50 protein-coding genes and 1 tRNA gene (2 of these 51 cut by a window edge) are annotated in these 57,671 nt (G+C 60.2%); 40 read left to right on the top strand and 11 right to left on the bottom strand.

Features of this window, described 5'->3' with window-relative positions:
* The 5 genes from VE23_RS09515 to ppk1 form a co-directional block, all read left to right on the top strand.
* Positions 1–410 carry the end of an acetyl-CoA carboxylase carboxyltransferase subunit alpha gene (locus VE23_RS09515; protein WP_084781372.1) on the top strand. 721 nt of this gene lie to the left of the window's left edge, so 410 of the gene's 1,131 nt are visible here — the last part of the coding sequence; its start codon lies beyond the left edge, outside the window; its stop codon occupies positions 408–410.
* A gap of 200 nt (positions 411–610) precedes the next feature.
* On the top strand, positions 611–2,365 hold the full coding sequence (pyk, locus tag VE23_RS09510) for a pyruvate kinase (RefSeq protein ID WP_049867852.1): 1,755 nt from the start codon (positions 611–613) through the stop codon (positions 2,363–2,365).
* A 172-nt stretch (positions 2,366–2,537) separates the two neighbouring features.
* Complete coding sequence (locus VE23_RS09505) at positions 2,538–3,059, top strand: acyl-CoA thioesterase (protein ID WP_048748583.1); 522 nt, start codon at positions 2,538–2,540, stop codon at positions 3,057–3,059.
* The gene (locus VE23_RS09500) at positions 3,056–3,481 is read left to right on the top strand and encodes an FxsA family protein (RefSeq protein WP_021880355.1); all 426 of its coding nucleotides are present in this window, start codon (positions 3,056–3,058) and stop codon (positions 3,479–3,481) included. The genes VE23_RS09505 and VE23_RS09500 overlap by 4 nt, the downstream gene beginning before the upstream one ends.
* 114 nt (positions 3,482–3,595) lie before the next feature.
* The gene (gene ppk1, locus VE23_RS09495; RefSeq protein ID WP_049867851.1) at positions 3,596–5,689 is read left to right on the top strand and encodes a polyphosphate kinase 1; all 2,094 of its coding nucleotides are present in this window, start codon (positions 3,596–3,598) and stop codon (positions 5,687–5,689) included.
* Between the two features lie 142 nt (positions 5,690–5,831).
* On the opposite strand, the gene VE23_RS09490 is transcribed toward ppk1, so the two are convergent.
* On the bottom strand, positions 5,832–7,370 hold the full coding sequence (locus VE23_RS09490) for a Ppx/GppA phosphatase family protein (RefSeq protein ID WP_048748584.1): 1,539 nt from the start codon (positions 7,368–7,370) through the stop codon (positions 5,832–5,834).
* A gap of 381 nt (positions 7,371–7,751) precedes the next feature.
* Here VE23_RS09490 and citZ point away from each other — a divergent pair, with 381 nt between their 5' ends.
* The 9 genes from citZ (at position 7,752) to VE23_RS09445 (ending at position 18,608) form a co-directional block, all read left to right on the top strand.
* Positions 7,752–8,864 carry a citrate synthase gene (gene citZ, locus VE23_RS09485; protein WP_048748585.1) on the top strand — a complete coding sequence of 371 codons (1,113 nt, stop codon included), beginning with the start codon at positions 7,752–7,754 and terminating at the stop codon, positions 8,862–8,864.
* A 132-nt stretch (positions 8,865–8,996) separates the two neighbouring features.
* Entirely contained in the window at positions 8,997–10,292 is a 1,296-nt protein-coding gene (gene icd, locus VE23_RS09480) for an NADP-dependent isocitrate dehydrogenase (RefSeq protein ID WP_048748586.1), read from the top strand.
* A 149-nt stretch (positions 10,293–10,441) separates the two neighbouring features.
* Positions 10,442–11,392 carry a malate dehydrogenase gene (gene mdh, locus VE23_RS09475; protein ID WP_048748587.1) on the top strand — a complete coding sequence of 317 codons (951 nt, stop codon included), beginning with the start codon at positions 10,442–10,444 and terminating at the stop codon, positions 11,390–11,392.
* A 178-nt stretch (positions 11,393–11,570) separates the two neighbouring features.
* Positions 11,571–12,041: a hypothetical protein gene (locus VE23_RS09470; protein WP_021880349.1), complete on the top strand. Its 471-nt coding sequence runs from the start codon at positions 11,571–11,573 to the stop codon at positions 12,039–12,041.
* A gap of 268 nt (positions 12,042–12,309) precedes the next feature.
* Positions 12,310–13,770 (top strand): sedoheptulokinase, encoded by a 1,461-nt coding sequence (locus VE23_RS09465; protein WP_049867850.1) that lies wholly within the window; start codon positions 12,310–12,312, stop codon positions 13,768–13,770.
* Between the two features lie 52 nt (positions 13,771–13,822).
* A complete protein-coding gene (gene recQ / locus VE23_RS09460) occupies positions 13,823–15,997 on the top strand; it encodes a DNA helicase RecQ (RefSeq protein WP_049869678.1) in 2,175 nt (724 codons plus the stop codon).
* Between the two features lie 346 nt (positions 15,998–16,343).
* The gene (locus tag VE23_RS09455) at positions 16,344–16,769 is read left to right on the top strand and encodes a hypothetical protein (protein WP_049867849.1); all 426 of its coding nucleotides are present in this window, start codon (positions 16,344–16,346) and stop codon (positions 16,767–16,769) included.
* Between the two features lie 62 nt (positions 16,770–16,831).
* Positions 16,832–17,788 carry a sugar kinase gene (locus VE23_RS09450; RefSeq protein ID WP_049867848.1) on the top strand — a complete coding sequence of 319 codons (957 nt, stop codon included), beginning with the start codon at positions 16,832–16,834 and terminating at the stop codon, positions 17,786–17,788.
* Positions 17,789–17,792: 4 nt separating this feature from the next.
* Positions 17,793–18,608, top strand: coding sequence for a DeoR/GlpR family DNA-binding transcription regulator (locus VE23_RS09445; protein WP_049867847.1), 816 nt, complete (start codon positions 17,793–17,795; stop codon positions 18,606–18,608).
* 166 nt (positions 18,609–18,774) lie between these two features.
* Here the strand turns inward: VE23_RS09445 and nagA are convergent, their stop codons facing one another.
* Both nagA and nagB read right to left on the bottom strand, forming a co-directional pair.
* Positions 18,775–19,944, bottom strand: coding sequence for an N-acetylglucosamine-6-phosphate deacetylase (gene nagA, locus VE23_RS09440; protein ID WP_049867846.1), 1,170 nt, complete (start codon positions 19,942–19,944; stop codon positions 18,775–18,777).
* Positions 19,917–20,684, bottom strand: a complete 768-nt coding sequence (gene nagB, locus VE23_RS09435; RefSeq protein WP_049867845.1) for a glucosamine-6-phosphate deaminase — start codon at positions 20,682–20,684, stop codon at positions 19,917–19,919. Before nagB ends, nagA begins: the two co-directional genes overlap by 28 nt.
* Positions 20,685–20,939: 255 nt before the next feature.
* On the opposite strand from nagB, the gene fni reads away from it, so the two are divergent.
* On the top strand, positions 20,940–22,010 hold the full coding sequence (gene fni, locus VE23_RS09430; protein ID WP_048745330.1) for a type 2 isopentenyl-diphosphate Delta-isomerase: 1,071 nt from the start codon (positions 20,940–20,942) through the stop codon (positions 22,008–22,010).
* 42 nt (positions 22,011–22,052) lie between these two features.
* Here fni and VE23_RS09425 read toward each other — a convergent pair whose 3' ends face one another.
* Genes VE23_RS09425 through VE23_RS09415 form a run of 3 tightly spaced genes read right to left on the bottom strand, consistent with a single transcriptional unit; the run spans position 22,053 to position 25,590 of the window.
* Complete coding sequence (locus tag VE23_RS09425; protein ID WP_049867844.1) at positions 22,053–23,165, bottom strand: Ger(x)C family spore germination protein; 1,113 nt, start codon at positions 23,163–23,165, stop codon at positions 22,053–22,055.
* Positions 23,162–24,262, bottom strand: coding sequence for a GerAB/ArcD/ProY family transporter (locus tag VE23_RS09420; RefSeq protein ID WP_049867843.1), 1,101 nt, complete (start codon positions 24,260–24,262; stop codon positions 23,162–23,164). The genes VE23_RS09425 and VE23_RS09420 overlap by 4 nt, the downstream gene beginning before the upstream one ends.
* On the bottom strand, positions 24,259–25,590 hold the full coding sequence (locus VE23_RS09415; protein ID WP_048745362.1) for a spore germination protein: 1,332 nt from the start codon (positions 25,588–25,590) through the stop codon (positions 24,259–24,261). The genes VE23_RS09420 and VE23_RS09415 overlap by 4 nt, the downstream gene beginning before the upstream one ends.
* 211 nt (positions 25,591–25,801) lie before the next feature.
* Here VE23_RS09415 and VE23_RS09410 point away from each other — a divergent pair, with 211 nt between their 5' ends.
* Positions 25,802–26,893, top strand: coding sequence for an MBL fold metallo-hydrolase (locus tag VE23_RS09410; protein WP_232316854.1), 1,092 nt, complete (start codon positions 25,802–25,804; stop codon positions 26,891–26,893).
* Positions 26,894–26,997: 104 nt separating this feature from the next.
* The gene (locus VE23_RS09405) at positions 26,998–27,354 is read left to right on the top strand and encodes a cupin domain-containing protein (protein WP_049867842.1); all 357 of its coding nucleotides are present in this window, start codon (positions 26,998–27,000) and stop codon (positions 27,352–27,354) included.
* 95 nt (positions 27,355–27,449) lie between these two features.
* On the opposite strand, the gene VE23_RS09400 is transcribed toward VE23_RS09405, so the two are convergent.
* Positions 27,450–28,004, bottom strand: a complete 555-nt coding sequence (locus VE23_RS09400) for a phosphatidylglycerophosphatase A family protein (protein ID WP_083436320.1) — start codon at positions 28,002–28,004, stop codon at positions 27,450–27,452.
* 138 nt (positions 28,005–28,142) lie between these two features.
* Between VE23_RS09400 and VE23_RS09395 the strand changes: the two genes are divergently transcribed.
* The 3 genes from VE23_RS09395 (at position 28,143) to VE23_RS09385 (ending at position 30,950) form a co-directional block, all read left to right on the top strand.
* Entirely contained in the window at positions 28,143–29,228 is a 1,086-nt protein-coding gene (locus VE23_RS09395) for a GerMN domain-containing protein (protein WP_049867841.1), read from the top strand.
* 181 nt (positions 29,229–29,409) lie between these two features.
* Positions 29,410–30,156, top strand: coding sequence for a ribonuclease PH (rph, locus tag VE23_RS09390; RefSeq protein WP_049867840.1), 747 nt, complete (start codon positions 29,410–29,412; stop codon positions 30,154–30,156).
* A complete protein-coding gene (locus VE23_RS09385) occupies positions 30,153–30,950 on the top strand; it encodes a non-canonical purine NTP pyrophosphatase (protein ID WP_049867839.1) in 798 nt (265 codons plus the stop codon). The genes rph and VE23_RS09385 overlap by 4 nt, the downstream gene beginning before the upstream one ends.
* A gap of 646 nt (positions 30,951–31,596) precedes the next feature.
* On the opposite strand, the gene asnB is transcribed toward VE23_RS09385, so the two are convergent.
* Entirely contained in the window at positions 31,597–33,441 is a 1,845-nt protein-coding gene (gene asnB / locus VE23_RS09380; protein ID WP_049867838.1) for an asparagine synthase (glutamine-hydrolyzing), read from the bottom strand.
* 238 nt (positions 33,442–33,679) lie between these two features.
* Here asnB and VE23_RS09375 point away from each other — a divergent pair, with 238 nt between their 5' ends.
* Positions 33,680–34,027, top strand: coding sequence for a hypothetical protein (locus tag VE23_RS09375; protein WP_021878854.1), 348 nt, complete (start codon positions 33,680–33,682; stop codon positions 34,025–34,027).
* Positions 34,024–34,365 carry a hypothetical protein gene (locus VE23_RS09370; RefSeq protein ID WP_021878855.1) on the top strand — a complete coding sequence of 114 codons (342 nt, stop codon included), beginning with the start codon at positions 34,024–34,026 and terminating at the stop codon, positions 34,363–34,365. The genes VE23_RS09375 and VE23_RS09370 overlap by 4 nt, the downstream gene beginning before the upstream one ends.
* 87 nt (positions 34,366–34,452) lie before the next feature.
* Here VE23_RS09370 and VE23_RS09365 read toward each other — a convergent pair whose 3' ends face one another.
* Positions 34,453–35,367 (bottom strand): YihY/virulence factor BrkB family protein, encoded by a 915-nt coding sequence (locus VE23_RS09365; protein ID WP_232312906.1) that lies wholly within the window; start codon positions 35,365–35,367, stop codon positions 34,453–34,455.
* Between the two features lie 269 nt (positions 35,368–35,636).
* Here VE23_RS09365 and VE23_RS09360 point away from each other — a divergent pair, with 269 nt between their 5' ends.
* The gene (locus VE23_RS09360; RefSeq protein WP_048745339.1) at positions 35,637–36,578 is read left to right on the top strand and encodes a sugar-binding transcriptional regulator; all 942 of its coding nucleotides are present in this window, start codon (positions 35,637–35,639) and stop codon (positions 36,576–36,578) included.
* Between the two features lie 98 nt (positions 36,579–36,676).
* On the opposite strand, the gene VE23_RS09355 is transcribed toward VE23_RS09360, so the two are convergent.
* Both VE23_RS09355 and VE23_RS09350 read right to left on the bottom strand, forming a co-directional pair.
* Positions 36,677–37,102, bottom strand: coding sequence for an EamA family transporter (locus VE23_RS09355; RefSeq protein ID WP_049867837.1), 426 nt, complete (start codon positions 37,100–37,102; stop codon positions 36,677–36,679).
* 129 nt (positions 37,103–37,231) lie between these two features.
* Positions 37,232–37,308 (bottom strand) — tRNA-Arg (locus VE23_RS09350).
* A 203-nt stretch (positions 37,309–37,511) separates the two neighbouring features.
* Here VE23_RS09350 and VE23_RS09345 point away from each other — a divergent pair.
* The 17 genes from VE23_RS09345 to hemB form a co-directional block, all read left to right on the top strand.
* Complete coding sequence (locus tag VE23_RS09345) at positions 37,512–38,465, top strand: hypothetical protein (protein WP_021878859.1); 954 nt, start codon at positions 37,512–37,514, stop codon at positions 38,463–38,465.
* Positions 38,466–38,564: 99 nt separating this feature from the next.
* Positions 38,565–39,866: a trigger factor gene (gene tig / locus VE23_RS09340; RefSeq protein WP_021878860.1), complete on the top strand. Its 1,302-nt coding sequence runs from the start codon at positions 38,565–38,567 to the stop codon at positions 39,864–39,866.
* Positions 39,867–40,123: 257 nt separating this feature from the next.
* Positions 40,124–40,720, top strand: coding sequence for an ATP-dependent Clp endopeptidase proteolytic subunit ClpP (gene clpP, locus VE23_RS09335; protein ID WP_048745341.1), 597 nt, complete (start codon positions 40,124–40,126; stop codon positions 40,718–40,720).
* A gap of 24 nt (positions 40,721–40,744) precedes the next feature.
* A complete protein-coding gene (clpX, locus tag VE23_RS09330; protein ID WP_021878862.1) occupies positions 40,745–42,001 on the top strand; it encodes an ATP-dependent protease ATP-binding subunit ClpX in 1,257 nt (418 codons plus the stop codon).
* Between the two features lie 129 nt (positions 42,002–42,130).
* Complete coding sequence (gene ispG, locus VE23_RS09325) at positions 42,131–43,240, top strand: flavodoxin-dependent (E)-4-hydroxy-3-methylbut-2-enyl-diphosphate synthase (RefSeq protein ID WP_048745342.1); 1,110 nt, start codon at positions 42,131–42,133, stop codon at positions 43,238–43,240.
* Positions 43,241–43,324: 84 nt separating this feature from the next.
* The gene (locus tag VE23_RS09320) at positions 43,325–44,239 is read left to right on the top strand and encodes a DMT family transporter (RefSeq protein WP_048745344.1); all 915 of its coding nucleotides are present in this window, start codon (positions 43,325–43,327) and stop codon (positions 44,237–44,239) included.
* A gap of 353 nt (positions 44,240–44,592) precedes the next feature.
* The gene (gene lonB / locus VE23_RS09310; RefSeq protein WP_048749591.1) at positions 44,593–46,308 is read left to right on the top strand and encodes an ATP-dependent protease LonB; all 1,716 of its coding nucleotides are present in this window, start codon (positions 44,593–44,595) and stop codon (positions 46,306–46,308) included.
* Positions 46,309–46,344: 36 nt separating this feature from the next.
* Positions 46,345–48,732 (top strand): endopeptidase La, encoded by a 2,388-nt coding sequence (gene lon / locus VE23_RS09305; RefSeq protein ID WP_048749593.1) that lies wholly within the window; start codon positions 46,345–46,347, stop codon positions 48,730–48,732.
* Positions 48,729–49,349, top strand: a complete 621-nt coding sequence (gene yihA / locus VE23_RS09300; protein ID WP_021880541.1) for a ribosome biogenesis GTP-binding protein YihA/YsxC — start codon at positions 48,729–48,731, stop codon at positions 49,347–49,349. Before lon ends, yihA begins: the two co-directional genes overlap by 4 nt.
* Before the next feature lie 330 nt (positions 49,350–49,679).
* Complete coding sequence (locus VE23_RS09295) at positions 49,680–50,270, top strand: hypothetical protein (protein ID WP_021880542.1); 591 nt, start codon at positions 49,680–49,682, stop codon at positions 50,268–50,270.
* 319 nt (positions 50,271–50,589) lie between these two features.
* On the top strand, positions 50,590–50,988 hold the full coding sequence (gene speD / locus VE23_RS09290) for an adenosylmethionine decarboxylase (RefSeq protein ID WP_048749595.1): 399 nt from the start codon (positions 50,590–50,592) through the stop codon (positions 50,986–50,988).
* Positions 50,989–51,294: 306 nt separating this feature from the next.
* Positions 51,295–52,671, top strand: a complete 1,377-nt coding sequence (gene hemA / locus VE23_RS09285) for a glutamyl-tRNA reductase (protein ID WP_021880544.1) — start codon at positions 51,295–51,297, stop codon at positions 52,669–52,671.
* A gap of 44 nt (positions 52,672–52,715) precedes the next feature.
* Positions 52,716–53,522 (top strand): cytochrome c biogenesis protein CcsA, encoded by an 807-nt coding sequence (gene ccsA / locus VE23_RS09280; protein ID WP_021880545.1) that lies wholly within the window; start codon positions 52,716–52,718, stop codon positions 53,520–53,522.
* Positions 53,523–53,542: 20 nt separating this feature from the next.
* Positions 53,543–54,190, top strand: coding sequence for a precorrin-2 dehydrogenase/sirohydrochlorin ferrochelatase family protein (locus tag VE23_RS09275; RefSeq protein ID WP_048749597.1), 648 nt, complete (start codon positions 53,543–53,545; stop codon positions 54,188–54,190).
* On the top strand, positions 54,174–55,139 hold the full coding sequence (gene hemC / locus VE23_RS09270) for a hydroxymethylbilane synthase (RefSeq protein ID WP_373864516.1): 966 nt from the start codon (positions 54,174–54,176) through the stop codon (positions 55,137–55,139). The genes VE23_RS09275 and hemC overlap by 17 nt, the downstream gene beginning before the upstream one ends.
* Before the next feature lies 1 nt (position 55,140).
* Complete coding sequence (gene cobA / locus VE23_RS09265) at positions 55,141–56,700, top strand: uroporphyrinogen-III C-methyltransferase (RefSeq protein ID WP_048749601.1); 1,560 nt, start codon at positions 55,141–55,143, stop codon at positions 56,698–56,700.
* A gap of 190 nt (positions 56,701–56,890) precedes the next feature.
* On the top strand, positions 56,891–57,671 hold the 5' portion of the coding sequence (gene hemB, locus VE23_RS09260; protein WP_048749605.1) for a porphobilinogen synthase. Its footprint extends 221 nt past the window's final position; the window shows 781 of its 1,002 coding nt (coding positions 1–781); the start codon lies at positions 56,891–56,893; its stop codon lies beyond the right edge, outside the window.

Raw genomic sequence — 57,671 nt, 5'->3', positions numbered from 1 at the left:
ACCAGGCGGCCGAAGCGATGAAAATCACGGCGAAGGATCTGCTGTCGTTCGGCATCATCGAAGAGATCGTGCCCGAGCCCAAGGGCGGCGCGCATCGGGGCCAGGCGGAGCAGTCGGCGTTCATCAAGGAAGCCGTGTGGCGCCATCTGCAGGAGCTGTCGCTTCTGACCCCGGAGCAGCTGGTGGAAGACCGCTACGAGAAGTTCCGCAAGATCGGCCGCTTCACGTTCGCCCCGTCGGCTCCGGCCGTCGAAGGGCCGCAAGGGCGCGAGCCCCAGGCCGGAGGCGACCCGCAGGAGCGCTTGAGCGGCGAGGCGGCGGTCGAGACCGGAGCCGCTCCGGTTGAAGCGGGCGCGCCGGAGGCCGGAGAGGCATCTCCCTCCGCAGCCGAATCCGCGCGGGTCCACTAAGAGAACCTGCCAGGCAATGACGGGCGCTGCCGCCTTGGCAGCGCCCGGAGCCATGTCCGCATGCATAGGCCATCTTGGCCGGAGCCTGGTTCCCGCAGGCCGGGACAAGCTCCAAAAGCGATGTCTATATTTTTGCCGATTGTGGTAGAATGATTGATAGTGTTCACAAGCAAGCTATATTGATGGAGGAATTCATACCCATGCGCAAAACAAAAATCGTCTGCACCATCGGCCCATCCAGCGAGTCTCTGGAAAATACCAAGAAACTGATTCTTGCCGGCATGAACGTCGCCCGCCTGAACTTCTCCCACGGAGATTTCGAGGAGCATGGAGCGCGCATCACCAACATCCGCCAGGCATCCTCGGAGCTCGGCAAGACGGTCGCGATCCTGCTCGACACCAAGGGTCCCGAGATCCGCTTGGGCAAGCTGAAGGAAGAGCCGATCGAGCTTATCCAGGACGACTACATCGTGCTGACGACAGAGGAAATTCTCGGAGACCGCCACCGGATTCCGGTTACCTATAAGAATCTCCCTGCCGACCTGAAAGTCGGCTCCACGGTGCTCATCGACGACGGCCTCATCGGCCTCACCGTCGCCGACATCCAGGGCACGGAGATCAACTGCCGCATCGTCAACAGCGGCCAGATCAAGAGCAAGAAAGGCGTCAACGTGCCGGGCGTGCATATCTCCCTGCCGGGCATCACCGAGAAGGACGCGAACGACATCGTGTTCGGCATCGAGCAGGGCGTCGATTTCATCGCCGCCTCCTTCGTGCGCAAGGCTTCCGACGTGCTTGAGATCCGCGAGCTGCTGGAGCGCCACAATGCGAGCCATATCCAGATCATCTCCAAGATCGAGAATCAGCAGGGCGTAGACAACCTCGACGAGATTCTCGAAGTGTCCGACGGCCTCATGGTCGCGCGCGGCGACCTCGGCGTGGAGATTCCGGCCGAGGAAGTGCCTCTCGTCCAGAAGAACATGATCCGGAAGGCCAACCTGGCCGGCAAGCCGGTCATCACGGCGACGCAGATGCTGGATTCCATGCAGCGCAATCCGCGCCCGACGCGCGCCGAGGCGAGCGACGTGGCAAACGCCATCTTCGACGGCACGGATGCGATCATGCTCTCCGGCGAGACCGCAGCAGGCAAATATCCGATGGAATCCGTCCTGACGATGTCCCGCATCGCCGAGCGCGCGGAATCCGCGCTGGACTACCGCGAGATCCTGGTCAAGCAGGCGAGCGCGCAGCAGACGTCCGTCACGGAAGCGATCAGCCAGGCTGTCGCCAACTCCGCCCTGGATCTGCAGGCCAAAGCGATCGTTTCCTCCACGGAGAGCGGGTATACGGCACGCATGGTATCCAAGTACCGTCCTAAGGCTCCGATCATCGCGGTTACGACGGATGAGCGCATCATGCGCCGCCTGGCTCTGACCTGGGGCGTCATCCCGGCCAAAGGAGCGAACGCCGACACGACGGACGAAATGTTCAACATCGCCGTTGAAGGCGCGCTCAACACCGGCCTTGTGAGCCTTGGCGATACGATCGTCATTACGGCCGGCGTTCCGGTCGGACGCGCCGGAACGACGAACCTGATCAAGGTTCACCATATCGGCGAGCTTGTGGCCAAAGGCCAAGGCATCGGCAGCCAGACGGCAACCGGCAAAATCGTGCTCGCCCGCACGCCGGAGGAAGCCATCGCCAAAACGAAGCCGGGCTCCATCCTCGTCACCGTATCGACCGACAAGGACTTCATGCCCGCCATCGAGAAAGCGGCGGCGATCCTGACGGTTACAGGCGGCATCACGAGCCATGCGGCTGTCGTCGGCCTCAATCTCGGCATTCCGGCCGTCATCGGCATCGAAGACGCCTTCGAGCTGTTCCAGGACGGCATGGAAGTGACCGTGTACGGAGAAATGGGCGTTATTTACACCGGACAATCCCAAGTCCTCTAAAGCGGTCCGTCATCCGAGAGGTCCGGCCGCTCGGGACGACCAGATAGAGCTGTGCAGGCCGCATCCGCGCCCTTCCGACCCGCGAGGGACCGGCAGGGGCGGCGCGTTTTGCACGGCTTTTTCTTTTTTGCAGACCATGCCGGCAAGCGGGTACAGAAAGGATGGCAAGAGCATGAAAGCTGAAGCTTGGCATCTTCATCCGATTCGGGTGAGATACAAGGAAACGGATGCCATGGGCATCGTCTTCCATACGAACTATATGGTCTGGTTCGAGATCGGCCGTACCGAGCTGATCCGCTCCGCCGGGTATCCGTACCGCCGCATCGAGGATGAAGGGCTGCTGCTGCCGGTCGTGGACATCGACTGCGCCTTTCATTCCCCGGCCCGTTATGACGACTGTCTTCTGATCTGTACCCGGGTGGAGAGCTACACGCCGATGAGAATGGCTTTCCGGACGCAGATCCGCCGTCTGCCGATCGAGCCGGGCGATCAGCTTCCCGTCGCATATCCTCCGGGCGAGGCGGATGCAGCCGGAGCAGGACTGCCCGGCGAGCTGCTGGTGTCCGGAGGGACGCGCCATGTATGGGTCGGCAGGGATTTCAAGCCTGCGAGGCTGGATAGGCGGCTGCCCGAGTTGTACGCTTTTCTGAAGCAGCATGCGGGCGAACCGGCCCGGAAAGGGGCGAATCGATGAACAAGGCCAGGCAATGGGGATTCATGCAGAAGTTCATGCTCGGGATTGCGGCTTATATCGTGGCGGAGGTCATCGTCATCATGCTCGTGTCCCGCTGGATCGGAGGCGCCGGCGTGGTGCTGCTGATGGCCGGAACGGCGGTGCTCGGAGGCGTTCTCGCCCGCACCCGCGGTCGCAAGGCGTGGGAGGAAATGAGGCTGCGGATGGGCAGGGGAGAGCCGCCGGGCCATGCGCTGCTCGACGGGCTGTGCATCCTTGGAGGCGGCTTGCTCCTTGTGCTGCCGGGCTTTATCGGGGACATCGTCGGGTTGACGATGCTGCTGCCGTTCACGAGAGGCTTTTACCGGGCCAGGCTGTATCGGCTACTGGAGCGGCTGTTCCGCGGAGGCGGGGGAGGGAAATTTTTCATCATCGGCCGCTGAGCCGGGGACGCGCATGCAAAAAGATGAGCATTTACCGTCCTTTTACAGCATCTTAATATAGAAGAAACAGTTGCGCCGCATAATAGGGACAACGAGCAAGGAGGCTTCTGACCCATGACAAAAGCATTGTCCCCCTATGTGAACCGGGACCTCAGCTGGATCGAATTCAACCGGAGGGTTTTGGGCGAAGCCCAGGACGCCTCGACGCCTCTCCTCGAAAGAGCGAAGTTTCTCGCGATCGTATCGAGCAATCTGGATGAATTCACGAGCGTGAGGATGGCCGGCATCCAGGACCAGCTCAAGGCCGGGTACGCCAAGGTCGATTTTACCGGCTACACCCCGCAGGGACTGTGGAAAAGACTGATCAAGCGCACCGGACAGATGGTGGCCGAGCAGTACCGGACTTACCGGGAAGTGATGCGGGGACTGTCCCGCGAAGGAATCGGGTTCAAGGAAATGGAGGATCTGAGCGCCGCCCAGGAAGCGGCCATGGACGAATATTTCCGGACGATCGTCTTCCCCGTCCTGACGCCGATGGCGGTCGACCAGAGCCGGCCTTTCCCGCTGCTGCACACCCGCGAGCTGTATTTGGCTGTCCTGCTCAAGGACGACAGCGGGGACAGCGAGGCCGATCCTTATTTCGCGATCGTTCAGGTGCCGTCGATATTGCCGCGCTTCGTGCCGATACCGTCGAGGGGCAACAGCAAGAAGATGGAATACGTGCTGCTGGAAGACCTGATTCAAGCCCATATCCATACGCTGTTCAACGGATACATACCGTTTGCCGTCCACTCGTTCCGCCTGATCCGCAACGCCGACTTGACGCTCAACGAGGAAGGCGCGGAGGATCTGCTGGAAGAGATCGAGAAGGAGCTGCGCCGCCGCCGCTGGGGCATGCCGGTTCGTCTGGAGGTGGAGGAGGGCTTCCATCCGTATGCGCTGGAGCTGCTCAAGGAGGAGCTCGAGATCGAGGATCATATCCTGGAGATCGGAGGTCCGCTTGATCTTGGCTTCCTCATGAAGTTTTCCTCCGCGCTGCAGGGCAGGGACAGCCTGCGCTTCCCGAGGCTGGAGCCGATCTATCCGCCGGAGCTCGAGGAGGACGACAGCCTGTTCGACGCCATCCGGCGCCGCGACGTGCTGCTCCATCATCCGTACGAATCGTTCGAGCCGATTGCCGACTTCGTGCAGCAGGCAGCGGAGGACCCGAACGTGCTTGCCGTCAAAATGACCCTGTACCGCGTCAGCGGCCAGTCCGAAATCGTGCGGGCGCTCGCGGCGGCGGCCGAATCCGGCAAGCAGGTGACCGTCGTCGTCGAGCTGAAGGCCAGGTTCGACGAGGAGCGCAATATCGCTTGGGCCCGTCAGCTGGAGAAAGCGGGCTGCCATGTCGTCTATGGCCTCGTCGGGCTCAAGACGCATGCCAAGATTCTGCTCGTCGTGCGACGGGAAGAGGGAATGCTGCGCCGTTACGTCCATGTCGGGACGGGCAACTACAACGACAGCACGGCCAAGGCGTATACCGACGTCGGCCTGTTCACCTGCCATCCTGTCATCGGCGCCGATGCCTCGGCGCTGTTCAACGAGATGACAGGGTATTCCTCCCCATACGAGTGGCAGGCATTCGCCGTCGCGCCGACCGATCTGATGGATAAGCTGTTCCGCCTGATCGACCGGGAGAAGGAGCATGCCTTGGCAGGGCGCGGCGGTTATATCGCGGCCAAGATGAATTCCTTGTCCAATCAGGAAATGATCGACAAGCTGTACGAGGCTTCCCAGGCCGGCGTCAAGATCGACCTCATCATTCGCGGCGTCTGCTGCTTGCGGCCGAGCGTGGAGGGGCTGAGCGAGAATATCCGCGTCTTCAGCCTGGTCGACAGGCATCTGGAGCATTCGCGGCTGCTCTATGTCCGCAACGGCGGGGCGGAGGAGGTGTACCTGTCCAGCGCCGACTGGATGACGCGCAACCTGACGCGCCGGATCGAGCTGATGTGCCCGGTATTCGACGCCAGTCTGAGGGAGAGCCTGGTTGCGATGCTGGAGCTCATTCTGAGCGACAATGTCAAGCTTCGCGAGCTGAAGCCGTCGGGGAGCTACGAGAAAGTGCCCGATGCGGACCGGCCTCCTCTGCGGAGCCAGTTCGTCGCGGAGAAGATCTCTTCCTGGAAGCAGCCGGGCACGGACGATGCCGGCTTGATCCATTCCTAGTCCCGCTTCCTTCATCCCCAAAAGAAACAGCCGTCCCGGATCGAAGCGGGACGGCTGTATCGGTTATGGAGTGGACCCGGCTTTGCGCAAGAGAAGGGGCGCAGCCTGTTCATCCGCTCGATAGAAGATCCGCAAAAACCGGTCAGCGGATGGACAGAGTGGGCGTCAGGCCCCATATTTTGGCGAACTCCCGTCCGCCGTCCTCGATTTCCTGACTTTCCAGCGCAAGCGAGCCGGAGGGGCGGATCGCCTGCAGCTGCAAGGAAGATCCCTTGATGGAGATGTCGAGGCGGCTGACCGGCTGCGTCTCGCTCCGGTCGAGCGTGGCCGCCAGCTGGAGGAGCGAGCCGAGCAGCGCGGCCGCTTCGGCATCGCTGTCCTCAAGGAGGGACGCGAAGGGCTCCAGCTGGGACTTCAGGCGGCTGCGGCTGTGGAAGGAGGCGACGGCGGCGGTCAGGACATTTTCGCGGTGCGTCATTCCGTTCAGGCTGCAGTTGGTGAGCAGGTAGAACGTATGCTTCGGATAGGCCGCATGGTCGATCGAGGCTCCGATCCGGTACAGGATGGAAGCCGCGTCGAGCACGACCGCAGCCCGCCCCCCGAGCGACTGCAGGCTTGACGCCGCCTGCGTGTCCTTGAGGCTGTCCAGCAGCTCCAGCGACAGCCGGTTGACCTGATTGACATGAGCGAGCGGAGCTTCGGGATAGAGGGCGTAAGTATTGCTTACGCTGTAGCCGAGCACGTCGTCGAGCCGCGGCCGATCGGGGAACTGGGAGGCGAAGAACAGCCCGTCGCGCAGCCCTGCCGCGCACACCCTGTACTCGGTTGCTCCCGTCAGCCTGCGGAACAGCAGCAGGACCGCCAGCCCCGGCAGGATGAGATCGACCCTATCCTTGGACAACCCGGGGAATTTGCGCCGCTTGTCCATCGGCATGTCCCGCAGCGTGGCGAAGAGGCGTTCCGCATCTTCGGACGGCATGGAATAGTTGTGGGTTTGCGGGAAAGGATATTTCCGTACCGCTTGATGGATTTTCGCCAGGGAGCGGATTGTCCCGCCGACGCCGACCATCGGGAGGCCGGGAGACCAAGTCAGCCAAGGCTCCTTGCGGGCGGCTTCGGACACCTCGGCCTCCAGCGCCTTCAGCCCTTCGTCGTCCAGCATGCCTCCCTTGAGGAAGCGGCGGGAGAGGCTGACGCAGCCGAACGGGAAGGAGACGCTCTGGACGAGCGTGCGGTCGCGGAACAGGGATATTTCCGTGCTGCCGCCCCCGATGTCGATGAGGAAGCCGTCCTGGATATCCATCGTGTTGACCATGCCGAGAAAGCCGCAGGAGGCTTCCTGTTCACCGGGAAGCAGCTCGACATGCAGGCCGGTTTCGGCGTTCAGCACGGCGATGACCTCTTCCCCGTTGGCCGCATTGCGGAGGGCGGCTGTCGCTACCGCGCGGATCGTTCCCGTCCGGTGGTGGGCGCAGATCAGGCGGAAATGGCCGAGAATCTCGACCAGCTCCCGCGTCGTGGCTTCATCGATTGTTCCGTCCGCGGTAATTCTCGAGCTGAGCCTCGCCGGCCGCTTGCTGCCGTCGATGACGCGATGCGCTCCCGAAGCCGTCTGCTCGTAGACAACGAGTCGGATGGAATTGGAGCCGATGTCGATGATGCCGGTTCTCTGCTCGTTCATGACTTCTCCTCCTTGAAGCCGCCGGTCGGACCCGGCGGCGGCATAGTCAGTCCAGTGTACCATTTCGGCGGCAGGCCTTTCCAATCGCAGCGGCAAAGAGGCGGCAGGAAAGGAAATTGTTCAGCAACAAGATAATTCTATGATACCGATAAAGCAATTTTATGTCGCAACAAGTTGGATTCGGACGCAAAATTCGTTATGATAATAGGGACGACTGATTCATTCGGTTTTTCGTGGATCTCTTCCAGCCTCTTATCACACTGCCGAGGCGCAGCATGAAGGCGCTGCCAAGATGCGGACTTCCGTCCTGCATCTGTAATCCCATGTCCGCATACTACTATTCGCCCTGCTACCCAGGCCGAAGCCAAAGGAGAGATAACTATGACAGCTACCAAAGGACTTGAAGGCATCGTAGCCACAACCTCGTCCATCAGCTCCATCATCGACGGCGTGCTGACTTACCGCGGCATCGACATCGACGATCTCGCTGAGAACGCAACCTTCGAAGAAGTGGCCTACCTGCTTTGGTACGGCAAGCTTCCGACCGCATCCGAGCTGGAGCAGCTTAAATCCAAGCTGGATCAATATGCCGCGATTCCTTCCGAAGTCGTGGAAGGCATCAAGCTGTATCCGAAGGACACGAACTCCATGGCTGCTCTCCGAACCGCCGTTTCTTCGCTGGCGCTGTACGATCCTGCCGCCCAGGATATGTCCAAGGAAGCCAACGTAGACAAGGCGATCCGCCTTCAGGCCCAGCTTCCGACCGTCATCGCAGCGTTTGCGCGCATCCGGGAAGGCAAGGAGCCCGTCGCTCCGAAGGCCGGCCTGTCCGTTGCCGCCAACTTCCTCTACATGCTCTCCGGCGACGAGCCGGACGAAGTCGCCGTCAAGGCGCTTGACCAGGCTCTCGTTCTCCATGCGGACCATGAGCTCAACGCGTCGACATTCGCAGCCCGCGTCACGGTCGCTACGCTGTCCGACATCTACTCCGGCGTCGTGTCCGCCATCGGCGCGCTGAAGGGACCTCTCCACGGAGGCGCCAACGAAGCCGTCATGGTCATGCTCGAGGAGATCGGATCCCCGGACAACGTGGAATCCGTCATCAACGAGAAGCTCGCCAACAAAGAGAAGATCATGGGCTTCGGCCATCGCGTCTACAAAAACGGCGACCCGCGCGCCAAGCATCTTCAGAAAATGTCGCAGGAGCTCGGCAAGCTGAAGGGCAACATGGACCTGTACAACATGTCCGTGCACATCGAAGACATCGTAACGGGACAAAAGGGTCTGAAGCCGAACGTGGACTTCTATTCCGCTTCCGTCTATACGACCCTCGGCATTCAGCGCGATCTGTTCACTCCGATCTTCGCGATCAGCCGCCTGTCCGGCTGGACGGCGCATATTCTCGAGCAGTATGATAATAACCGGCTGATCCGCCCTCGCGCGGAATACACCGGTCCATCGAACGCGAAGTTCATCCCGATTGAACAACGCTAATCCATAAGCTCATGCCCCGGCACGCTGCCGGGGCAGGCTTCATTCATCCCGGCTTGTTCCTTTTTGGACGAGCCGCATCTGGACGGGCATCATCGCACGGCCGCAATCATATCAGAGGAGGAATACCCACTCATGCCGCAACTCGAAAAATTCGCGCTCCCGACCGAAGGCGAGCAAATTACGATTCAAGACGGAAAACTGCAGGTTCCCAGCAACCCGATCGTGCCTTTCATCGAAGGCGACGGCACCGGCCGCGACATCTGGCGCGCTTCCAAGCGCGTCCTTGACGCAGCTGTAGAGAAGGCCTACAACGGCGAGAAAAAAATCGCCTGGTACGAAGTATTCGCCGGAGAAAAAGCGTTCAACCAATACGGCGAATGGCTGCCGGCCGATACGCTGACCGCGATCCGCGAATACATCGTCGCGATCAAAGGTCCTCTGACGACTCCGATCGGCGGCGGCATCCGCTCCCTGAACGTCGCTCTCCGCCAAGAGCTCGACCTGTACGTCTGCCTGCGCCCTGTGCGCTACTTCGACGGCGTGCCTTCCCCGGTGAAGCGTCCCGAGCTCGTGAACATGGTCATCTTCCGCGAGAACACGGAAGACATCTATGCGGGCATCGAGTACCAAGAAGGAACGGACGCTGTGAAAAAAGTGCTGTCCTTCCTGCAGAACGAGATGGGCGTCAACAAGATCCGCTTCCCGGAAACTTCCGGCATCGGCATCAAGCCGGTATCGGCTGAAGGCTCCAAGCGCCTTGTGCGCGCTGCGATCGAATACGCGATCGAGCATGGCCGCAAATCCGTTACGCTGGTGCACAAAGGCAACATCATGAAGTTCACCGAGGGAGCCTTCAAAAACTGGGGCTACGAAGTGGCTGAAGCCGAGTTCGGCGACAAAGTGTTCACTTGGGATCAATACGACCGCATCAAGGAAGAGCAAGGCACGGATGCGGCCAACAAAGCTCAGGAAGAAGCTCTCGCAGCCGGCAAAATCCTCGTGAAGGATGCCATCGCCGACATCGCCCTCCAACAAGTTCTGACCCGTCCGACCGACTTCGACGTCATCGCGACGCTGAACCTGAACGGCGACTACCTCTCCGACGCCCTCGCTGCCCAAGTCGGCGGCATCGGCATCGCTCCAGGCGCCAACATCAACTACCTGACGGGCCACGCCATCTTCGAAGCTACGCACGGCACGGCTCCGAAGTATGCCGACAAAGACGTCGTGAACCCTGGTTCCGTCATCCTGTCCGGCGTCATGATGCTGGAGCACCTCGGCTGGCAGGAAGCGGCCGACCTCATCTACAAAGGCATGGAAACTTCGATCAACAACAAAACGGTTACGTATGACTTCGCCCGCCTCATGGAAGGCGCCAAAGAAGTCAAATGCTCCGAGTTCGCCGATCAAGTCATCGCCAACATGTAACTTACCAAAGCCCGCTTAGGCGGGCTTTTCCACTCTTCCGGCGCATTCGCGACAACGGCATTCGGCCGGCGGCAAGCGTTGATCTGCAAGCGGCGAGGCCGCCTTTGGCGTCATAGGTTCGACATTCCAATCCGATGGAGGTTATTCACATGGCAATTAAGCGCAATAAGATCACGGTTGTAGGCGCAGGCTTCACCGGAGCGACGACGGCTCTCATGCTGGCTCAAAAAGAGCTGGGCGACGTCGTTCTCGTCGACATTCCGCAGCTCGAGAACCCGACGAAGGGCAAGTCGCTCGACATGCTCCAGGCTTCCCCGGTTCAAGGCTTCGATGCCAACATCATCGGCACGTCCAACTATGACGATACGAAGGATTCCGACATCGTCATCATCACGGCCGGCATCGCCCGCAAGCCGGGCATGAGCCGCGACGATCTCGTGAATACGAACGCCGGCATCGTCCGTTCCGTATGCGAGAACATCAAGGTGTCGAGCCCGAACGCTTATGTCATCATCCTATCCAACCCGGTAGACGCGATGACCTATGCCGCCTTCGAGACGCTCGGCTTCCCGAAAAACCGCGTCATCGGCCAATCCGGCGTGCTCGATACGGCCCGCTACTGCACGTTCATCGCGCAAGAGCTCAACGTATCCGTCGAAGACGTGCGCGGCTTCGTGCTCGGCGGACACGGCGACGACATGGTTCCGCTCGTCCGCTACTCCAACGTCGGCGGCATCCCGATCGAGAAGCTGATCCCGGCCGACCGCATCGAGGCGATCGTGCAGCGCACCCGCGTCGGCGGCGGCGAAATCGTAGGCCTGCTCGGCAACGGCAGCGCCTACTACGCTCCGGCGGCATCGCTCGTGCAAATGACCGAAGCGATCCTGAAGGACAAAAAACGCATTCTGCCGGTCATCGCCCTGCTGGAAGGGGAATACGGCTACGACGGCCTCTTCCTCGGCGTGCCTGCCATTCTCGGCGGCGACGGCATCGAGAAAGTATTCGAGCTTGAGCTGACGGCCGAAGAAAAAGCGGCGCTCGACAAATCCGCCGAGTCCGTGCGCAACGTCGTGAAGGTTGTAGCCGGCACGAACGCGTAAGCGGGACTCGTCGCGGGTCGATCCGGAACAATATCCTGGGGCCTTCGGGTTCCGGGATATTTTCTTTTGTGAGAAGGAGAGAATTTTTAAGAGGATCCGATTTCAGGTAAGGTCTTAAACGGGTATCGATCCTCCGAAGCATATAGAATACGCGAGAACCGGCTGAAGGAGGCTGAAGATGGAAGAGGAGTCCTTGATTACACATGAAGAATATTTGACATCCGCGGAGCTTTTCCGCTCGGCATTTCCGACCTTCGCCGCCGAGGTCGAACGAGTGGAGGCCCGGCGAGGCCGGCTGAACGACTTCCAGCTGATGCAGGCGGTGAGCAAGGCGACCGACAGCATCGTCATCCTCGGCTGGAACTGCCGCAAGACGGTCGCGGCCATGTTCGATGTCTACGCCGAAATCTATCGCCGCGAAGGCAGGGAAGCGGCCGACAAATGGGTCGAAGCGACCTTTGGCGTATCCTACTCGCCGGAAGCGGGCGAAGTCAGGCAAAGCCTGCTGGAAGCGATGGACAGGGTGACGGTGCTCATCAAGGCCAAGGAAGCCGAGCTGCAGCTGCTGTACCGGGAGCTCCACGAGCTGAAGTCAAGGCTGGAGGAGCCGCAGGCGGTCATGAATGCGGCTGTCGACGAAGAGGAATAGATGGCGCTGGCGGAAGCCGCGGCATTCGGGAAGGACGGCTAGGCTCCTGCTCGCCATTCATGAGAAGAGGAGCAATGGAGCGGTTCGGGTCGTTCCCGAGGGACATCAGGCGTTGATCGCGCGGCGAAGAACCGCGTGGTCCGCCTGTTTGTCGATTCCGGGGAATTCCGGGGCCGGCCGGTCCGCCGGAAGAGCGTCATGCGGCCGGTCCATGCTATAATAGACTTCACCGATAGAATCAACTAGGCTGGACGGCCGGGAGGTCTTTATGGATACAGCTGCTGGGCACATAGAGGCAGAAGCCGGCTTGCGCACGCATACGGCCGGCATAGACATCGGCACGACCTCGCTCGCCGTGACGGTCTGGGATGCGTCATCCGGGCTCGCCGTACACACTGCGGCCGCGCCGAACCGGGCATGGCTTCCGGCGGAGCATCCGTGGGAAAAGCTTCAGGATCCGGAGCGGATCGTCAGCGATGCGGCAGCGCTGCTGGAGCAGTACCGGCCTTGGCGCGGCAGGCTCGCCGGAATCGGGATTTCCTCGCAGATGCACGGCATCCTCTATGCAGACGGGAATGGAAGAGCCGTCAGTCCATTGTATACATGGCAGGACGCGCGAGGAGGAAGAGCTCGGGCGGGGGAAGAAGCGGCAGGAGAGTCCCATGCCTCCTTGCTGTCCCGGCTGTCGGGAAGCAGCGTCTACAGCGGTTATGGATCGGCAACCCACAGCTATAATAGGGAAAATGGCCTGGTCCCGGATGGAGCGGCCTCGCTGTGCACGATCGGCGATTATGTGGCGATGAGGCTGTGCGGAGCCTGCGAGCCGGTCATGGACGCCACTCAGGCAGCTGCGATCGGCTTGTTCGAGCCGGAGACCGGGCGCTTCGACGAGGACGTCATCGTCGAAGCGGGCATGGAGCCGGACCTGTTTCCGCGGGTCGCAGCGGCCGCGGAGGAAGCGGCTGTCGGCCGGACGAATGACGGCATTCCGGTCTATGCGGCCATCGGCGACAGCCAGGCTGGCTTCATCGGCGGCGCCGGCATCAGGAAGGGAACGCTGCTCGTTACGATCGGCACGGGCGCCCAGATCGCGCTCTACAGCGGGGAGCGGGTTTTGGCGGAAGGGCTGGAATCGAGGCCGATGCCGGGCGGAGGCTGGCTTTTGACAGGCGCGGCTCTCGCGGGAGGCAAGAGCTATGAGCTGCTGGAGCGCTTCCTGCGGGAAGCGGCGGAGCTGGCTGGAGGCGCGGCGCCGGAGCGGCTGTACAGCCGCATGAATGAAGCTGCCGAAGCCGAGCTGGACCGGCTGGAGCGGGAAGGCATCAAGCCGGAGCTGACCGTCTCGCCGTTATGGCTCGGAAGCCGGAGCGAGCCGGAGGCTTCCGGCAGCATCACCGGCATCCGCGAGGACGGCTTCACGGTGCCGGGCTTGATCGCCGGATTTCTGCAGGGAACGGTCGACGAGCTGCTGGACATGCTCGCTCCGCTGCCTGCCGGGCTGCGCGCGGGTATCGCACGCATCGCGGGCACGGGCAACGGAATCCGGCGCAATCCGGCCATGCGGCGTCTGCTCGCCGCAAGGACCGGCTTGCCGCTCCGGACGGCGGCGATGACAGAGGAAAGCGCCGCCGGAGCCGCGCTGCATGCGGCCGTCATGTCCGGATTGTACCGCAGCCATGAACATGCGATGCTCGCCGCCGGCAATGCCGGAGGGCAGCTTGAAGGATAAAAGGAATGCCGCGCCGTCGGGGACGGCGCAAGAAGGGGGTTCATCGATGATTATGCTGGAGGAAGCGCGCGATTTGCTGAAACGCGTCTACGGCTACGATTCATTCCGGCAGGGGCAGGAGGATATCATCGCGGCTATTACGGGAGGCAGCGATACGCTGGCGATTCTGCCTACCGGCGGCGGCAAGTCGGTCTGTTATCAGATTCCGGCGATGCTGCTTGCCGGCACGACCATCGTCGTCTCGCCGCTCATCTCCCTGATGAAGGATCAGGTCGACGCCTTGCGCAGGGTCGGCGTTCCGGCCGCCTTCCTCAACAGCTCTCTCGGCGCTGCCGAATACCGCGAGGTGCTGAGGGCCGCCTTGAACGGCGAATACAAGCTGCTGTACGTGGCTCCGGAGCGGCTCGACGCTCCCATGTTCGGGGAGCTGTCGGAGCGGATGCGCATTCCGCTCATCGCGATCGACGAGGCTCACTGCGTGTCCCAGTGGGGGCATGATTTCCGCCCGAGCTACCGGCAGCTGGCCGGCTGGATCACGCGGATGGAGGACCGCCCGCTCGTCGCCGCCTTCACGGCGACGGCGACGCCGGAAGTCTCGCGCGATATCGCGGACATGCTCGCCCTGCGCGATCCGAGCATCTTCATCAACGGCTTCGCCAGGGAGAACCTGTCGCTGTCGGTCGTCAGCGGCGCCGACAAGAAACGGTTTCTGACCCGCTTCCTGCAGGAGCGCCCGGATCAGTCGGGCATCATCTATGCCGCGACGCGCAAGGAGACGGAGGCTGTCCACGCGGAGCTGCTGCGCCAAGGCATACCCGCCGGCAAATACCATGGCGGCCTTGGCGACGAGGAGCGCGCCGATGCGCAGGAGAAATTCCGCTTCGACGAGACGCGCGTCATGGTCGCCACCAATGCCTTCGGCATGGGCATCGACAAGCCGAACGTCCGCTTCGTCCTGCACTGGCAGATGCCCGGCGATCTGGAATCCTACTACCAGGAGGCGGGACGTGCCGGACGCGACGGCGAGGAGAGCGAATGCCTCCTCTTGTTCGAGCCGCAGGATGTGCAGATCCAGCGCTTCCTCATCGAGCAGGGAGCGGGCGACGACGGACGCAAGAGCGTGCAGCTGTCCAAGCTGTATTCCATGATGAACTATGCCCGTACGGAACGCTGCCTGCAGCAGTTCATCGTCGACTATTTCGGCGAGAAGGGCGTGCAGCCTTGCGGCAAATGCGCCAACTGCCTCGACAAGAGCGAGCGGCTCGACATGACCTCCGAGGCTCAGAAGGCGCTCAGCTGCGTCGGCCGCATGAAAGGGCGCTTCGGCGTCGCGATGGCGGCGAAGGTGCTGAAGGGCTCCCGCGACAAGAAGATCATCCAGTTCGGGCTGGACCGGCTGTCCACCTACGGCCTCATGAGGGAATGGCCGGAGAAGGAAGTCTCCGACTGGCTCTACTGGCTCGTCGCCGAAGGCTACCTCCGCATGAGCGAGGGCCAGTATCCGACGGTGTCGCTGACGGCGGAGGCGCTGCCGGTGCTCGAGGGCAGCAAGACGGTCGTGCGCCGCAAGATCACGACGGTACGCAAGGCCGCCCAGAGCGGCGGAGGCGAGTCCTCGCCGCTGTTCGAGGCGCTGCGCGACTGGCGCCGGGCAGCCGCTGCCCGCGAGGGCGTGCCGCCGTTCATGCTCTTCTTCGACGCGACGCTGCGCGAGCTGGCGGCGGCGCGGCCGTCGTCGATGGACGAGCTGATGAGCGTGAAAGGAATCGGCGCCGCCAAGGCGGGCAAGTACGGCGAGGAGCTGCTCGCGATCACGTCCGGAGCGGCCGCGGATCTCTCCGGAGAGCCGGATCTGTTCAGCCGGGGTGGAGGCGCGCAGCCGCCGTCCGGCTCCGCCAGGCGGACCGGCGATGCGGCCTCGGGCGGAGCGGGCAGCCATACCGCCACCTACGACCTGTTCGCGGCCGGCAAGGATGTGGAGGAAATCGCGCAGGAGCGCGGTCTCAGCCGCGTAACGGTGGAGAACCATCTCATGCGCTGCGCGGACGAGGGAGCCGAGCTGGACTGGAGCCGGATCATTCCCGAGGAGCAGGAGCCGCTCATTCTCGAGGCGGTGCAGCGGCTTGGCGGCGACAAGCTGCGTCCGCTCAAGGATGCCCTGCCGCCGGAGGTGGACTATTTCGCCATCCATGGCGTGCTCCGCAAGCATGGCATCAGCAAAAGCTAGCCGGCATGCCTGCCGATCGGCAGCGGAAGCTTACGCTCGGCGAGAGCCGGCTGCGTCTACAGCGGCAAGGCCGCAAAAAGTAAGGTTCGCAGAAAAGAGCGGTCCGGAAGGGGGGGAGCCCCGGCGGACTGCTCTTTTTGATGGAAAGGGTCCCTTGAAAAGCCGGCTTTCATAGCTCTGATGTGCTTAAATCCGGAGCGGGAAGGCGGTGAAGGGGAAAGAAAGAGAAGAAAATAAAAGCCAGAGCAAGCGTTAAGGCGTTTTATGCGCTTTTTCGCAGGTTAGTTTTGTAAAGCGAACATTGATTTAGTATACTGAACGTTAGATAGGCCAAGGAGGTAAATAAATGAATTCCATCATGATTTTTCTGCATGTGCTCGGGGCGGGAGGAGTCGGCTTCTACCTGATTCTTCCGTTCCTCGTAGGCCGTGCATCCCGCCTCGCGGGAGCGGGACAGCAAGGGCTGGCCGAAGGGCTGATCGCCGGCAACCGGATCGCCCAGTATTTCCTGATCCTGCAGTTCCTGACGGGCGGCTACTTGATCTCCCAGGCGGATTACACCGTGCTGTGGATGGTCCTGGTCATCGTGCTGTTCCTCGCCATCGCGGCGCTCGGCGGCATCCAGACCAAACCGCTGAAGCGGATCGTCAGCCAGATTCAGGCCGGCCAGAGCGCTACGGCGGAGATCGGCAAAGTACGCATGTTCAGCTTCATTTTGCTCGTTCTTTATATCGTGACGCTTTACCTGATGGTGAATCCTTTCTACAAATGATTCACCCGGCGGCCTGACCATGCCTGATTGGCGGCAACATCCAGTGACAGGGGGAGCGGCAAATGGACAACAGAACTCCGGAGCTGCTTACGTTCGGAGAGAGCATGGCGCTGTTCATGCCTGCCGAGCATCGCACGCTGGAGCATGCTTCTACGCTCGAGATCGCCTTCGGAGGCGCCGAGAGCAATACGGCGATCGGCGCCGCGCGGCTCGGCTGCAGCGTCGGATGGTTCGGCGCCCTCGGCGACGATCCGTTCGGGAGGAGAATCCGTAAGGCGCTGCGGGGCGAAGGCGTCGATGTATCGAGGGCGGCCCTCAGCAAGGAAGCTCCGACGGGAATGATGTTCCGCGAGGAAGAGGCCGGACGGCTCGCCGTCCACTATTCCCGCAAAGGCTCCGCGGCGAGCAGGATGCGGCCGGATCATTTGGATGGCGCTTACATAAGCGGAGCCCGTCTGCTGCATCTGACGGGCATCACGATGGCGCTGTCGGCCGAAGCCCGCGAGACCGCGTTCCGAGCAATGGAAATCGCAGCGGGGGCGGGAGTCAAGATCAGCTTCGACCCGAACCTCCGGCTCAAGCTATGGTCGGTGGACGAAGCGAGGGACAGCATCCTGCGGGCGGCTGCGATGGCGGATTATTTCCTCCCGGGCTGGGACGAGCTCAAGCTTCTCTACGATACGGAGGACGAAGCCCGCATCCTGTCGCGCTTGGCCGAGCTGAAGGCGGTCACGATCATCAAAGGCAAGGACGGCGCTTCGCTCCTCCTGGAGAACGGGGCCGCAGAGGCGATTCCTTTCTATCCGGCGGACAAGGTCGTCGATACGGTCGGAGCCGGAGACGGCTTCGGCGCGGGCTTCCTCGCCGGCCTGCTGAAGGGCATGGGCGCCCGCGAAGCGGCGAGGATCGCCAGCATTTGCGGCTCTCTTGTCGTGCAGGGAAGAGGAGACTGGGAAGCGCTGCCGAGCTGGGCAGCAGTCCAGCAGCGGCTGGATAATTCGGTATGGGTGGAGCGTTGATCCGATGACGGAATTACCGAACAAGGGCGAGCGGCGGCGGGACGGCATCCTGACCGTGCTCAAGCAGCAGGGACGCATAACGATCCCCGAGATCGTAGAGAAATTCGGCTGCTCCGAGGCGACGGCGCGGCGGGATCTGGAGCTGCTGGAACGCACCGGACCGCTCGTGCGCACGATCGGAGGGGCCATGTACGACGGCATGAATCCCGTCCGGGACAGCTCCTTCGCCGAGCGGCAAGGCATCTCCCTGCTCGAGAAGGAGCATATTGCCCAGGAAGCCGCAAGGCATATCGTGGAGGGGGACGTGGTCGGCCTCTCCGGAGGAACGACCAATTACCTCATCGCCAAGCTGCTCAAGACCCGCAAGGGGATCACGGTCGTGACCAATGCGGTCAACATCGCGATGGAGCTTGCGGGAAGCGAGATTCAGGTCGTCGTAACCGGCGGCATGATGCGGCACAACAGCTTCGAGCTGTGCGGCCCGCTTGGGGAAGGCATGGTGTCCCATCTCAATATCGGCAAGATGTTCATCGGCGTCGACGGCATATCGGAGAACGGCGGCATCACGACCTACTCGGAGCAGGAAGCCCAAATCGCCAAGGCGCTGATGAGCCGGTCCCAGATTACGTACGCGGTCTTCGACCAGAGCAAGGTGGGCCGGACATCCCTGTTCTCCATCGCCCAGCTCAAGGATCTGGAGGCGGTCATCACGGACCGCCATCTTCACGGGAGCCTGGCCGATGCGGCCCGGCGCTGCGGCGTCGCGGTCTATGTGGCCGGCGAAGCCGAAGATGAGGACGAAACCGCGGAACAAGGCTGAAGCGGAATCGACGGCAAAGGCTGTAGCGAGATTGGACCGCTCGGCTGTGCACGCATTTTCAATCGATATAACCCCGGAGCGTCCTCGCTCCGGGGTTTTGTTCCTTCTAAACGTGAAAAGGCGGCCTGTTGGCACAGGCCGCCTGCAGTTTAAAAAGGAAATAAGGTCAACGCTCGTAGACCGCCTCGCCGCCGACCCAGGTCGCCGCAACATCGAGGCTCTCGTCAAGCAGCACGAGATCGGCCCACTTGCCTTCGGCGATGCTGCCGGTCTGGGCGGACATGCCGAGCAGCGCGGCGGGGTTGCCGCTGCACAGCCGGCTCACCATCGGCACGCTCCAGCCGCTGGCTGCCTTGAACAGGCGGAGCGCGCCGGCCATCGTGAGCGTGCTGCCGGCCAGATTGCCGGCTCCGGTCAGGCGGCAGATGCCGTTCTTCATCGTCACCGGCTGGCCGCCGAGCTCATACTGGCCGTCGGACAGTCCGGCCGCCGAGATCGCATCCGTAATGAGCGAAAGCTTGTCGGCCTGCTTGGCGCGGGCGAGCAGCCGCATCGCGGCCGGATGCACGTGATGGCCGTCCGCGATGAGCTCCGCATGGATGCGGTCATCCGTGAGGATGGCTCCGACCGTGCCCGGCTCGCGGTGATGGAGGCCGCGGCTCGCGTTGAACGCATGGACCGCGCTGCGGAGGCCGGCGTCCGCAGCCGCCTCCACCTGGTCATAAGTGGCATCCGTATGGGCGGCGGCGGCGATGATGCCATGCTCCGACAGCCAGGCGATCAATTCGATGGAGCCGGCCAGCTCCGGAGCGAGCGACAGCTGCTTGATCAGCCCCGGATAAGACGCATTCCATTGCTGCAGCCATTCGAGCCGGGGATCGACGCGGAATTCGGGGTTCTGGGCGCCCATCCATTTGGGGCTGAGGAACGGCCCCTCCAGATGCACCCCGCCGATCCGAGCATGCGGCATCGGGGCGCTGCGGTATTCGTCGGCCGCTTCGAGGACGCGGGAGATCTGCTGCTCCGAAGCCGTCATCGTCGTGGCGAGCAGCGTCGTCGTTCCATGCGAGGCGTGGAACTTCGTAATCGTATCGTAGGCTTCCTGCGTGGCGTCCATGAAGTCGGCTCCGTAGCCGCCGTGGACATGCAGATCGATGAAGCCGGGGAGCAGCCAGCCCCCGCGGCCGTCGACCGTCGCAATATTGGTATCGGTATCGGTATCGCCCTGCCCGTCCGGCTCGATGGCCGCGATGCGGCCGTTCTTGACGGTGACGGAGCCGTATACCGCTTCATCGCCGACGGCGATATTTACATGGCTGACGCGAAAGTGCTGCATCCTTCATTCCCTCCTGTTGCCAGCAAGCTTGCCGCCTCCCGATCGAGCAGAACCGTTACCCGCGCATGGGTCTGCAGCAGGGAAGCGGGGCAGTCGGTCGTAACCGGGCCGGTCAGCGCGCGCTTCACGATATCGGCCTTGTCCGCGCCGCGCACGACGAGCAGGATGCGATGGGCCTTCAGAATGGAGCCCACTCCCATCGTGACCGCTTGGCGGGGCACCTCGTCGATGGAGGAGAAGAACCGCGCATTGGCTTCGCGGGTCGCTTCGTCCAGCGTCACGACATGGGTGCCGGCGCTGAGCTGGCTGTCCGGCTCGTTGAAGCCGATATGGCCGTTATGGCCGAGCCCGAGCAGCTGCAGATCGACGCCCGCCTGCTCCAGCATGGCGTCATAGGCGGCGCAGTGGGCTTCCAGGTCGCCCGACATGCCGTCCGGCAGGAAGGTCCGATTCAGCGGAATATCGATCTTGGAGAACAGATGCTGGTTCATGTAATAAGCGTAGCTCTGCTCGTTGTCCGGCGTCAATCCCACATACTCGTCGAGATTGTAGGTCGAGACGGATTTGAAGGAAATTCCGGAGCGGGCGGCCGTATCGACGAGGCTCCGGTAAATGCCCACCGGCGTCGATCCGGTAGCCAGGCTGAGAACGGCATTCGGCTTGGCGGCGACGAGCTCCGCAATGAGCGAGGCTGCAGCGGCATCCAGGTCTTTGTTATCTTGAAATACGCGAATTTCCATGATCGTTCATCCTCCCTGTCAGCGGCAGTTCGTTTTCTTTCAGTCTACGCTTTTTTTGATTCGATGACAATGAAAATGATCATAACGCACATAAAAATGAGCAATACAATCAATGGAAAGAATTGCCCCGGCCTGTTTGCCCAGCAGGTCCGCCCGGGGTATGATAAGAAGAATGACTAGCGGAAAAAGACAATCGATCACAATCGACTAGGGCAGCAACCGCGTTCGATATAGCGATAATGAAGGAGTCTTAGGATGAGCAGCTCACGATATCAGGATACTTCCGGCGGCGGGACGGAGCAGCGCAAGGCCGAGCATATCCGCATCTGCCTCGAGGAGCAGGTGCAGGGAACGGGTGCCGGCAACGGACTGGACCGTTACCGCTTCCTTCATAACGCCTTGCCCGAGCTGGACTGGGCGAGCGTTTCTTTGGATACGGACTGGCTGGGCATTCGCATGAAGGCGCCGCTGCTCGTGAGCTCGATGACGGGCGGGACGGACGAGGCGGGCCGAATCAACCGGGGTCTTGCCGAAGCTGCCGAGGCGCGCGGATGGGCGATCGGGCTGGGCTCGATGAGAGCCGTATGGGAGAAGCCCGATCTGGCCGATTCGTTCCGGGTCCGTCGGGAGGCGCCGAGCGTGCCGATCATCGCCAATGTCGGAGCGGTGCAGCTCAATTACGGGCTCGATGCCGATGCCTGCCGCAGGCTTGTCGAAGCCGCGGAGGCGGATGCTCTCGTGCTGCATCTCAATTCCCTGCAGGAAGTGTTCCAGCCGGAAGGCGATACCCGATTCTCCGGCTTGCTGGCAGCGATTGAGACGCTCTGCCGGCATGCGGGCGTGCCGGTCGGCGTGAAGGAGGTCGGCTGGGGCATCGATCCGGACACCGCCGTCCGCCTGGCGGAAGCCGGTGCCTCCTTCATTGACGCCGCCGGCGCAGGAGGCACCTCCTGGAGCCAAGTCGAGAAGCATCGCTCGCGCAGCCCTCTTCGCGCCCAGGCGGCCGAAGCGTTCGCCGATTGGGGAATTCCGACGGCGGAGTCCGTCCTCGGAATCCGCCGCCGGCTGCCCGGCATGAAGCTTATCGCTTCAGGCGGATTGGCCAATGGAGTCGAAGCGGCCAAGGCGATTGCGCTTGGAGCCGATCTTGCGGGCTACGGCCGGGCGCTGCTGCCGGGCGCCGCAAGCGGAGCGGATGCGGCGCAAGCCATCTCCGGCCAAATGGAGAGGATCGAGTTCGAGCTGCGGACGGCGATGTTCGGCATCGGCGCCGGAACGCTTGAGCAGCTTCGCGGCCATGAACGGCTGAAGCCTGTCCACCCTTGACGAGGGAGGACAGGCTTCTTCAATTCCAGATCGGTACCCGGTCTATTTGATCAATCCCGTTCCTTGGATTTTCACCTTCGCCTGAATTTCGAATTTGAGCCTCGGATACATCTCCAGCCACTCCTGATAGGCTCGGGAGCTGAGATGAGTAGCCCGGTAGCGGAGGCCGAAGCCGAACGGGTCGACGCCTGCCTTCTGGATTTTTTGGAAGAGGGCCATCGCATCCTTCTCGAGGTCGCGCTCGAACATTTTCTGCAGCTCGCCCCAATCCTGGTTGAACACATTGTTCGGCGCTTCCTCGATCGCGCCTGCTATGTTCACCTTCATCTTCAGGATTCCGTTGCTGCTGACCGTATAGCGAGAGGAGATATCGGTCGCGGTGAGGATGATGGGATGGCCGTCAAGCTTGGTTTTGATGATGGAGTTCACATACTGCTGGTCCAGCTGGTTGAACAGCTGGGTTTCCTCCGGCGTGAGAATGGTTCGGACCTTGGTTTTGTCCAGAAGAGCGAGGCGGTCGACTTCATATCCGTTGCCGGTCGTGCGGATGACGGGAAGATAGGGATCCATCCCTTTCTCCGTCCTTCTCCGCTGCAGATCGAACAGATGCTCCGTGCGGATATAGGAAGAGCGGGTGCCGTCCCCTCCGAAGGTAAGAAACAGCGAGTTGCCGGAGTACCTTTCGGACAGGGGCATTTTCTGCAAAATGTCGTATCCCTGGCTGCCGGCCATGGCGACATACGCCGAGCCTTGAATATCGCGGCGCCGGACCATCCAGTCCACCGCATCGCTGATATCGTCATGGCTGAGCTTCTTCCCGAGCACGAACATTTTGCAATGCCCCAGATCGAGCTCCTTGTCCAGCAAGGCTTTGATCCGCCGGACGCCTTCCGATATTTCGGCCGCTTCGATCGTTTCCACCTGCGATTTTTCCATGCCGGGCTCGATTTTGGAATTCGGAATCGACAGGCGGAGCGTAATGCGGTAAGGCTTCTGCTCGCTGCCGGACTTGTCGATCGCCACGGCGACGACAAAAAAACGCTTGTCGATATCGACGAATCCGCATCCTCCGAGCGGCAGCAGGAGCAGCGCCATAACGGCCAGCAGCCAGGATCGGAGCGGCATCATCCTCTTGCGTGCCGCACGGCTCTTCATATCGGCTTCTTCCTTCGCCACGACACGACGATCAGGAACAGCACGGTCGCCGCCTCGAGGAACATGCGGACGATGAGCCAAACCTCGGCGATTTCGAAATCGATCCTTTCGTTCAAGAACAAGAGCCCTACGAATGAAAGGACGAAAAAAGAGCCGCACACCCACCAGTTGGCAGCCGGGGCGATGCTGTAGTCAACTTTGAATTTATATTTTTTGCTCACGCTGAGAATGAACTCCATCGACTGGTTCCATCCCGTAATCGCATACATAAGGGACAGTCCGAGATACAGGAACAGGAAAACGAACACGACACGCTCAATGAAGCCGTATCTCATCGTCATGGAATCCGCCGTTTGCGTCCACACGTACAGGTAGCGCTCCACTCCCATCGTTCCGTGAAAGCCGATCGGGAGGAAGAAGGTCGCCAGGAGAATCAGCGTGCCGGTTGCGGGAATGATCCATCGTCCCTTCAAGCGGAAGTTGGGCGGGTTGACCCGATTGAAGATGGCCATATTGATATATCCTGTGAAAATAAAGGTTCCGGCTCCGACGCTCGACAAGGTCGGAAAGCGGTTCACGTATTGCGCGATCGTATAGATGGCGTCCCAGCTCAAGTCCGGGCTTCGTACGCCCTTGAAGAGAATGAGCAGCACGAGCGGGGCGACCAGCAGCATCGTAATCTCCAGCAGGTAGAGGATCGTCAATGCCGATCGCGTCGCTCCGTAAACGCATAACAGGCCGAGAATGAGGTACAGGTTCCACGCGGGCTGGTCGGGAGTGAGCACTCGGTTCATGAGCAGCGTGAAGCCGATCAGCGCGAAGCTGGAAGCGAAGAACCACATGAATGCATATACGGGAAGCAGCGTTTTGACGAGCCATTCCGGCAGGAAGAGCCTCAGGATCTCCGGCAGGCCCAAGCCGGGGAATTTGGACAGCGCGCTGGTCGAAGCATAGGCGAGCAGCGTTCCGATGACGAGAGCGACGATAAGCGAGGATACCGCCCCGTTCAGCCGGTTTTCGAGCAGGACGGCGGGCACGTACAGCATGAGATTGAGCATTGCAACCATGACGAAGCTGTAATAGAAATAGCGGTTCATTCGTGGTTCACCTCTCCGATATCGGTATGCTTCAGATCCCCGGGCAGGATCAGCCGGAAATAAGGCCTGCCGAAGCTTCGCTGGTTGCATAAGTAGATGACGAAGAAGAATAGTCCGCAGGCAACCCCCGGCAGGCCGAAGAAAATGGCGAGCAGAATGAGCGGGTATTTAATGAAACGGACCGACAGCGAGAGAGAGTAGACGGGAATGACGAAATTGGAAATGGCCATCACCGACGTGACGATGATCATGATGCTGCTGACCAGGCCGGCCTGCTGGGCCGCCTGGCCGAGGATGAGGCCGCCGACCGTCGTAGCGGTGGAGCCGATGTATTTGGGCAGCCTGACGCTCGCTTCCACGAGCATCTCGATCATGAAGAGCATGATGAATACTTCCACGAAGGAAGGATACGGAACGGCCGCCCGGCTGCCCGCTATGGAGAAGGCGAGCTGCACCCGGAACAGCTCCGGGTTGTAGGAGACGATGGCGATGTAGAGGGCGGGCAGCGTCGTTGTGAGCAGCAGGGCGCAAAAACGAAGCGACAGAAGCAGAATCGACATCCAGAAATTCTCGTACCGGTCTTCCGTGGCGACCATGAGATCGAAAAACGTGATGGGCAGGATGATGGCGAACATGCTTCCCTGCATCATGACGATGACCTTTCCGTTGGCCAGCCCCCGGGAGACGCGGTCGACCCTCTCGGTGATGAGCTCCATCGGGAAGAGCCGCTTGCGGTTGTCGTTCAGCGCCTTGGCGAGCTCTCCGGTTGCGCTCAGGATATCGGTCTGGATGCCGCGGATTTTAGCCCGGACGAGGCTCAGCACCTTGGGATCCGCCCTTCGCTGATCGAACATCATGAGGATCTGGGTTTTGGACAAATAGCCTACCGTATATTCTTCCACCTGGAGATCCGGGGTGGCATAGCGGGCCCGTATGATGTTGGCCGAGTCCGAGAGATCCTCGCTCAGGGCGATTTGCGGCCCTTCAATGGAGCTCTCCACGCTCGTTTGCGGCGAGGTGTTGCGGATGACCTTGGCCGCGAAATAGCAGAAGAAGCTCTGCTCCACCTTGAGAAGCACATAACCTCTCAGCATCAGATCGGTCCAGATGGCGGGATCCTCCACCGGCTTGAAGGAAGGATCGCTCCTCACCACGTCGGCGAACGGCTTCAGCTCTCTGGAGAAAGGAACGAAAATAGCGTCGTACAGCTTGTTTTCTTCGACCAGGGTCGCGATGTACGCGACCTCCAGTATGAGCGAGCCGTTGCTGATCCGATGCGTTTTCACATCGTTGGATGTAGCGAACAGCTCGTTGATCCGCTGCAGCACGGGCGTCTCCTCCATTTTCCAAGTAAGGGTTAGTATGCCTGCTTGAGGAAGAAATTATGTTGTCTTTTGCCGACCGGCGGCGGTATGCCTTACAATGAGGGGACAACGAGGGCTCAAGGACAGATTCCTCCCGGCTGCAGAGGCTTTGCCAGGCATCATCGCAATCCGCCGGGAACATCGTGCGTCGAGCGAAGAAAGCGTGGTTGATAGCGTGAGTGGAACAGCGAAGGAAAGAACTGATGAAGGCAGAGGGATTTCGGATCGGGAGGATGGCGGCGAGACCGCAGCCGAAAATGCGGCCCAACGCGGAGACACGGCGGCGGAACGGCTGGAGAACGGCTGGTTCCGGGTGAAAATTCCGCTGCCTTATTCGCTGCGCTATGTGAACAGCTATCTGATTCCGGAGGCGGACGGCAGCTGGACGCTGATCGATCCGGGTCTGAATACGGCTGAATCCCGGGATATTTGGCTGCGGGAGCTGAACCGCCTCGGAATCCGCTTCCGCGACATCGGCCGCATCGTGCTGACCCATCAGCATCCCGACCACTACGGCCTTGCCGGCTGGTTCCAGCTGCAAGCGGGCTGCCCGGTGCTGATGACGGCCGAGGCAGGACGATATGCCCGCAGGCTGTGGGGAAGCGGCAGCGTTTTTGCCGCCGAACTGACCGGCTGGTTCCGGAATCACGGCATGCCGGAGGAGCTGCTGGTCCAGCTCGGCCCGCATCTGGCGTCCTTTCGCGAACGGGTGGAGCCGCAGCCCCGGCTCACGGATCTGGAGCCGGGAAGCCGGCTGGATATGGGCGGGGAGAGCTGGCAGATCATCGATGCGCCGGGACATGCCGGCGGCGGAGTATGCCTGTACAGCGATGCCAGCATGACACTGATCGCAGGGGATCAGGTGCTGCCGCGCATTACGCCGAATATCAGCCTGATTCCGGGGATGCAGGAGGACCCCGATCCGCTCGGTTCCTACCTGGACAGTCTCCGGGAGCTGTCGGGCCTTGAGACGAGGCAGGTGCTGCCGGGCCATCGCGACCCGTTCCCGGATGCCGGCCGACGGGCCATGGAAATCATCGCCCACCACGAGCGGCGGCTGGAGCATCTGCTCGGCTTGCTGGCGGAAGGGCCGGCCAGCGCGTTCGACCTATGCGAACGGGAATTCGGTACCCATCTTCGGCATAACATCCATAACCTGCGCTTCGCGATGTCCGAGACGCTCGCGCATCTGGCGCGGCTGGCCAAGCGCGGCAAGGCAGCCGTTTCCGGTCCGGCCGGCGGACCGTGGACATATGCTTCAGCTTGAGCCTTGATCATCCGATAATGGAGAGGGATTAGGCGGCGCTTCTGCTCATCGTTTAGGAATGGGGTCTAGCGCCTGACAAAGCATACCTACGAGGAGGAACGCGGATGAAATTTTATGCCCTGCCGGGAAAAGAACGGTCGGTCGAAGCATACGGCAGCAAGGGAGCGATGTTTTCCGGCATTACGAGGCATGACGGCCGCATCCAGTTCAGCAGCTTCCGCATCGAGCCGGACGGAGTCGTCGGGCGTCATCCGGCGGCGGTGAGCCAGCTGTTCCTCGTCGTCGACGGGGAAGGCTGGGTCAGCGGCCCGGACGGGCAGCATTATGCAATCCGCACCGGCCAGGCGGCTTTCTGGGAACCCGGCGAAAGCCATGAATCCGGTTCCCGCACCGGAATGACCGTCCTGCTCGTCGAAGGAGAGGAACTCGTCATCGAGATGCAGGAGCTGGCCTCGCTGTAAGCGGGGTCGCGGATCGGCAGAAGAGGACAGGGTGCATGAAAAAAAGAAGCTCTTCCCTTAGGGGCAAGAGCTTCTTTTTTTATTCTTAGCGGCGATTACGCCAGAGGAACCTCGTCGCTGTGCTCGTCCCGGTCGATTTCGCGCTGGGCTTGCTTGCGGTGGGCGATCCGGCTCGCGGCGGATGCCGCGATCGCGCCCACGATGTCATCGAGGAACGTGTGGATTTGTCCGTCGTTCTTGTCGTTCAGACGCACGAGAATGCCGGGCTTGAGCTTGTCGATGTACCCGAAGTTCGTGAGGCCGATGCTGCCGTATACGTTCACGATGGAGAGGGCCAGAATCTCGTCGCAGCCGTAGAGCCCCTCGTCGTTGCCGATCATGTCCTGCAGGGGAGGGATCAGCTTGCCTTCCTCGGCGAGCACGTCGAGCTGGATGCCGGTCAGGATGGCGTTCTGCACTTCTCTTTTGGCGAGGACGGCATCCACGTTCTCCTCGCACTCCGCGATGGACAGATCCGGATAGTAGTCCTTTTGCAGGAACAAGGCCAATTCGGCGATCTGGGTTTTATTGACGCCTCGCTTCTCCAGCCATACGGCGGTCGCTTCCGCCACCGCCTTGCTGTTGAGCGCATATGTTCCGGGATCGGACATGTCTCTGCCTCCTAACATCATTTTTGAGCCAAGCCAGGTCTAAAAGGATGGTACAACCCATACACATAGTACTACAAAAAGAGCCAGTACCACCAGGCTGCGGCAAGCGGCCGGTTAACCCAAGGGAGGATATCGACAATGAAAAAACAGCGCTACAAATGGATTCGCCGGGCAGCTCTCACGGGCGCCCTTACCCTGCCGGTCGTCACGGCGGGCTGCGGCTGGTTCTCGCCGTCCGAAAGCAAGGACATCGATCCGCCGCAAGGAGTGACAGGATCGGTCCTTCCCGGCACGGATGCAGCCATCTCGGCTTCCTCGGACGGTGCGGCCACGGTCGCCGACCAGACGGCGGCAAGCGGCCTCACCGTCTATCTCAAAGACAAAAACGGCTATTTGGCGCCTGTCACGATTCAGGCCAAGCTGGACAGCAAGCTGACGCCGGAGGCGCAGGCGCTGGAGCTGCTCGTGAGCGGAGGGCCTTACGCCAAGCTTCTGCCTGAAGGCTTCACAGGCGTGCTGCCCCAAGGAACCGAGATCCGCAACGTGCAGATCGATAAAAAGACAGGCGTTGCATCGGTTGATTTCTCCAAGCAGTTTTACGACTACAACGAGCAGGAAGAGCGCAGCATTGTGGAAGCCGTCACCTGGACGCTTACCGGCATGGAAGGCGTAAGCGGCGTCAGCTTGTGGGAAGAAGGCGAGAAGCTTCAAGAGATGCCTGTAGGCGCCTTCCCGCTCGACCGTCCGCTGACGCGTGCGGTAGGGATCAATCTGGAAGCCCAGGACGGAGTCGACTACAGCCTTTCGACGCCGGTGACGCTGTACTTCTCCGGCATTACGGATCAGGATGCCCAGTATTATGTCCCGGTTACGCGCCTCGTTCCCCGTACGTCCAATAAGCTGGCATCGGCGATGAAGCAGCTGGCCGCAGGGCCGCTCGACGGAAGCAGCCTTACTCCTGTCTGGGTTCCGGACGTATCGGTCAAAACCCTGGAGCAGTCCAAGGGAACGGTCACGGTCGATCTGTCCGACGCCCAGTACAAAAAAGGAGAAGCTGCGCCTTCCGAAATGCTGCAAGCCGTCGTCCTGTCGCTGACGGAAAACAGCGGCGCGGGCAAAGTCCAGATCAAGCTCAACGGACAGTCCGACTTCAAGGACAGCCGCAACGTCTCCTATACCGAGCCGGTCAGCCGTCCGGAGCATCTGAACGCGTTCAAATCGTAAAAGCGGCCCCGGGCGGCCGGTAGCGGGAAGCCATCATGACCATGAACGGCCAGGGAGCGGGGAATACGCCTGCTCCTTTTTCGGCGTTGGCGGCAGAGGCTGCCCCGGGATGATTTTCCTCCTCCCGTCTGCTACAATGAGGGCTATTGCCGGATACGGCTTGAAGGAGGATGTTGGATCAATGAGAACGGACGGAAGACAATTCGGGCAGCTTCGCCCTGTGACGATCACGACGGGCGTCAATAAATATGCGGAGGGCTCCGTGCTGATCGAGGCGGGAGACACCAAGGTGCTTGTCACGGCGACTGTAGACGAGCGTGTCCCTTCTTTCATGAAAGGGCAAGGCAAAGGCTGGGTTACAGCCGAGTATTCCATGCTGCCCCGCTCGACGCATACCCGCAACCAGCGCGAATCCCAGCGCGGAAAAGTAGGAGGCCGCACGATGGAGATCCAGCGGCTGATCGGCCGCGCGCTCCGTTCGGTCGTCAACCTGCAGGCGCTGGGAGAGCGGACGATTACGCTTGACTGCGACGTGCTCCAGGCCGACGGAGGAACCCGCACGGCTTCCATCACCGGCAGCTTCGTAGCGCTTGCGCTTGCGGTGGACAAGCTGGCCCGCACAGCGTCCTTCTCCGTCTATCCGCTTACGGACTACCTGGCGTCCACAAGCGTCGGCGTCATCGCCGACCAGCCGCGGCTCGACCTCAACTACGAGGAGGATTCCAAAGCCAAGGTCGACATGAACGTCGTCATGACCGGGGCCGGCAAGTTCGTGGAGCTGCAAGGCACAGGAGAAGAGGAGCCGTTCTCGCGCGAGGAGCTCGATGCTCTTCTCGCTCTGGGAGAATCCGGAATCCGCGAACTGATTGAAATCCAGAAGCGGGCGCTCGGAGAGGCCGGAACGCGGATAGGGACGGTCCGGGCATGAGCGGGCTTCTGGGGGGCTCCGGACTCGTCGTCGTTGCAACCGGCAATCCCGGCAAGGTCAAGGAATTCGCTCATGCCTTCGCTTCGCTGGGCCTTGAAGTCCGGAGCTTGAAAGACTATGAAGGGATGCCTGAAATCGTCGAGGACGGCGACAGCTTCGCGGCCAACGCCCGCATCAAGGCAGGCCAGATCGGACGTCTGCTCGGCATCCCGGTGCTTGCGGACGATTCCGGCCTATGCGTGGATGCGCTCGGCGGAGCTCCTGGCATCTACTCGGCGCGGTACGCGGGACCGGGAGCGGCGGATGCGGACAACAACGCCAAGCTGCTGGCAGAGCTCGCTTCGGCAGAGGCGGTAGTTCCCGATGGAGCGGCGGAATCGGCTGAGCAATCTGCTGGAGCAGTTCCGCTTGGATCGGCGAAAAACCAAGCATCCGGCTCGGATGATTCGGATGGCGCTGGACATTCGCCGGTATCGAACGGAGCCTCGGATGGCGCTGGACATTCTCCAATAGCGGAAGGAGCCCCAGATGGCATTCATCTGCTAAGCACAGCTCGCTTCAAGTGTGCCCTCGCCCTCTATGTGCCTGCCGAAGAACGCTTTATCGAAAGCGAGGGCTCGATGGAAGGCTATATCATCGACAGCCCCCGCGGCGCAGGCGGCTTCGGCTATGACCCCCTGCTCTGGATCCCTGCCCTTCGCCGCACGGCGGCGGAGCTGAGCATGGAGGAGAAACAAGCCGCCAGCCATCGCGGCGCGGCGTTGCGCTCGCTGCTCGAAAAGCTGCAGGGCTGATTCAGCCGGTCCAGCAGTATCTATTGAGCAATCCGAAACAGGGGACTGTATTCAAGGTGTGATTGAACAACGAGCCTCTATATGGGACATACGGGCGTAAGTCGAGCTGCTGCTGAGTAGACCGCGAAGTTATCGGACCTGTGATCCGTTATTCTAGCTTTAACCGAGTAGCAGCGAAGTTAGGGTATATGCAATCCGATAGTTAAGCTGCAACCGAGTAGCCGTCAAGTATTGGAACATGCGATTCGGTATTCGAACTGTGACCAAGTAACCGCGAAGTTGTCGGACATACGATGCGTTAATTGAGCTGTAATCGAGTAACCGCGATTTTATCGGACATACGATCCGTTAATTGAGCTGTAATCGAGTAACTGCGATTTTATCGGACATACGATCCGTTATTTGTGAACAAATAGCGGGATACAGATAGTAGCGGTTCAAATAACGGAACTGATGTCCGTTAAAAAAATGAGAATGTTAGTTTTAGGCCAAATAGCGGATCTGATGTCCGATAATAAGCAGCAGATTCTCCAACGGGGTCGTTCCCGGATTCGAACGCTCATCGAACACCAGCGCCTGAATACCACCACCTATAAAACAAAGCCGCCGCGGCATCGCGTTTCACGCGATGCCGCGGCGGCTTTTGCTATCGGATCGACACCTTGTATTCCTTCAGCCAGCGGTTGACCTGGTAAAGATAGGCGAACAGCTGGGGGCCGGACATGAGCTGGCCGAACCAGGGAATATTGGAGCTGGCGGCGTCCGAGCCCGCGATCTCGCGGACTTTGGCCGTGTCGATGAGAGGGAGGATCGGAGAGGACGGATCGTCGAGCACACCCAGCAGCTTGGAGCGCACCGCATTCAGGTAGGCTGGATTGTGGGTTTTCGGGTAAGGGCTTTTTTTGCGGAAAAGCACGTCATCGGGCAGGACGCCGCGAAGCGATTGACGCAGAATGCCCTTCTCGCGATCGCCGGAGGTTTTGATCTCCCATGGAATGTTGAACACGTAATCGATGAGGCGATGGTCGCAGAACGGAACCCGGACCTCGAGCCCGGCGCCCATGCTCATCCGGTCCTTCCGGTCGAGAAGCGTCGGCATGAAGCGGGTGATGTTGAGGTAGGACATCGTCCGCATTTTGCGCTGCTTCTCCGTTTCTCCCTTCAAATGGGGAACGGCCGCAACCGCTTCTGAATATCGGTCGCCGATGTATTCCAGCGGGCGGACCCATTCCCGCATTTCCGGCGAGAGAAGTTCGGCCCTCATCCCCGAGGCGAGCGCCCATGGGAACGTGGAGGCGTTCAGCGACTCCTCGCGGTGGAACCATGGATAACCGCCGAAGACTTCATCGGCCGCCTCTCCCGAGATGGCCACGGTAACATCCTTCTTGATTTCCCGGCAGAACAGCAGCAGCGAAGCATCGACATCCGCCATGCCGGGAAGATCGCGCGCGGTCAGCGCGTCATCCAGAGCGGCGACCAGATCCGGCGTGTCGAAATAGACGTCGTGATGCTCGGTGCCGAGATAATCCCTCATTCTCTGAATCCAGGGGGCATCGGAGTTGGGCTGGAAGGCATGGGACTTGAAATGCTTGTCGTTGTCGACATAGTCGACGGAGAACGTATGCAGCTGCGCGCCGCCGGAGCGGTTCAGGAAATTCACGGCGAGAGAAGTCAGGGCGCTTGAATCCAGGCCGCCCGACAGCAGCGTGCCTATCGGCACGTCGGAGGCGAGCTGGCGCTCCAGCGTATCGCGAAGCAGCTCGCCGACATGCGCGGCTGTCTGCTCGACGCTGTGCTCATGCTCGCAGCTTCGAAGCTCCCAATACGTATGGGTACGGACGCCGCTGCGGTCGACGGTCATGCATTTTCCCGGCAGCAGCTCGGTGAGCTGGCTGTAGACGCCGACTCCGGGAGTCCGGGCCGGACCGACGATGAACAGCTCGGCGATTCCTTGAGCGCCGACCTCGGGCTTCACGGCGGGATGGGCGAGCAGAGCTTTCGGCTCCGAGCCGAAGATGAACTGGCCGCCAGCCTGGCTGATGAACAGAGGCTTGACTCCGACCCGGTCGCGCGCGAGGAACAGCTTTTCCTCCTTGGCATCCCAAATGGCGAAGGCGAAGATGCCGTTGAACTTTTCTACGGAAGCGGCTCCCCACTCCATATAAGAGGCCAGCAGCACTTCGGTATCGCAGGTCGTCGAGAAGACGCGCCCTCTGGATTCCAGCTCTCTTTTCAGCTCCGGCGCGTTGTACAGTTCTCCGTTATAAACGATGACGAATTTGCCGTCATCCTGATTGCGAATCATGGGCTGTGCGCCCTTCTCGGGATCCATCACCGACAGCCTGCGATGCCCGAGCGCGCAAGGTCCCGAGATCCAGGTGCCCGAAGCGTCGGGTCCCCGCAGGGCAAGCGTCGACGTCATCCGCTCCAGGTCGTCGCTGTGCAGCGTCAGGTCGCGATTCCAATCGATCCATCCGGTGAATCCGCACATGGGTTATTCATTCCTCTCTTGTTCTAAAAGGTCGGGCAAAAAAAGCGGAAACCATGAGATCATCCGCCTGATATCGTTTGCGGCGTCCGTACTTCGTCCGCCTGCTCTCCCCGAATCGATGCTTGCGGCATGAAACGACGTACTACCATGAATATGCGGAATTCAGGCATAACATGTCTGTCCGCAGGGAGACACTACAAAGGAATTTGACGGTTAAAGGAAGGAGCTGTCGACATCTGTGAATGTCTATGAAGAAGAAGGGCAGCGCAAGACCTACTATGTCTCCGTCGGAGCCGGCCAGGTTTTGGAGGATGGGGAGGCGGCCTCCTATGAGCTGGAGATCGTCGCGAACGAGCATGAGCGCGACGGGCTGAAGGCGCTGTTCGCGGAGCTCTCGAGCATGGATGAGGCGGAAATGGCCCATTTCCACAGCAGCCCCTTCGGCTCCGCCAGCCTGGAGGAAATGAACCGGGGCTACGAGGGGCTGATCAAGCAGATCTATACCTTGATCTACCGGCTCGGCACCGAAGGGACGCGGAAGCATATCGAATCCATGAACATGGAGATCGGGGGACTCAAAGGGTGAATGTGATCGAAGCCAAGGTCGTCCGTTCCGTCGACAAGGAAGGAATCCCTTGCGGAGAGGTGCAGGTGAGCACCGACGATCCGCAGTGCGAGCAGGTTCTGGCGTACTTCAGCCTCTCCAGGGACGAGGACTACGACCTCGTCTCCATCGTGCGCAGCGACGCGGACCTGCTGACAGACTGGTTCGACAACAGCATGCATACCGCCTATGAAGAGATTACGATGCAGTGGTTCGAAAACGAAAACGGCAAGACCGACTGGGGCCGCCGCGAAACGTTCAAGCAGCAGGTTCTAAGCAGCGGACAGGTACGCTCCGAGCTCGGCAGGCTGCTCGGCTGATGGCATGCAAGACATCAACAGGGACGGCCGCCGAGCCTTTTCAATGGCTTGGCGGCCGTCCCTGTTGTTCTGTTCGCGGGGAGCCTTTTACATCGGAATCCGCTTGTCTTTCCCGTTCTTGCGGGTGAAGGGCAGATGCAGGCCGAATGTTTTCTGAGGTTTTTTTTGAATGCCGTCCTGGCCGAACTTCAAGGCCGCATTGATCTCGCCGCCGAGAATGATGATGATGGAGCTGAGGTACAGCCAGGTAAGAAGGACGATGACTCCGCCCAGGCTGCCGTACGTTTTGCTGTAGTTGCCGAATTGATTGACGTAGATCGAGAACAGGAGCGAGGTCGCGATCCAGCCGATCGTCGCGAAGACGGCGCCCGGCAGAACTTCGCGGAAGCAGAGCCGGCGGTTGGGCGTAATCCAGTACAGCAGGGTGAACACCATGATCATCGCGGCGAACGGGACGAGGTAGCTGACGATATTCCAGATCGGCTCGAACCCGCTCGGATAGTCGAGCAGCTGGAACAGGTATTCGCCGATCGTCTTTCCGAAGACGAGCATGAGCATGACGAGTATGATGACGACGGCGAGCACGATGGTCGCGATGATCGAGATGCCCCGGACTTTCCAGAAGGGGCGGTTCTCCTCCTCGTCGTAGGCTTTGTTGAGCCCTTTGATGACGGCATTGATGCCGTTCGAGGCCGCCCAGATGGTCGCGATCATCCCGATCGAGAGCAGAGCTCCGTTGCGGTTGCCGGACACTTCATGGATGATGTCGCGGACGGTATTGCCCCCGTCCTCCGGCATGAGCAGCAGCAATTGTTCGATGACATCGTCTCCGGACATATCCATGAAGCTGACGATGCTGACGATGAAGATCAAGAACGGGAAGAAGGCCAGCAGCAGGTAATAGGTAAGCTGGGCGCCCATGGCAGGCACTTCGTCATCCTGGAAGCGGCTGATCATGTTCTTGACGAAGTCCTTCAGATTGAATTTTTGTTTCATCGGCATAACAGGCCCCTCCGTTTTCAGTCTGTAAAATAGATACGGCACAAGCCTGCATTCTATGTCCTCCATGCAGATGTCCTTTGCCTGACAAGAGGCCGGCGGCGCTTGGCCTGCGCATTTGCATGTCTTTACCCCGGCGAGGGCAGGCAAAAACGATGAAACGCCGGCGTTTTTCAATGCGCGCCCGTTTCGCCAATCTTTCATTGCTTTTAATCGCTAAAGGATTCTATAATGGACAAAATGAAGCAGCGGCGCGAATACGGAGTGGTTCTATGTCGGAGAAAATAGAAAAAATGGTGGAAGCCGCGAGGCTGTATTATCAAATGGACTACAGCCAGCAGGATATCGCGCGTCTGCTCGGCGTATCCCGGCCGACCGTGTCGAGATTCCTGCAGCAGGCCAAGACGGAGGGCATCGTCCAGATCACGATTCACGATCCGCAGGAGAACCATGACCGGATTTGCCGGCGGCTGGAGGAGACATTCGGGCTTAACCGGGTCATTGTCGTCTCGACCCCGTCCCATGACGATGCCGTAGTGAAGAAATATATCGGCGAAGCGGCCGCCGCCCACCTCTACGAGATCGTCAAGGCCGGGGATACGATCGCCGTGACATGGGGAACGACGCTTTACGAGGTCGCCCAGAGGCTGCCGATGAAGAGCGTCAAGGATGTCCGCGTCGTCCAGCTGAACGGCGGGCTCAGTTATTCCGAGACGAATACATACGCCTCCGAGATCGTTCATTTATTCGGCGGGGCGTTCAATACGCCTCCCCATCTGCTGCCGCTTCCGGCCATCGTCGACGAGCCCTTCGTCCGCCGGGCGATTGAAGCGGACCGCCACATATCCAAGATTCTGGAGATCGGCAGGGAGGCCAACATCGCCGTGTTCACCGTCGGCGTGCCGACCGTCGATTCCGTGCTTGTCCAGGCCCAGTATTTGCGGCCGGAGGAGCTGGAGACCGTGCATCGAGCAGGCAAGGGGGATATCTGCTCCCGATTCATCGACATCGACGGGGACATCTGCAACGAGGAGCTGGATGCGCGCACGATCGGCATCCGCCTCGAAGAGCTCCGATCCAAGGAGCATTCCATTCTCGTTGCGGGCGGCATCAAAAAAGTCGAGGCGATGTACGCGGCTATGCGGGGGGGATATCCGAACACGGTGGTGACGGATTCCTTTACCGCCAGGCAGCTGCTCGAAATAGTCGGCTGAAGCGGCCTCGATTCCGTTCCGGAGGCAGGCGGAGTTCCGCGGGGCTGCACCGCGTCTTTCCAAAGCGGAAGATGCCGGTGCAGTTTTTTTGTTTTTTGCTATTTGAGCGAGGTCAAAATCGCCCCGGCCGCAATCAGGACGACTCCGACACCGTTCCAGAGCGTGAGCTTCTCTCCGAGAAACAGAACGGCGATGACGATCGCTAGCACGACGCTCAGCTTGTCGACGGGACCGACCTGCGCGACTTTGCCCACCTTCAGGGCGAGGAAGTAGAACAGCCAGGAGACAGCGCCGGCCGTTCCGCTGAGGGCGATGAAGCCGAGCGAGCGCTTGTGGGCGGCGATGTCGGCCAGCTGGCCGAATTTGCCCTGTACAGCGACGACCGCCAGCAGGAACAAGGCCATGACGACCGCGCGCAAGGCCGTGGCGCTGTTCGCGTCTATGTCTTGGAGCCCGATCTTGCCGAATACGGAGACGAGAGCGGCTGCTGCCGCGGAGAGCAGGGCGAGCGGGAGCCAGAGCATGGGCGTGCACCTCCAGGGTTGCCGATTAGACCGGCCTATATCTCTAGTGTGCGTGGGGAAGGAGAATCCATGCGCGGGCATAGAAAAAAGCCCCTTCTCGAAGAAGGGGCTTGGGTCGGATCAGGAAAATGGCGTCCCGGAAGGGATTCGAACCCCCGACCGTGCGCTTAGAAGGCGCATGCTCTATCCGACTGAGCTACCGGGACAACTGGGAAGCCGGACAGCTGATGCTGCGGACCTCGAAAAATGATACTTCCTGATACTACAGGAATAACTTGCATAAATCAAGCTTTTTGCGAACTGTTTTTTCAACCGGTTTCACAGAGGCGTCCCGCGGCCTTCCGAACGCTTGCAGCGGGCCTAAAGTTCTCCTTTTGAGTATGGCATGTTATAATTGACGCGTAATTTGGTGAATAATTGGCGTCAGAGACAACAAGGCGGTGGTACCATTACGACTTCCAACGATTTTCCCCGCGAGGAGAAAGAACATAATGTCTATCTGCTGCCCGGGACGCTCGATCACTATCAGGAGCAGCTGACGCGGATGCTCGAAGCCGAGCAGTATGGAGAGGCCAAGAGGCTGCTCCAGTTCCTGCTGCAGACGCGCGGCGAGCAGCGCAACTATGAGGAATGGGAAAATCTTCTGGCCTGGCTGGAAGCGGCATTTCCCGATACGGGGGACAGGGAGGAGGAGGATCCCGACGAGGAAGAGCTTCGCCAGGCTGCGCTGTCGGGCGGGGATCAGGACGAATCCTACGTGCAGCAGGTTCTGTATATCATGAAGAACCACCCGATGCTCGACCAGCAGCTGCTCGCGCTGGAGAGGGCGGCTCATTTGCGAAGCCCCGAGGTCGACGACTCGATTCTCGGCTGGCTGGAGGAAGAGAAGCTTCATCCCGTCGTCCAGTACAAGGCTCTGCAGTGCCTGAAGCGCAGAGGCGTGGCCGGGACCGTGCGGCTGGAGCGTCTCGGCGAGCGGGTCGAGCTGGAGATTGAACGCACCCCGCTCGCTCTGGAGGACTACCCCGTTCCGGTGCGGCGCATCGTGGAGAGGGTGGAGGGAGTCGCCGAGACGGCGGATCCGACGCTTCCGCATTTCGCCCGCGAGCTGTGGAAGGAGTGCCTGCAGTACCTTTACGGCAGCTCGGCCTACGAGCGCATGCTGAGCGAGGAAGAGGCCGCAGTCGACAGCCATGCGGCGGCGCTTCACCTTACCCTTCTGCTGGCTGTATACGGGTCCGCGGATGAGGATGAGATCAGGCATACATACGGCATTACCGGAGAGCTCCGATTCCGCTACGAGCAGGCTTGCCGCTCCCTGCGCCAAATAACGGATTTGCAGGAAGGATACGGCGAACGCTGACTTCTCTTGTAATCGATGGGCGGATTCATTATAATGGAGTGGTTTATTACACGTGTATATTCGGCGCAAGGCGCCTATTTTTTGGAGGGGACAGCATAAATGGCAGCTACTTGGGAGAAAATAGAAACGAACGTCGTCTCGATCGACGTTGAAGTCGGAGCGGAGCAGGTCAAGGACGCGCTCGACCAGGCATTCAAGAAAGTCGTAGGCCGCGTGAACGTTCCGGGCTTCCGCAAAGGCAAAGTACCGCGGGGCATGTTCGAATCCCGCTTCGGCGTGGAGAGCCTCTACCAGGACGCGATCGACATCCTGCTTCCGACGGCGTATGCCGATGCCCTCAAGGAAACGGGCGTAGAGCCGGTTGACCGTCCGGAGATCGACATCGAGCAGTTCGCCAAGGGCGAATCCTTCAAATTCAAGGCAAAAGTAACCGTCAAGCCCGAAGTGAAGCTTGGCGATTACAAAGGCGTCGAAGTTGCGGCGGCCGATGCCGAAGTAACCGAAGAAGAGCTGAGCGCGGAGCTGGATCGCCTCCAGCAGCGCCATGCCGAGCTCGTTGTCGTTGAAGAAGGCGCTGCCGAGAACGGCGACGTAACCGTCATCGATTTCGAAGGCTTCGTCGACGGAGAGGCTTTCGAAGGCGGACAAGCCGAGCGTTACACGCTCGAGCTGGGCTCCAACTCCTTCATCCCAGGCTTTGAGGAGCAGGTCGTCGGCATGGCGACGGGAGACTTCAAGGACGTCGAAGTGACTTTCCCCGAGGAGTACCATGCGGAGAACCTGGCCGGCAAGCCTGCCGTATTCAAGGTCAAGCTGCATGAAATCAAGCGCAAGAACCTGCCTGCCCTGGACGACGAGTTCGCCAAGGATGTGAGCGAGTTCGATACGCTGGACGAGTTCAAGCAGGATCTGTCCTCCAAGCTCAAGGAGCGCAAGCAGCAAGAGAGCGAGCAGGCTCGCGAGAACGCGCTCGTCGACAAGGTTGCCGAAGCTGCCGAAGTTGAAATTCCGGAAGCGATGATCAACAGCGAAGTGGACTTCCTGCTCCGCGACTTCGAGAACCGCATCCGCCAGCAAGGTCTCAACATGGACCTGTACTACCAGTTCTCCGGCCAGGACGAAGCCGCTCTGCGCGAGCAGATGCGCGCCGACGCCCAGAAGCGCGTCCTGAACAACCTGGTTCTGGATGCCATCGCCAAGCAGGAGAACATCGAGATCTCCGAGGACGAAGTCGGCGAAGAGCTCGAGAACCTGTCCAAATCCTACAACCGTCCGGCAGCCGAGCTGCGCGAGATCTTCGAGCGCAACGGCAACCTCGACAACATGAAGGAAGACCTGAAGCTTCGCAAGACGATCAAGTTCCTTCTTGACAACAGCAAAGTCGCAACCGAAGTCGCTTAAGAATTCCGCGTCCGAGGAAGCATCCCGTAAGGCACGTCATCCGCACGTGCCTTATTTTTACCACATAAGCTTTATGAGTGCCGCTTCGGCATGGATTGCGCTGCCGAAGGAATGGGGGAGTTCCCCCCTACATAAGATTCAACACAGCCGGAACTTTCGCGTTCATCCCCGTACTGCCTGCAAAAATGACAGGGGATGTCCGAACGTGATAAAATGGTCGTGTATCTGAATTCCACAATGGAAAGTAGGTTGGTCGCATGAATTTGGTCCCTATCGTAGTCGAACAGACAAACCGCGGTGAACGATCTTACGATATCTATTCCCGTCTCCTCAAGGACAGGATTATCTTTCTTGGCAGCGCCATCGACGATGACGTCGCCAATTCCATCATCGCCCAGCTGCTCTTCCTTGCGGCTGACGATCCGGAGAAGGATATCCACCTGTACATCAACTCGCCCGGCGGTTCGGTCACGGCCGGCATGGGTATTTATGATACAATGCAATTCATCAAGCCGGATGTTTCCACGATCTGCGTAGGCATGGCCGCCAGCATGGGGTCCCTGCTGCTGACCGCAGGAGCCAAGGGCAAGCGCTTCTCGCTTCCCAACAGCGAGGTCATGATCCATCAGCCGCTGGGCGGCGTTCGAGGCCAGGCCTCGGACATCAAGATCCACGCGGACTGGATTCTCAAGACCAAGCAGAAGCTGAACCAGATCTATGTCGACCGCACAGGACAGCCTTACGAGAAGATCGACCGGGATACGGACCGCGACAACTTCATGAGCGCGGACGAAGCCCAGGCATACGGTCTGATCGACAAGGTTATTGCCGTTCCGGAAGCCGGAGTTCTGTAACATCTTCCTCCAAGGGGTGATCAAGTGTTTAAATTCAACGAAGAAAAGGGCCAGCTCAAATGCTCGTTCTGCGGCAAGTCCCAGGATCAAGTACGCAAGCTGGTAGCCGGTCCCGGCGTTTATATATGCGATGAATGCATCGAGCTGTGCACCGAGATCGTCGAAGAAGAGCTCGGCCACGAAGAAGAGCTCGATCTGAAGGATATTCCGAAGCCGAAGGATATCCGCGGCATTCTGGACTCCTACGTCATCGGCCAGGAAGCCGCGAAGAAATCGCTGTCCGTAGCGGTATACAACCATTACAAGCGCGTCAATTCCCAGAACAAGCTGGAAGACGTGGAACTGCAGAAGAGCAACATCATGCTCGTCGGCCCTACAGGCTCCGGCAAGACGCTTCTGGCGCAGACGATGGCCAAGATCCTCAACGTTCCGTTCGCCATTGCCGACGCGACTTCCCTCACGGAAGCCGGCTATGTGGGCGAGGACGTCGAGAACATCCTTCTCAAGCTTATTCAGGCCGCCGATTACGATGTCGAGAAGGCCGAGCGCGGCATCATCTACATCGACGAAATCGATAAAGTGGCCCGCAAGTCCGAGAATCCATCCATTACCCGCGACGTGTCCGGCGAGGGCGTGCAGCAGGCGCTGCTCAAAATCCTCGAAGGCACCGTGGCATCCGTTCCTCCGCAGGGCGGACGCAAGCATCCGCATCAGGAATTCATCCAGATCGACACGACGAATATCCTGTTCATCTGCGGCGGCGCGTTCGACGGCCTGGAGCAGATCATCAAGCGCCGCATCGGCAAAAAAGTGATCGGCTTCAGCACCGGCGCGGACGGCACCAAAGACATGAAAGCCGGGGAATACCTTTCCCTCGTGCTGCCGGAAGATCTGCTGAAATTCGGCTTGATTCCGGAATTCGTCGGCCGGCTGCCGGTCATCTCGACGCTGGAGCCGCTTGACGAGCCGGCTCTGGTGCGCATTTTGTCCGAACCGAAGAACGCTCTCGTGAAGCAGTACCAGAAGCTTCTGGAGATGGACAATGTCAAGCTCGAGTTCGATGCAGGCGCCCTGGACGCCATCGCGAAGGAAGCGATCAAGCGCAACACAGGCGCTCGCGGCCTCCGCGCCATCATCGAGGGCATCATGCTGGAGATCATGTACGAAGCTCCTTCACGCGAGGAGATGAGCACCTGCGTCATCACGGAGAAGGTTGTCCAAGACCGGGTCATTCCGGAGCTGACCGCCAAAAAGGGCAAGAAAAAAGAAGAAAGCGCCTGAGTTGAAGGGACGAAACATCCTTCGATGACGGGCTTCAAGCCTTAACTCTCGTCATCGTTCCACCCTGCCGGACCTTTTTTCAGCGGTCCTCGCAGGGTGGACTTTGGCGTTTCATAGGGAGAGATCATAATGTATTCTCGCAAAGACACCGTGCCCGTCCGAGTAGGGGATCTGACGATCGGGGGCAGCAACGAAGTCATCATCCAGAGCATGTGCACGACCAAGACCGCGGATGTGGAAGCGACGGTAGCGGAGATACTCCGTCTGGAGGAAGCCGGCTGCCAGGTCGTCCGGGTTACGGTCAACAACAAGGAAGCGGCGGAAGCGATCAAGGAGATCAAGAGCCGCATCCATATTCCGCTCGTCGCCGACATTCACTTCGATTATCGGCTTGCCTTGCTGGCGATCGAGAACGGGGTGGACAAGGTCCGCATCAATCCCGGCAACATCGGCCGCCGCGAGAAAGTCGAAGCGGTCGTCAAAGCCTGCAAGGACAAGGGCATTCCGATTCGGATCGGTGTCAACGCAGGTTCCCTGGAAAACCATCTGCTGGAGAAGTACGGCTATCCGACTCCCGAAGCGATGGTAGAGAGCGCGCTCTTCCATATCGGCATTCTCGAAGAGCTCGATTTCCATGACATCATCGTGTCGCTCAAGGCATCCGACGTGCCGATGGCGATCGCGGCCTACAGCATGGCGGCCGAGAAGATCAAGTATCCGCTCCATCTGGGCATTACCGAGGCGGGGACGCTCCATTCCGGCACGATCAAGAGCTCGGCCGGCATCGGCGCCCTGCTCGCGATGGGCATCGGCAACACCGTGCGCATCTCGCTGAGCGCGGACCCGGTCGAAGAGGTCAAGGTCGCGCGCGAGCTGCTGAAGACATTCGGACTCATCACCAACGCGGCGACGCTCATCTCCTGTCCGACTTGCGGCCGGCTCGATATCGACTTGTTCTCCATCGCCAATGAAGTCGAGGAGTACATCTCCAAGATCAAGGTTCCGATCAAGGTGTCGGTGCTCGGCTGCGCCGTCAACGGTCCCGGCGAAGCTCGCGAAGCCGATATCGGCATCGCCGGCGCGCGCGGGGAAGGCATGCTGTTCCGGTATGGAGAGATGATCCGCAAAGTTCCCGAGCAGGAGCTGCTCTCGGAGCTCAAGAAGGAAATCGACGAAATCGTCCGCGTGTTCGAGGCGACGGGAGAAATTCCGGGGCGCAAGGAGCATCTGCCTGCGTAAGCCGCACGTAAAGACGTTCATGACCGGCCAGCCCTAGCGCTGCCGGTTTTTTTCATGGCCAGATTCAAGAGAGAAGGGTTGATCTTGAGCAAGCTTTCGAAGAGACAGACTGTCAGTTATCTGGCTTTTCTCATTCTCGTATGGGGCGTCAACTGGCCGCTGTCCAAGGCGGCCCTTCAATTCAGCCCCCCTCTCCTGTTCGCAGGACTGAGGACGCTGCTTGGGGGACTGATCCTGTGCGCCGTCGCAGCTCCCCGATGGAGACAGCTGCGGCTGAGGTCGAACGGGATCTATTATGCGGCAGCCGGCGTGCTCAACATTACGTTGTACTATGGGCTGCAGACGGTCGGCCTCCAATACATGCCGGCGGGCCTGTTTTCCGCGATCGTATTCCTGCAGCCGGTCCTTCTGGGAATCGCAGCCTGGCTATGGCTGGGCGAAGGCATGCACGGGTCCAAGCTGGCCGGCCTGCTGGTCGGCTTCGCCGGCGTGGCCGTCATCAGCGTCGGCAGCATCGGCTCCGGATTATCGCTCGAAGGCGTGCTGCTGGCGCTGGCCTCGGCGCTGAGCTGGTGCATCGGAACGGTCTACATGAAGCGGGTGGGAGGCCGGGTCGATATCGTATGGATGACCGCCATGCAGCTTCTGATCGGCAGCGTCCTTCTGTTCGCTTCCGGCGCAGCCGCATCGGAATCGTACGCCGCTATCCGCTGGACGGGAACTTTCTGGCTTGAGCTCGTCTTTATTTCTGTATTTGTCATCGCGCTCGGATGGCTGGCTTTCTTCACGCTGGTCGGTTCGGGGCAGGCGAGTACAGTCGGGGTATACACATTCCTCATTCCGGTCGTGGCCTTGATCGTCAGCGTGCTGTTCATGGGAGAGCAGGTGACAATGCGGCTTGTCGCGGGGCTTGTTCTCGTGCTGGCCAGCATCGTGCTCGTGAACCGGAGGACGGGGTCTGAAAAAGAAAAGACGGAATCGAAGCCGGCGGCGTCATAGCCGCAAGCGGAGCGCATGCTGGCAGGCATGCGCTTTTTGATGTTTTGCTTAAGCGGACCGCTGTCCGGCATGCTGCACGAAGCTGTGCCGGGCATTTGCATCGGACCGCTGTTCCGGCATGCTTCTCGAGTATCGGACCGCTGTTCCGGCATGCTCGAGAAGCTGCGTTTGTTGGATTCGTCGAAATTCCATCAAGGCATGGCCGTCGAAGCCGCAGAGGGATGCGAGGATGTGCAGGAGCTGCAATTCGGATTGAATCTAATTCGGAAAGTCGGATTTAAACCTGGCGCCGCAGGCAATACTATCCGGTATGGGTCTTTTATTCCGGAAACGCTTGAGAGGAGCGGGTAAGCATGACGTTAAGCTTGTTTTTGATGCTGGTTCAGGTATTTTTCGCTGTCGTAATCGGGGTCTACTTTTGGAATATGCTGCGCAGCCAGCGCACGAACCGGTCCGCCGTGGACAAGGAATCGCGCAAGGAAATGGATAAGCTCCGGAAGCTTCGCTCCATCTCGCTGACGAAACCGCTCGCGGAGAAGACGCGTCCGCAGACGATGCAGGACATCGTCGGGCAGCGCGACGGTCTTCGCGCGATGAAGGCGGCGCTCTGCAGCGCCAATCCTCAGCATGTCATCGTCTACGGTCCCCCGGGAGTCGGCAAGACGGCCGCAGCCCGGGTCGTGCTGGAGGAAGCGAAGAAAAATCCGACGTCCCCGTTTCTGGCGGAAGCGAAGTTCACGGAAATCGACGCCACGACGGCCCGCTTCGACGAGCGCGGAATCGCCGATCCTCTGATCGGCTCCGTGCATGATCCGATCTACCAGGGAGCCGGAGCGATGGGCGTGGCCGGCATTCCGCAGCCCAAGCCGGGCGCTGTGACGAAGGCGCATGGAGGCATGCTGTTCATCGACGAAATCGGGGAATTGCATCCCATCCAGATGAATAAACTGTTAAAGGTTCTGGAAGACCGCAAGGTGTACCTCGAGAGCGCCTACTACCACTCCGAGGATCCGAATATTCCGATGTATATCCATGACATTTTCCAAAACGGCCTGCCGGCCGACTTCCGTCTCGTCGGAGCGACGACCCGGTCTCCGCAGGATTTGCCGCCGGCGCTCCGTTCCCGCTGCATGGAGATTTACTTCCGGCCGCTGCTGCCGGAGGAGATCGCAGAAATCGCCGACAACGCGGTGAAGAAAATTGGCTTCGCCCCTTGCCCTGAGGCGGTGGATGTGGTCAAGCGCTATGCGACCAACGGCCGCGAAGCGGTCAACATCATCCAGCTTGCCGCCGGCCTTGCCTTGTCGGAAAAGCGGGAGGGCATCGGCGCAGCCGATATCGAGTGGGTCGTGAACAGCAGCCAGATCCCGCCGCGTCCGGACCGCAAGATCCCCGCCGCGCCTCAGGTCGGCTTCGTCAATGGCCTTGCCGTATACGGCCCCAATATGGGCACGCTGCTGGAAATCGAAGTGAGCGCGATTCCGGCCGCTTCCGGCAAAGGCTCCTTCACCATTACGGGTGTCGTCGACGAAGAAGAGCTTGGAGGCGGACAGCGGACGCTCCGGCGCAAGAGCATGGCCAAAGGCTCCGTGGAAAATGTCATCACGATGCTTCGCCGCATCGGCATGAGGCCGCATGACTTCGATCTCCACATCAACTTCCCGGGCGGCACGCCGATCGACGGACCGTCGGCGGGAATCGCCATGGCGACCGCGATCACATCCGCCATCCGCGGCATTCCGGTGGACCACCGGATCGCAATGACCGGGGAAGTGGGAATCCACGGCAACGTCAAGCCCGTCGGCGGCGTGCTGGCCAAGGTGGAGGCCGCCTTCCAGGCCGGTGCCGACACGGTCTATATTCCGAAGGACAATTGGCAAGAAATTTTCGCGGGCTTGAACGGTCTGCGTGTCATTCCGGTCGATCGGGTGGAGGAAGTATTCCAGACGGTCTTCCCGCAAGGATTCATGGCGGAGGAAGCCGTGGAGGACATTTCCGAGCCGGCAACGATCAGCGATTTGTTCCTGACGCCGCAGGTGCCCTATTTGCAGGCGGATTCTCGGGAATGATACAATAGGGGGACTATCTAAATGGGAGGTGTTGGCATGGGACCTGCCAAAGGAAGAAGCCGCAGGCTGCCGCTGCTCCCGCTTCGGGGGCTGCTTGTATACCCCAGCATGGTGCTTCATCTGGATGTGGGAAGGGAGAAATCGGTCAAGGCGCTTGACCGGGCCATGCTCGACGATCATATGATCCTCCTCTGCTCGCAATCGGAAGTGAATATCGAAGAGCCGACCGAAGAGGATATTTACCGAATCGGCACCATTGCCCGGGTGCGCCAGATGCTGAAGCTGCCCAACGGCACGATCCGGGTGCTGGTGGAAGGCGTTACGAGGGCGGAGATCCAGGATTACGTCGCCCGCGAGGAGTTTTACGAGGTGTCGATCCGAGAGCTTCCGGAAGAGGAATCGACCGATCCGGAGATCGACGCCCTCATGCGCACGGTGCTGAACCAGTTCGAGCATTACATCACGCTGTCCAAGAAAGTCACGCCGGAGACGCATGCCGCTGTATCGGATATCGACGAGCCCGGCCGTCTGGCCGATGTCATAACGAGCCATCTGTCGCTCAAGATCAAGGACAAACAGGAGATTCTCGAGACGGTCGACGTGCGCGCCCGGCTGGAGAAGCTGCTCGATTTCCTGAACAACGAGCGCGAGGTGCTGGAGCTGGAGCGCAAGATCAGCCAGCGCGTGAAGAAGCAGATGGAGAAGACGCAGAAGGAATACTATCTTCGCGAGCAGATGAAGGCGATCCAGAAGGAGCTCGGAGACCGCGAGGGCCGTGCGGGAGAAGTCGAGGAGCTGCGCTCCCAGCTGGAAACCGCCGAGCTTCCCGAGAAGGTCAAGGAGAAGGTCGAGAAGGAAATCGACCGGCTGGAGAAGATGCCGGCATCCTCGGCCGAGGGCGGCGTCATCCGCAATTATATCGATTGGCTCTTGTCGCTGCCTTGGGGCAAAGCGACCGAGGACGATCTTGATCTCGCCAAAGCGGAGGAAGTGCTGGACGAGGACCATTACGGACTGGAGAAGCCGAAGGAGCGGGTGCTGGAGTATCTGGCGGTCCAGAAGCTCGTCCAAAAGCTGAAGGGACCGATCCTTTGCCTTGTCGGACCTCCCGGGGTCGGCAAAACCTCGCTCGCCCGCTCCATCGCCAAGTCGCTCGGACGGGAGTTCGTCCGCATTTCTCTCGGCGGCGTCCGGGATGAGGCGGAGATCCGCGGCCATAGGCGCACCTATGTGGGCGCCATGCCGGGACGGATCATCCAAGGCATGAAGAATGCCGGCTCGATGAATCCGGTATTCCTGCTCGACGAAATCGACAAGATGGCTTCGGATTTCCGGGGCGACCCGGCTTCCGCTCTGCTGGAGGTGCTGGATCCGGAGCAGAACGGCACGTTCAGCGACCATTTCGTCGAGGTGCCGTTCGACCTCAGCTCGGTCATGTTCGTGACGACGGCCAATGCGCTGCACAACATCCCGCGTCCGCTGCTGGACCGGATGGAAGTGTTGTACATTCCCGGGTACACGGAGCTGGAGAAAAGCCAGATCGCGCGCCGCTACCTCATTCCGAAGCAGAAGAGGGAGCATGGCCTGAAGGAGGAGCAGCTGGAGATCGAGCCGGAGGCGCTCCTGCAGCTGATCCGCGAGTACACCCGCGAATCCGGCGTCCGAAATCTCGAGCAGCAGATCGCGGCCATCTCCCGCAAGGCGGCCAAAAGGCTCGTCTCGCAGCCGGAAGGGGAAACGATACGGGTCGACGAGGCGGTCATCAAGGAATGGCTGGGGCCGGCCAAGTTCCGCTACGGCATGGCCGAAGCGGAGGATCAGGTCGGCGCCGTCACCGGGCTTGCCTGGACCGAGGTCGGCGGCGATACGCTTGTCATCGAGGTGACGGTGCTCCCCGGCACCGGCAAGCTTACGCTTACCGGCAAGCTCGGCGATGTCATGAAGGAATCGGCGCAAGCCGCCTTCAGCTACACCCGCTCGCGGGCGGAGGAGCTCGGCATCGATCCGCAGTTCCATGAAAAGAACGATATCCACATCCATATTCCCGAAGGCGCGATTCCAAAGGACGGACCTTCTGCGGGCATCACGATGGCGACTGCCCTGATATCGGCTCTTACCGGCCGCAAGGTGGATAAAAAAGTCGCCATGACCGGCGAGATCACGCTCCGGGGCCGTGTGCTGCCAATCGGCGGCCTCAAGGAAAAATCGCTTGCCGCCCATCGGGCAGGCATCCGCAAGGTGCTGCTGCCGTTCGACAACGAGCGGGACCTGCGGGATATCCCGGACAGCGTGCGCGAACAGATGGAATTCGTTCCCGTCGCGCATATGGATGAAGTCGTCCGCCATGCTCTGCTGCCGGCAGAGGACGGAACAAGCGGCGGCCAGGCCGCCGCAGAAGAGAAAGCAGGGACCCCGATTTTATGAAGATTACGAATGCAGAATTTATCATCAGTGCGGTCCAGCCGCATCAATATCCTGTCGACGCCTTGCCGGAGATTGCTCTGGCAGGGCGTTCGAATGTCGGAAAATCTTCTCTCATCAACAAGCTCATCATGCGCAAGAATCTCGCTCGGACAAGCTCCCAGCCGGGCAAGACGCAGCAGCTGAACTATTACAAGGTCAACGAGGCCGTCTACTTCGTCGATTTTCCCGGATACGGCTATGCCAAGGTATCCAAGACCGAACGAGAAGCCTGGGGCAAAATGATCGAACGCTATTTGCAGGGCCGCGAGGAGCTGAAGCTCGTGCTGCTCGTCGTCGATATCCGCCATGCGCCGAGCAAAGACGACGTGCTCATGTTCGATTGGCTCAAGCATTACGGCATTCCTTTCTGCATCGTCTGCACGAAGGCGGACAAGATTCCGAAGAGCCAATGGGACAAGCAGATCAAGCTGGTCAAGCAGACGCTCGGCGCAAGCGCGGGCGACCGGGTCGTTTTGTTCTCCTCCGAAAAGGGTAATGGAAGAGACGAATTATGGAGCGTAATCGCGTCCGCGGCAGGATATGAGGGAGAAGTTCTTCAAGGAACGCCGGAATTGTAAGCATTTTGCATCTTTCTTGATGCCAATCACGGTTCCTAGCGGATAATTCTCAAATTCGGCGGATAATCGCGGCCGGCCGGCAGGAATCGTTTGAGCCGATGCCGTATAATGGTTGTAGGTCTTTTATTTGCCCGTGAATGCGGAAAAAGCGTTCGAAGCCGGAAAAGTGGTGACGGTCGCCTTTGAAGACGGATTTCCCTCCATAGAAATCTAATGAAGGAAGTCTGGGTTCAACAGCGATTGAAGGCTCGGACGGTTTTGGAGCGAATGCAAGCGGGCAGTGAACATTGCAACCATAGCTTCGAAGAACAAAGAATTGAGGAGATTTTTATGGCTCAGCGGATAGCCACCGAGTACGTTCAAGCCAAACTGCGACTGACACGCGATGAGATGACCCGATTCCTCCGTTTTTTTGACGAGCAGCAAGTACGCCTTGGCGTCAAGGTGCTCGATAACGGCAGCCAAGAGGCGGTTCTCGAAGACTGTGCAGGGAGGGAAGAAGTCCGCTTTGTATTCCAGCAGGATGAAGATCGCTTTGTATGCGAGTGGTCCTGCCGCATCACCAACGTCGCGCTCACCAATGCGCTTCGCAAGGCCGTCGCGGCTTTCAAGGGCGACGCCGTCGTCAAACGCATCTACAGCCATTATACGATGTCGTATCAGTATGTAGCAGGCGCCGTGCATCAGATCGCCGAGCTGACCGCCAAGGGCAGCCGCATCGTGTACCAGTTCAAGGACACGCTGGGCGAGCTTGAGCGTGCTTTCCGCCTCCAATCGGTGGAGGGGGAAATCCAGTGGATCCAGCAGGCTGTCAACGAGCTGCTCGATCGCCGCATCGATGCTGCAAGCGCAGCCGAGAAGCTGGAGATAGACCGCAGCCTCAAGCTGTATTCCGACCGGCTTTTCGCTCTCGAAGCCTGATTCCGACCGCTTTTTCCGATGCCGCCTCCGGGCGGCTTTTTTCATGCCTCCGCCTTTTGCGGGCCCGCTTCGGACATGCAGCTGGAGAAGGGCTGTCCGCGTGCAGGAAAACGGGTTTTTTTTAACAGAAAAAAAGGTTGCATTTCCTATAGATAGATGGTATTTTTAATTTCGTTGAAAAAAACCCAATATAGGAACCAGGATTCACTCAGGACATGGATATGTTGCGAGAGAGAGTTATCCCTCGGGAAGTGAATGACGTAGGTCCTAGCGGATGAAATTTTTAATCATTTTATTCCTAGGAAGGGGGAGCCGGAAGATGGAATATTCGACTTTCGGAAGACATGTTGCGGTTGATGCTTGGGGAGTAGACTTCGAACTCATTAACAACGCAGAGTTTCTGCAAGCCCACATGGTAGAGGCTGCTGAAGCATGCGGAGCATCTGTGCTCTCGGTACAGGCAAAACAATTTGAGCCCCAAGGCGCAACCGTATTGGTGCTCTTATCGGAAAGCCATCTCTCGATTCACACGTATCCAGAAAGAGGCTTTGCTGCTCTTGACTGCTACACCTGCGGTGAGACCGTGGACCCACAGCTGGCGATCGATTACATGCTGGCCGTGCTGAAACCTAAAGCCACTCACGCGAAGAAGCTGATTCGCGGAATGGGTGAGCTGCAAGTCGTAGAACCGGAAATGAAACAAATCGAGCTGGTTTAACATCCAGCCTGCTGTACAAATAACCATGGGAAGGCTCCATGGTTATTTTTTTTAAGCCTGGAATAGAGATCGGGCTGCGGGCCTAAACTAGACAATGGATGAAATGGTTGTCTTTGTCGGAATGGGCTTCTTGCCCGGCGGAAGCCGGCTGTCCTGCTGTCGTCAAGACATTTCCTTCCTTTTGGCGAGCCGGTCAAAAAAACGTCATAACTTGAGTCTTCCCTCCCAAAAAACTATGTTATAATAATTCTAAATTAGTTGCTCGGACAAGGCAGCTTAGATACGAAAATAAGGCGGTGATGTCACTTGCATATTATTGTGGTCGGGCTCAACTATCGTACGGCTCCTGTCGAAATCAGGGAGAATTTCGCAATCGCGGACAGCGATCTGCCCCGTGCGGTCGAAGCTCTCAAGGCGACCCCAAGCATACTGGAAGGTGTCATCGTCGCGACCTGCAACCGGACGGAGCTGTATGCGGTCGTTGACCGGCATCATCTGTGCGGCCACCATATCCGCACGTTCATGGAGCAGTGGTTCCGCCTCCCGCGGCAGGAATTCACCAGCCATCTTTATATGTATGAGGACGATCGGGCTATCGAGCATCTGTTCCGGGTTGCAAGCGGCTTGGATTCCATGGTCATAGGGGAGACGCAGATCCTGGGCCAAGTGCGGAATGCTTTCCTGCTCGCCCAGCAGCAGCGCGCGACGGGCACGATCTTCAACATGCTTTTCAAGCAAGCCGTAACTCTTGCCAAGAACGCCCATACCGAGACGTCGATCGGGGAGTCGGCCGTATCGGTCAGCTATGCGGCCGTGGAGCTCGGCAAGCGGATCTTCGGCCAGTTCAACCGCAAGACGGTCATGATCATCGGAGCCGGCAAGATGAGCGAGCTTACGGCCAAGCACTTGTATGCGAACGGAGCCGACCGGGTGCTCGTCGTCAACCGGACGTTCGAGCGCGCGGCGGAGCTGGCGGAGAAATTCAGCGGCATACCCTGCTCCATGGAAGAAGCGGAGCGGAGGCTGCATGAGGCCGATATCATCATCAGCTCGACCGGAGCCCAAGGTTATGTGCTCAGCCGCGAGCAAGTGGCGGCCGCCATGCAGCGCAGGAGAGCCCGTCCTCTGTTCATGATCGACATCGCCGTTCCCCGCGACCTGGATCCCGAGATCGCTTCCGTCGAGAACGTATTCCTGTACGACATCGACGATCTGGAAGGCATCGTGGAGTCGAACATGGAGCATCGCCGCCAGGAGGCGGAGAAGATCGGAGTCATGATCGCCGCCGGCTTGCAGGAATTCCATCAGTGGTACCGTACGCTCGGCGTCGTGCCGCTGATTCGCTCCCTGCAGGAGAAGGCCGAGGATATTCATAGCCAGACGATGGACAGCCTCTCCAAGAAGCTGCCCGGACTGGACGAGCAGCAGCTGAAGGTCATCCATAAGCTGACCAAGAGCATGCTGAACCAGATGGTGCAAAATCCGATTCACAGCATTAAGGAGCTTGCGGGCGATAAGAAAGCGGATGAGGCGATGGAGCTGTTCGCCAAGCTGTTTGCCCTGGAGGACGGCGCGCCGTCCAAGACCGTCAAGAGCCAAGCGGCGAGGACAAGTGATCCGTCACGCCAAGGCTACGAAGAAGCCAAGCCGTCCAAGGGCGCCTTTGCAGCGGTCATGCGCTAGGCTGCCAGGATTATCGCCCTCATCTCCAAGGTCAGGAGGGCGCCATGGTCACCATTTACGACACGATTTTGTATTTATACGCCCTGAGCCTTCTGTTCTACTTCTCCGATTTCGTCGACGCGAACCGGAGAGCGAAGCGGATGGGCGCAGGGCTGCTTGTGTTCGTATGGGTTCTTCAGACTGGATACGTGCTGTACCGGATCTGGTCCCATCTGGACATGACGCTGTTTTCCAGATTCGAATACTGGCTTGCGGTTTCGTGGCTCCTGCTGACGACTTCGCTCGTCATCAGCCGCTTTTTCCGAATCGAATTCATCGTGTTTCTCGTCAACATCATCGGTTTCGGGGTGCTGGCGCTCAATCTGTTCAGCGGACCTTCCCGCGGAATCCCGCTTCCGGACTGGAAGCTGGCCAATGAACTGCTCATTCTACATATCAGCCTCGTGCTGTGCTCCTTCGCGGCGCTGGCCATTTCGAGCGTGTTCTCGGGCATGTACCTGTTCCTGCATGGAAGGCTCAAGTCGCGGAAATGGAATCGGACGACGGCTCGGCTGCCGAGCCTGGAGCAAGCCGACCGGTTCGCTTTTCGCCTCGTCATGATCGGCGTTCCGCTGCTCGCCCTTTCCTTGTCGGTCGCGGTTGCTCTCGTCATCGTCGAGAACAGGTTCCAATATTTGCTCGATTGGAAAGTCATCACCTCCTTCGCGGTCCTCATTTTGTACAGCTTTTATTTGATCCAGAAAAAGATTCTGCGCAAAACCGCGCTGGAGACGGCGCGCTGGAACGTATTTTGCTTTGCTTTTCTCGTTCTGAATACGATGATCAGCCCGGCATCGGATTTTCACCGCTGAGTTTGGAGGAGGAGATGGCGATGCCGGGATATCCGGTTGTGCTGTCGCTGGAGGGGAAACGCTGCCTGATCGTCGGAGGCGGCGCGGCTGCCGAACGGAAGGCGGCCGGATTGCTTGACGGCGGCGCGGACAAGCTTGTCGTCATCAGCCCGGCAATCACGGCGGGTATCCAGGAGATGGCCGGACAAGGGCGGCTGAATCATACGGACAGACATTACCGGCGGGGCGACGCAGCAGGCATGTTTCTCGTCGTGGCGGCCACCGGCATCCTTGAAGTCGACCGCGCAGTCATGGAGGATGCCGGCAAGGCAGGCGCGTTGTTCAACCATGCCTCAAGCGGGCAATCAGGCGATTTCATTACAGCGGGCGCGGTAAGGCGGGGCGGGCTGCTGCTGGCCGTCACGACGGGAGGCGGTTCGCCTGCCCTATCTTCCGTCATCCGGGAAGAGCTTGAAGACTTATACAAGGAGCCGTATGCGGAGGCTGTAAGGCAGCATGCGGAGCTGAGGCGAAGGCTGCTGGCCGAGGAGCCGGATCCAGGCAAGCGAAGGCGGCTGCTCCGCAGCGAGGCGAAGCGTCTGGCCAGCTGGGCGGCTGCCGCAAGCAGGGGACTAGAGGATCGTGCCCGATTCGGGGCGGAAGGAGAAGGGGATATTGAAAACAGATGAGAACGGCCGCAGAGTCATTGTCGTCGGCACTCGCCAGAGCGCGCTCGCGCTGACGCAGACCGGGCAGGTCATAGAGGAGCTGCAGCGTCTTGCGGACGAGCATGGCTTGGATTACGGCTTTGAAATCCATAAGATCGTCACCAAAGGCGACCGCATCCTGGATGTAACTCTGTCCAAGGTAGGCGGCAAGGGGTTGTTCGTCAAGGAAATCGAGCAGGCTCTTCTCGACGGCGATATCGATATGGCTGTGCACAGCATGAAGGATATGCCGTCGGAGCTGCCTCCCGGACTGATCAACGGAGCGGTGCCGCGCCGCGTCGATCCTCGGGATTGCATCATTACCCGCGGCGGCATTCCCCTGGAGAAGCTCCCGATCGGCGCCGCTGTCGGAACCAGCAGCCTCAGGCGGGCCAGCCAGCTGAAGGCTTACCGGCCCGACCTGGATATCCGCTCGATACGCGGCAATATCGACTCCCGGATCCGCAAGCTGGAGACGGAAGGGCTGGATGCGATCGTGCTCGCCGCTGCCGGCTTGAAGCGCATGGGCTGGGAGGACCGCATCACCGAAGCGGTCTCCGAGGATGTCTGCCTGCCTGCCGTCGGCCAGGGCGCGCTTGGCATCGAATGCAGGGAAGGCGATGCCGATGTCCGCGCTTTGCTGGATCTGCTCAACGATTCCGATACGGAGCGGACCGTAGCGGCAGAGCGGACTTTCCTCGGCGCGCTCAACGGAGGCTGCCAGATTCCGATCGGAGCCCATGCGGTCATCCGGTCCCGAGAAGGCGGCGGGCTTGTCATGGAGCTGACCGGAATGGTAGGCTCTCCGGACGGCGAGACGATTCTAAAGGAAATGCGGGTCGGAACCGATCCGGAAGCATTGGGGCTTGAAGTCGCCCAGGCGCTGAGAGAGATGGGCGCGGCCGAGATTTTGGCGGAAATTGGGGGATAACATGTCGAAGGGGATCGTGTATCTTGTCGGCGCCGGGCCGGGAGATCCGAAGCTGATTACGGTGCGCGGCATGGAGGTGCTCTCGCGGAGCGATGCCGTCGTCTACGACCGGCTGGCCAGCCCGCGCCTGCTGCGCGGACTGAGGCCGGGGGCGGAGCGCATCTATGTCGGCAAGCGGCCGGACCGCCATACGATGAAGCAGGAGGAGATCAACCGGCTGCTTGTCGATCTGGCCTTGCAGGGCAAGACCGTCACTCGTCTTAAAGGAGGCGACCCGACCATATTCGGACGTGTCGGCGAGGAGGCCGGCTTGCTGGCCGAGCACGGCATTCCGTTCGAGATCGTGCCTGGAATCACGTCGGCGATCGCCGTGCCGGCTTATGCCGGCATTCCCGTGACGCACCGGGACCATGCGTCGTCGCTCTCGATCGTTACGGGCCATGAGAGCCCGGACAAGCTTGACCGCTCGATCTATTGGGACAAGGTGACCAATGCGACGGGCACGCTGATCTTTTTGATGGGCGTTGCCAAGATCGGGTATATCAGCGAGCAGCTGATGAAGCACGGCCGCGATGCCGATACCCCGGTAGCCCTCGTCCGCTGGGGAACGAGGCCCGAGCAGCAGACGCTGACGGGCACTCTCGCGGACATCGAGGCGAAGGTCAAGGCGGCCGGCTTCGAGCCGCCGGCGGTCATCGTCGTCGGCGATGTCGTCAAGCAGCGGGAGACGCTCCGCTGGTACGACTTGAAGCCGCTATTCGGCACGAGAGCGCTGGTGACGCGCTCGCGCAGCCAGGCCAGCGAGCTGGCCGATCTCATCGAGGAGCTTGGCGGCGAGCCGTGCGAGTTCCCCGTCATCGAGATCGTGCCGGCGCGCGGGGAAAGCGACGCGAGAGCTTTTCGCGCCGCTCTGGACGATGCGGAGAGCTACGACTGGCTGTTTTTCACCAGCGTCAATGGGGTCGAGCATTTCTTCCGCGGGCTGGCCGAGCTCGGAGGCGATATCCGCCGCTTCCACCGGGCGCGCATCGCTGCGGTCGGGCCGAAGACCGGCGATGCGCTTCGCTCGCGCGGACTTCAGCATGAAGCGCTGCCGGGCGGCTACCAGGCGGAGGGCATGCTGGGCCATCTCGACGAAGTGCTGAAGCCGGGCCAGCGGGCGTTGTTCCTGCGCGGCGATCTGGCGCGAGGAACGCTGCCGCGGGATCTTGCCGCGCGCTCCATTTCCGTGGACGCCGTCACGCTGTACGAGACGATCGTGCCTCGGGATCAGGATGAGCAGGCTCTCGAACAGCTGCGCGAAGGCGCTGTCCATGTCGTCACCTTCACGAGTTCTTCGACCGTGACGAATCTGCTCGAAGTGCTCAGGCGCTTCGGGGAGTCCGATCCGGTCGGCTTGCTCCGCGGCTGCGAAATTGCCTGCATCGGTCCCGTTACGGCCCGTACGGCGGAGGAAGCGGGGCTTGCGCCTACGATCATTCCCGAGGAGGCGACGATCGCGTCGCTGGCCGAGGCGATCGCAAGGCGGATGGCCGAGCTTCGGGACCCTGTGCAAGGCTGACAGGCAGCGGGCGGCTTTTCGTCATGGCTCGCAGGGCCGGCAACAGCCGGGCTTTCGGGACGCCACGCAGGGCCGGCAACGGCTGGCTCTCAAGCGATCCGGCAGTTTTATCGGCATCGACAAGTCAGATCAGGGAGGGCGCCGAGTGCTCCTTCCCCTGTTTTGCATACGAACACAAGGAGGAATTCACATGAGTTACCCGATCGTCCGGCATCGCCGGCTTCGCCGCACGGCGGCGATGCGCTCCATGGTCCGCGAAACGATTTTGACGGCCAGCGATTTCATTTACCCGATCTACGTCATCCACGGAACCGGCATCAAGCAGGAGATTTCCTCCATGCCGGGCGTTTTCCGCTTCTCGCTCGACCTGCTGCAGCAGGAAATCCGCGAGATCGTATCGCTCGGCATTCCTTCCATCATGCTGTTCGGGCTTCCGGACCACAAGGATCCGGTCGGATCTTCCGCCTACGACGCCAACGGCATTGTGCAGCAGGCGACAAGGCTGATCAAGGAATGGGCTCCGGGCCTGATCGTCATGGCGGATACTTGCCTGTGCCAATTCACGGACCACGGACACTGCGGCATCGTGCACCAGAACGAGCGGACCGGAGAAGCCGAGGTCGACAACGATCCTTCGCTGGAGCTGCTCGTGCGCACGGCGGTATCCCAGGCGGAGGCGGGGGCGGACGTCATCGCTCCTTCCAACATGATGGACGGCTTCGTCGGCGCGATCCGCGCAGGTCTGGATGAGGCCGGCTACAGCGACATCCCGATTCTGTCCTACTCGGTCAAATACGCCTCCGCTTATTACGGACCGTTCCGCGAGGCGGCCAATTCCGCTCCGCAGTACGGAGACCGCAAGTCGTATCAGATGGATCCGGCCAACTTCCGCGAAGCTCTCCGCGAAGCTGACAGCGACGTCGCGGAAGGCGCGGACATGCTCATGGTCAAGCCGGCGCTCGCTTATCTCG

This window comes from Paenibacillus sp. D9 (assembly GCF_001188365.1).
In the GTDB taxonomy this organism is placed as follows: Bacteria; Bacillota; Bacilli; order Paenibacillales; family Paenibacillaceae; genus Paenibacillus_O; species Paenibacillus_O humicus.
Note: the sequence above shows the minus strand (reverse complement) of the source record. Positions and strands in the feature narration are given on the sequence as shown.

What these genes read in the sequence shown, in the direction of transcription:
- pyk (WP_049867852.1), top strand. Translation starts at nt 611, where the DNA reads ATGCGCAAAACAAAAATCGTCTGCACCATCGGCCCATCCAGCGAGTCT.
- VE23_RS09505 (WP_048748583.1), top strand. Translation starts at nt 2,538, where the DNA reads ATGAAAGCTGAAGCTTGGCATCTTCATCCGATTCGGGTGAGATACAAG.
- VE23_RS09500 (WP_021880355.1), top strand. Translation starts at nt 3,056, where the DNA reads ATGAACAAGGCCAGGCAATGGGGATTCATGCAGAAGTTCATGCTCGGG.
- ppk1 (WP_049867851.1), top strand. Translation starts at nt 3,596, where the DNA reads ATGACAAAAGCATTGTCCCCCTATGTGAACCGGGACCTCAGCTGGATC.
- VE23_RS09490 (WP_048748584.1), bottom strand. Translation starts at nt 7,370, where the DNA reads ATGAACGAGCAGAGAACCGGCATCATCGACATCGGCTCCAATTCCATC.
- citZ (WP_048748585.1), top strand. Translation starts at nt 7,752, where the DNA reads ATGACAGCTACCAAAGGACTTGAAGGCATCGTAGCCACAACCTCGTCC.
- icd (WP_048748586.1), top strand. Translation starts at nt 8,997, where the DNA reads ATGCCGCAACTCGAAAAATTCGCGCTCCCGACCGAAGGCGAGCAAATT.
- mdh (WP_048748587.1), top strand. Translation starts at nt 10,442, where the DNA reads ATGGCAATTAAGCGCAATAAGATCACGGTTGTAGGCGCAGGCTTCACC.
- VE23_RS09470 (WP_021880349.1), top strand. Translation starts at nt 11,571, where the DNA reads ATGGAAGAGGAGTCCTTGATTACACATGAAGAATATTTGACATCCGCG.
- VE23_RS09465 (WP_049867850.1), top strand. Translation starts at nt 12,310, where the DNA reads ATGGATACAGCTGCTGGGCACATAGAGGCAGAAGCCGGCTTGCGCACG.
- recQ (WP_049869678.1), top strand. Translation starts at nt 13,823, where the DNA reads ATGCTGGAGGAAGCGCGCGATTTGCTGAAACGCGTCTACGGCTACGAT.
- VE23_RS09455 (WP_049867849.1), top strand. Translation starts at nt 16,344, where the DNA reads ATGAATTCCATCATGATTTTTCTGCATGTGCTCGGGGCGGGAGGAGTC.
- VE23_RS09450 (WP_049867848.1), top strand. Translation starts at nt 16,832, where the DNA reads ATGGACAACAGAACTCCGGAGCTGCTTACGTTCGGAGAGAGCATGGCG.
- VE23_RS09445 (WP_049867847.1), top strand. Translation starts at nt 17,793, where the DNA reads ATGACGGAATTACCGAACAAGGGCGAGCGGCGGCGGGACGGCATCCTG.
- nagA (WP_049867846.1), bottom strand. Translation starts at nt 19,944, where the DNA reads ATGCAGCACTTTCGCGTCAGCCATGTAAATATCGCCGTCGGCGATGAA.
- nagB (WP_049867845.1), bottom strand. Translation starts at nt 20,684, where the DNA reads ATGGAAATTCGCGTATTTCAAGATAACAAAGACCTGGATGCCGCTGCA.
- fni (WP_048745330.1), top strand. Translation starts at nt 20,940, where the DNA reads ATGAGCAGCTCACGATATCAGGATACTTCCGGCGGCGGGACGGAGCAG.
- VE23_RS09425 (WP_049867844.1), bottom strand. Translation starts at nt 23,165, where the DNA reads ATGAAGAGCCGTGCGGCACGCAAGAGGATGATGCCGCTCCGATCCTGG.
- VE23_RS09420 (WP_049867843.1), bottom strand. Translation starts at nt 24,262, where the DNA reads ATGAACCGCTATTTCTATTACAGCTTCGTCATGGTTGCAATGCTCAAT.
- VE23_RS09405 (WP_049867842.1), top strand. Translation starts at nt 26,998, where the DNA reads ATGAAATTTTATGCCCTGCCGGGAAAAGAACGGTCGGTCGAAGCATAC.
- VE23_RS09400 (WP_083436320.1), bottom strand. Translation starts at nt 28,004, where the DNA reads ATGTCCGATCCCGGAACATATGCGCTCAACAGCAAGGCGGTGGCGGAA.
- VE23_RS09395 (WP_049867841.1), top strand. Translation starts at nt 28,143, where the DNA reads ATGAAAAAACAGCGCTACAAATGGATTCGCCGGGCAGCTCTCACGGGC.
- rph (WP_049867840.1), top strand. Translation starts at nt 29,410, where the DNA reads ATGAGAACGGACGGAAGACAATTCGGGCAGCTTCGCCCTGTGACGATC.
- VE23_RS09385 (WP_049867839.1), top strand. Translation starts at nt 30,153, where the DNA reads ATGAGCGGGCTTCTGGGGGGCTCCGGACTCGTCGTCGTTGCAACCGGC.
- asnB (WP_049867838.1), bottom strand. Translation starts at nt 33,441, where the DNA reads ATGTGCGGATTCACCGGATGGATCGATTGGAATCGCGACCTGACGCTG.
- VE23_RS09365 (WP_232312906.1), bottom strand. Translation starts at nt 35,367, where the DNA reads ATGCCGATGAAACAAAAATTCAATCTGAAGGACTTCGTCAAGAACATG.
- VE23_RS09360 (WP_048745339.1), top strand. Translation starts at nt 35,637, where the DNA reads ATGTCGGAGAAAATAGAAAAAATGGTGGAAGCCGCGAGGCTGTATTAT.
- VE23_RS09355 (WP_049867837.1), bottom strand. Translation starts at nt 37,102, where the DNA reads ATGCTCTGGCTCCCGCTCGCCCTGCTCTCCGCGGCAGCAGCCGCTCTC.
- tig (WP_021878860.1), top strand. Translation starts at nt 38,565, where the DNA reads ATGGCAGCTACTTGGGAGAAAATAGAAACGAACGTCGTCTCGATCGAC.
- clpP (WP_048745341.1), top strand. Translation starts at nt 40,124, where the DNA reads ATGAATTTGGTCCCTATCGTAGTCGAACAGACAAACCGCGGTGAACGA.
- ispG (WP_048745342.1), top strand. Translation starts at nt 42,131, where the DNA reads ATGTATTCTCGCAAAGACACCGTGCCCGTCCGAGTAGGGGATCTGACG.
- lonB (WP_048749591.1), top strand. Translation starts at nt 44,593, where the DNA reads ATGACGTTAAGCTTGTTTTTGATGCTGGTTCAGGTATTTTTCGCTGTC.
- lon (WP_048749593.1), top strand. Translation starts at nt 46,345, where the DNA reads ATGGGACCTGCCAAAGGAAGAAGCCGCAGGCTGCCGCTGCTCCCGCTT.
- yihA (WP_021880541.1), top strand. Translation starts at nt 48,729, where the DNA reads ATGAAGATTACGAATGCAGAATTTATCATCAGTGCGGTCCAGCCGCAT.
- VE23_RS09295 (WP_021880542.1), top strand. Translation starts at nt 49,680, where the DNA reads ATGGCTCAGCGGATAGCCACCGAGTACGTTCAAGCCAAACTGCGACTG.
- speD (WP_048749595.1), top strand. Translation starts at nt 50,590, where the DNA reads ATGGAATATTCGACTTTCGGAAGACATGTTGCGGTTGATGCTTGGGGA.
- ccsA (WP_021880545.1), top strand. Translation starts at nt 52,716, where the DNA reads ATGGTCACCATTTACGACACGATTTTGTATTTATACGCCCTGAGCCTT.
- VE23_RS09275 (WP_048749597.1), top strand. Translation starts at nt 53,543, where the DNA reads ATGCCGGGATATCCGGTTGTGCTGTCGCTGGAGGGGAAACGCTGCCTG.
- cobA (WP_048749601.1), top strand. Translation starts at nt 55,141, where the DNA reads ATGTCGAAGGGGATCGTGTATCTTGTCGGCGCCGGGCCGGGAGATCCG.